We start from the raw sequence: 57,671 nt of genomic DNA, 5'->3' as shown, positions 1-57,671 counted from the left end.
CGCCCTTGAGCCGCCGGCGCCGGGCGTCGGTCGCCAGCCACAGCAGCACCAGCACGAACCCGATCGCGACCACCAGTCCCGCCAGCAGCGGATCGGTGCCGCCGGTGGCGTTCCCCACCGCGGCGTCCCGGTCCTGCTCGACGAGCAGCCAGCCGCCGATCGAGGACACCTCGCTGACCGCCCACAGCCGCTCGCCCGTGCCGGAGCGGTCCCCCCGGCCCCGTTCGCCGAGCAGCCGCGGGTCGCTCGTCGGTACGCCGATCCGGCCCCCCGAGTCCGCCAGCGTGGTGCCGTGCCGGTCGACCACGGTGACCGCGACGCCGTACCTGCGGAACACCGCCTCCATCTCGGCCTGGAGCCCCGACAGCGCGAGGGTCGCGACGACGTACCCGCGGATCCGGCCCCGCGGGTCGCGGACCGCCGCGGCGACCGCGACCGCCCAGGTGCGCTCGGGCGTCATCAGCTGATAGGCCTGGGAGACGTACGCCGTGTCGCGCCGCCCTGCGGGCAGGTACCACTCGCGGAACGAGAAGTCGTGGCCGATCACCTCCGGGCTGCGCTGGGGCGGCGCCAGGTCGAGCATCACCCCGGAGGCGTCGTACAGCGAGGCGTTGTAGGAGCCGGTCGTCGCCGAGCCCAGCGCCTCGAGGGCCAGGTCCATCCGGTCCTGGTCGCCCGTGACCACCGCCCGGCGTACGGCGTCGCTGCGGCTGAAGGTCGTCACCGCGTCCCGGAGCCCGCCCAGCCGGAGGTCGACCCCGCGGGCGGCGAGCGAGTCGATCGCCTCGAGCCGGTTCCGGGCGGCGCTGGTCAGCGAGGCGTCGCTGTCGGCCCGCCCCTCGACGACCAGGACGGCGACCAGCACCAGCACCAGGCTCACCAGGCCCGCGAGCACGCGCGGCACCAGCCGCTCGAGGACCGACGGCTCTGCCGCCGTGGGCGCGGTGGTGAGCGCCGGCAGCGCGCCGCGCTCGGCGGTACGGGCGAGGGCCGCGGGCACCCGGTCGGCGACCAGCAGTGCCTCCAGCGCGGCGCCGTCCAAGGGCCGGCTCATCAAGAAGCCCTGGCCGAACGGGCAGCCCAACCGGCGCAGCGCGGCGACGTGCTGGGGCCGCTCGATCCCCTCCGCCACGACGTGCACGCCCAAGGACAGGCAGAACCGGACCAGCGACTCGGCCATCCGCTCGTGGGGACCGCCGGAGCCGAGGAACTGCACGAACGAGCGGTCGATCTTGACCCCGTCGACCCGGAACCGGCGCAGGTAGTCGAAGCTCGCGTTGCCCGTGCCGAAGTCGTCGAGGGTGACATTGCAGCCGAGCCCGGCCAGCTCGGCGAGCACCTGCTCGTGCCCCTGGCCGGTGCGCGAGAGGACGGTCTCGGTCAGCTCGACGATCACCGCGTCGAGCGGCAGCCCCGAGTTCTCCGACACCTCGCGGAAGCGCTGGGGCAGCATCGAGTCGTCGAGATCGGCCGGCGACAGGTTGACCGCCAGGCACAGCCGCCGCCCCGCCGGCAGTCCGCGCCACCGCGCCACCTGCCCGGCCGCCGCCGACAGCACCAGCTCGTCGAGGCGCACCACCAGCCCCGACTCCTCCAGCGAGTCGAGGAAGCCCGACGGCTCCACGAGCTCGCCGCTCTCGGTGTCGAGGATCCGCGCCAGCGCCTCCACCGCGACCATCTCGCCGGTGCGCAGGTCGTAGCACGGCTGGTAGTGGACGACCACGTCCCCTTGGTCGAGGGCACGCGCGATCCGCTCCGCAGTCAGCGTCTGCGCAGCGCCCGCCATGGTGACCTCGCTCCCGGCAGCCGCGCCACACCCCTCCCCAGGGGCATCGGCTCGCCCACCGACCATCGTACGAAGCACCACGGCCGCGCGCGGCGGAATGTCCGCTCCGGCCACGGGGGTGCCGCACCACCGATGGCGACCACCTCCTGTGCTCGGATCGCTCAGGAGGTACCCGGGCCCCGGAGGGTCACTCCCACTCGATGGTGCCCGGGGGCTTCGAGGTGACGTCGAGGGTCACCCGGTTGATCTCGGCCACCTCGTTGGTGATCCGGGTCGAGATCCGCTCGAGCACGTCGTAGGGCAGCCGCGCCCAGTCGGCGGTCATCGCGTCCTCGGAGGTGACCGGGCGCAGCACGACCGGGTGGCCGTAGGTGCGGCCGTCGCCCTGGACTCCCACCGACCGTACGTCGGCGAGGAGCACCACCGGCATCTGCCAGATGTCGCCGTCGAGCCCGGCGGCGGTCATCTCCTCGCGGGCGATGGCGTCGGCCTCGCGCAGGATGTCGAGGCGCTCGCGGGTGACCTCGCCGATGATCCGGATGCCGAGGCCCGGTCCCGGGAAGGGCTGGCGCTGGACGATGACGCTGGGCAGGCCGAGCTGGGCGCCGACCGCGCGGACCTCGTCCTTGAACAGCTCACGCAGCGGCTCGACCAGCTCGAACTCGAGGTCCTCGGGCAGGCCGCCGACGTTGTGGTGGGACTTGATCGTGGACGTGCCGGCGCCGCCGCCGGACTCGACGATGTCGGGGTAGAGGGTGCCCTGGACCAGGAAGCCGACCTTCGTGCCTTCAGGCGCGTCCTTGATCACCTCGAGCTCGGCGCCCTCGAAGGCACGGATGAACTCGCGGCCGATGATCTTGCGCTTGGCCTCGGGCTCGCTGACGCCGGCGAGGGCGTCGAGGAACTGCTTCTCGGCGTCGACGATCACCAGCTTGGCGCCGGTGGCGGCCACGAAGTCGCGCTCGATCTGCTCGGTCTCGCCCTTGCGCATCAGGCCGTGGTCGACGTACACGCAGGTCAGGCGGTCGCCGATCGCCTTCTGCACGATCGCCGCGGCGACGGCGGAGTCGACACCGCCGGACAGGCCGCAGATGGCGCGACCCTCGGGGCCGACCTGCTCGCGGATCCGGGCGATCTGCTCCTCGGCGATGTTGCCGATGGTCCAGGTCTGCCGGCAGCCGGCGATGTCCCAGAGGAAGTGCTCGAGCACCTTCTGACCGTGCTCGGAGTGCAGCACCTCGGGGTGCCACTGGACGCCGGCCAGGCCGCGGTCGACGTCCTCGAAGGCGGCGACGGGCGTGACCTCGGTCGAGGCGAGGACGGCGAAGCCCTCCGGGGCGGCGCTCACCGAGTCGCCGTGGGACATCCAGACGTTGTGCTCCACCGGGATGCCGTTGAGCAGGGTGCCCGGGTGGTGGATCTCGACCCGGGTGCGACCGTACTCACGCGCCCCGGTGGCGGACACGGTGCCACCGAGGTGGGCGGCCATCAGCTGGAAGCCGTAGCACATGCCGAACACCGAGGGTCCGGCCGTGAAGATGGCCGGGTCGACCGCCGGCGCCCCCTCCTCGTAGACCGACGACGGACCGCCGGAGAGGATGATCGCCTTCGGGTTCCGCGCGACCATCTCGGCCACCGGCATCGTGTGGGGCACGATCTCGGAGTAGACCCGTGCCTCGCGCACGCGGCGGGCGATCAGCTGGGCGTACTGCGCCCCGAAGTCCACCACCAGGACCAGGTCGTGCTCGGACTGGTTCTCCTCGGCCGTCATGGCCGAATCGTATCGGCGGGGGCGCGTGGTCCCGAACCGGCGTCGTACCCGGCATCCGGGTCGCGATCTCGGCCACTGGGCGACCCGAATGCCGGGTGCGACGGAGCCACCTGGCCGGAGCTACCTGGCCGGAGCTACCTGGCCGCGCGCCGCAGCCAGATCCTGCGCTGGCGCTCGTCCAGCGCCCGGCGCCGGGCCACGGTCGAGGTGTCGACCCACCACCCGGGCTGGGCCGTGGTCCAGCGGGGCGGCCGGTCGGGCCGCTGCGCGGCGCGGCGGTAGGCCGCGTCGAGGCGGTTGACGAAGGCGGACACGTCGCGGCGGTCGCCGGACGCCATCGTCACGAGCTCTAGGTCGAGCTCGCGGTAGAGCGCGTCACGATCCAGGTCCTTGCGGCGCAGCCGGTCCCCGAGGTGGACGACGCCGTCGTACTCCCCCACCACGCCCGCCCGCAGGTCGACCAGGTCGGGGGTGACCAGGTGTCGGCCGGTCGGGCTCGCCGGGTCGAACAGGGGGCAGTTGGTCCGGAGCACCGCCGTCGGCCGACGGCGCTGCCACGAGAGCCGCATCCCGACCTCCTGGGGCGACCAGGCGTTCTCGTCGGCGAGGTCGAGGGCGGCGCGGAGGGTCCGGACACCCGGGCGGGAGACCAGGCCGGCGGCGTACCTCCTCAGGCGGGCAAGGTCGGTGAGGTCGTCGGCGCAGGCCATGTCGACGACGCGCACGGCCGCGGCCACGCCGCTCGCGCGGCAGGACTCGAACGCGACCGCACGCTCCGTCCGGGTGACCGGCAGGCCGTCGACCACGTCGACGTCGGCCTCGAAGAGCCAGTCCTCGGTGAGCTCCACGCCGACCCGGGGCCGCGGGCCGCGGGTGGTGAGGGCGACGGGTACGTCGAGGCGGGTCCGGCCGTCCGCGGCGAGACCGCCGAACCATCGCCCACCCCGCCACCCGAGCGCGGCCCACCCGGTCACCGCCGCATCCGCCGGCAGCCCGGCGAGCGCCTCGACGATCCGCTGGTCGAGCGCGCCGCCGTCGACACCGCTGGGAACCGACCATCCGGGTGCGACCCGTCTCCGCCCCGGCCCGCGGGCCTGGCCAGGGGTCGGTCCGGTCCGGCCGGTCGGGTCGACGTGGCACGGCAGCACGACATCCGGGCGGGTCACGAGGTGCGGGAACATCCCCCGATCGTGCGCCGATCCTCACCGGCGCGTGGGCGCTCTCCACAGGGGTCGGGTGGCCTCGTCGTACCCGGCGTTCGGGTCGCGCACGCCCGCGGTTCGCGACCCGGATGCCGGGTGCGATGGAAGGACCCCACCCCGGGCCCGGCCCCAGGACCGAGCCGGCCGGAAAACGCACCAGGGCCCGGCCGGGGAGGGAGGGTGGCCGGGCCCTGATTGTCCACGCAGCTGATGGACAGTGCCTGGACCGAGCCCGGGCTTCGGGAGGGAGCGTGATTCCCGGGCTCGTTCATCTCAACGAAGCCGTCCGGGGCGGGTTACGCCGGTCCCGAACAAGTTGGGAAAAGTTCTGGGGCGCCCTCCGGAGACCCCGGCGAACGCCCCAGCAGCCCCAGGGGCCCCTCAGCTCACAGCGCGGCTCAGCTCACGCCCACGATCGGCAGCCGCAGCGCCGCCGGCGCCTCCTCCGGTACGACGGGCGCCCGGGGCGCGACCGGCTCGATCGACGCGTAGCCCTCGCCCAGGGCCGGGCGGGGGTCGGCCTCGCCCTTGTTGGGCCAGTAGGCCATCGCCCGCTCGGCCTGGGCGGTGATCGTCAGCGACGGGTTGACGCCGAGGTTGGCCGAGATGGTGGAGCCGTCGACGATGTGCAGTCCGGGGTGGCCGTACATCCGCTGGTAGGGGTCGACGACTCCGGTCGCCGGGCTGTCGCCGATGGTGCAGCCCCCGATGAAGTGGGCGGTCAGCGGGCGGTTGAACGGCTCGCCGATGGTGCCGCCGGCGGTGCCGCCGCCCATCACGGCCGCCATCCGGCGGACGGCGTCGTTGGCGGCCGGGATCCAGGTCGGGTTCGGCTCGCCGTGGCCCTGCTTCGAGGACAGGATCCACTTCCCGGCGACCTTCTTGGGGAAGGTCGTGATCGAGTTGTCGACCGACTGCATCACCAGGGCGATGACCACCCGCTCGGACCAGTGCTTGACGTCGTAGAGGTCACGGACCCGCTTGCGCTCCTTCCACAGCTCCTTGAGCCACACCTTCCAGCGCGGGTCGGGGCCGTCGCCGTCGGTGAGCACGGTCTGCATCAGCGACATGGCGTTGCTGCCCTTGCCGTAGCGCACCGGCTCGATGTGGGTGTGCTCGTCGGGATGCCACGAGGAGGTGATCGCCACGCCGTCGGTGTAGTCGACGTCGGCGCCCTGGGGCGCGATCGCGCCGAGGATCGACTCGGAGTTGGTGCGGGTCAGGTGACCGAGGCGGTCCGAGACGTGGGGCAGGTCGCCCTCGGCCTTGAGCCGGTGGAGCAGCTTCTGGGTGCCGAGCGCCGCCGCGGAGAAGACGACCTGCTCGGCGGTGAAGGTCTTGGTGGCGCGCCGCCGCGACAGCTTGGCCTTGGTCCACCGGGTGTCGACCCGGTAGCCGCCGCCCGGCAGCGGCCGGACCCGGGTGGCGGTGGTCAGGGGGTGCACCTCGGCGCCGTTGCGCTCAGCGAGGTAGAGGTAGTTCTTGACCAGGGTGTTCTTGGCGTTGTGCCGGCAGCCGGTCATGCACTCGCCGCAGTCGGTGCAGGTGTTGCGTCGCGGCCCGACGCCACCGAAGTACGGGTCCTCGACCGAGTCGCCCGCCGACTGCGAGGGACCGCCGAAGAAGACGCCGACGGGAGTGGCGTGGAAGCTGTCGCCCACGCCCATCTCGTCGGCGACCTGCTTCATCACCTCGTCCGACGGCGTCATCCGCGGGTAGGTGACCACGCCCAGCATCCGCTTGGCCTGGTCGTAGTAGGGCGCGAGCTCGGCCCTCCAGTCGGTGATGTGGGCCCAGGAGGGGTCCTGGTAGAACGGCGCGAGCGGCTCGTAGAGGGTGTTGGCGTAGACCAGCGAGCCGCCACCGACCCCCGCGCCGGCCAGGATCAGGCAGTCCTTGACCATGTCGATGCGCTGGATGCCGTAGCAGCCGGCCGAGGGCGCGTAGAGGTACTTCTTCAGGTCCCAGGAGTTGTCGGCGAAGTCGGCGTCGGCGAACCGCGCGCCGGCCTCGAGTACGCCGACCTTGTAGCCCTTCTCGGTCAGCCGTAGCGCGGTGACCGAGCCGCCGAAGCCGGATCCGATGACCAGGACGTCGTAGTCGAACCCGCTCATGCGCGCCCCAGCTTGTCCATCACCCGCAGCGAGGCGGACATGAACCGGGCATAGCCCTCGTCGGACATCCCGAGCATCGGCCCGAACCGGATCAGCCGCTGGGTGGCGACCGACTGGGTCTCGGTGTAGCGGTGGATGCCCTCGGCGCCCTGGCGCCGGCCCATGCCCGACTCGCGCATGCCGCCCATCGGGGCGTCGATGCTGGCGAAGGTCGCGCCGAAGGCCTCGTTGACGTTGACCGTGCCGCACTTGATCTGGCGGGCGATGGCCCGGCCGCGGGCGGTGTCGCGGGTGTAGACGGAGCCGTTGAGGCCGTAGTCCCCGTCGTTGGCGCGGGCGATCGCGTCGGCCTCGTCGTGGAAGCGGTAGATCGACACGACCGGACCGAAGGTCTCGTGGCCGAAGCAGGTCATCTCCGGGGTGACGCCCTCGAGGATCGTCGGCTCGAAGTAGTACGGCGCCAGGTCGGGCCGGGCGTTGCCGCCGGCGAGCACCCGGGCCCCCTTGGCGACCGCGTCGTCGACGTGGGCGCTGACCGTCTCGAGCTGGTCGGCCGAGATGAGGGTGCCCATGTCGGCGTCCCAGTCGAGCGTGGCGCCCAGGCTCATCGCCTTCGTGCGGGCCACGAACCGCTCGACGAACCGGTCGTAGACCGCGTCGGCGACGAACATCCGCTCGGTCGAGACGCAGAGCTGGCCGGCGTTGGAGAAGCAGGCGCGGACGGCACCCTCGGCGGCCCGCTCGACGTCGGCGTCGCGCAGCACCAGGATCGGGTTCTTGCCGCCGAGCTCCAGCGAGCAGCCGATCAGCCGCTCGGCGGCCTGCTTGGCGATGATCTTGCCGGTGGCGGTGGAGCCGGTGAAGCAGATGTAGTCGGCCCGCTCGATGATGGGCGTGCCGAGCTCGCGGCCCGGGCCGGCGACGACCTGCCACAGCTCACGCGGGAAGCCGGCGTCCTCGAGCAACTGGGCGCCGAGCAGCGCCGACAGCATGGTCTGCGCGTCGGGCTTGGTGACCACGGCGTTGCCGGCGAGCAGGGCCGGGAGGCCGTCGCACAGCGCCATCGTGAAGGGGTAGTTCCACGGCGAGATGATGCCGACAACGCCCTTGGGGACCCGGTTCAGCTCGACCCTGGTGAGCACGGGTACGACGCCCGGACGGCGCTGGGTGTCGAGGTGCCGGTGGGCGGTGCGGGCGTAGTAGCGCGCGGTGAGCGCGATGTGGAGCGGCTCGTCGAAGGCGTGCTTGCGGGCCTTGCCGGACTCGAGCTGGATCAGGTCCATGATCTCGGCCTGCCGGTCGAGCACGATGTCGTGGAGCCGGTGCAGGATCCGGGCCCGCTCGTCGATCGACACCCGCGCCCACGCCGCCTGCGCCACCCGGGCCCGACGGAAGGCCTCGGCGACGTCGTCGGCGCTGGACTGCGGGATGTTGGCGACCGGAGCGCCGTTGATCGGCGAGGAGACCTGGGTGGTCCGCCCGGTCGTCGCCACGATCCGCTCGGTCAGCCGGGCGACGTAGTCCGGCTCGAGGGCGTACGACGCCCGCGGGTCGTGCTCGGGGTCGTGCGGGCCGTCCACGACCGGGCCACCGGAACCGGGAAACGCTTCGCTCATGGCACGAGCCTAGGTGAGCGAGGTCACCCGCGGCTACCGCTCGGTAACGAATGTGCCGCTTTACACATCTCGTCTTGATGTCAAGGCACTCCGCTCACGACCGCATGGCCGTCAGCGGCGAGATCGACGAGGCCCGCAGCGCCGGGATCAGGCCGCCGACCAGGCTCGCCGCCAGGCCGCCGAGCACCACCCCGAACGGCAGCAGCGGCGGCACCACCAGGGTCCACCCGCTCAGCCAGCACCAGGCCGCCGCGGCCGCCAGCCCGAGCCCGCTGCCCACGAGACCGGCGATCAGGCCGGCCACCGCCGACTCGGTGAGCACGAGCAGCCCGATCCGGCGCCGGCTCCAGCCGATCGCGGACCGCAGCCCCAGCTCCCGCTGCCGCTGGTGCACCGACATCATCAGGGTGTTGGCCACGGCGACCATGCCGACCAGACCGATGAAGGCACCCATGGCCGCACCGATGAGCCGGAGGTCGGCGCCGACGTCGGCGACCAGCCGCTCGCCGTCGGGCGGGGTGGCATCGACGAGCGGCAGCTGTCCGGAGGGGTCCGCCGCGCGCAGCATGTAGTCGACGACCGCGGCCGCGGAGCCCGGCCGGACGTGGGCGACCAGCCGGGCGTTGCTCCCCTCCCCGCCGAGGACGGTGGTCGCGACCGGGCGGGAGACCACGACCGCTCGGTCGGCGTACCCGAACTGCCCGCGGTTGTCGACGACACCCGCGACGCTCAGCGGCTGGCCGCCGACGACGATCTGGGCGTCGGTGCGGCCGTCGGAGGCCGGGCCCACCCCGAGCTCACGGGCCAGGCCCACCCCGACCCAGGCGAACCGGGCCGGGTCCGGGCCGGCCAGCCCCAGCAGGTCGGCCGAGGCGCCCTCGACCACCCTCGTCCCGGTCGCCTCGACGCCACCCGGGTCGGCGACCAGGACCGGCGCCGAGGTCGCGTGAAGGCCCGCGGAGCCGGCGACCCGGGCCGCCTCGATCCACACCGAGAACTCGCCGGCCGCCTCGACCGGCTCGAGAGCCCCGATCTGGCGGACCTGCCGCGGGTCGAAGCCGTCGGGCGTCGACCACATCGCCTTGACCACGGCGTGGTTCGAGCGCTGCAGGTCGAAGCGCAGGTCCACCTGAGCCTGCTGGGTCTCGGCGATCACGACGGCGGCGAGCGCGCTGGCGACGCCCAGCATGATGCCCGCCACCATGCCGACGGTGTGTCCCGGCCTGAGCAGCAGGGACGCCCCCGCGTCGCGCGTCAGTCGGTCCAGCGCGCGCCACCGGCTCCGCGCGGACCCCGCGGACGGCGTACTCACGCGCGGTCCTCGCTCACGCTGCCGTCGACGACCCGGACCACCCGGTCGGCCATCTCCGCCGCCCGGACGTCGTGGGTCACCACGACCAGGGTCGAGCCCCGGCGGGGAACCTCGGCCAGCAGCTCCAGGATCGCGCGCCCGGTCGCCTGGTCGAGCGCGGCGGTGGGCTCGTCGGCGATGACGACGCGGGGCTGCTTGACCAGGGCTCGGGCGATCGCGACCCGGTGCCGCTCACCGCCCGACAGGTCCGCTGCTCGCCGTGTCGCGATGTCGGCCAGCCCGACCCGGCCCAGCGCCTCGAGGCAGCGCTCCCCGCGCTCGGACGGACCGAGCGAAGGGTCGCCCAGCCCCAGCTCGACGTTGGCCTGGGCGGTGCGCTCCTCGACGAGGTGGGAGTTCTGGAAGACGAACCCGAGATGGTCCGACCGGAAGCGGGCGAGCTCCCGCAGCGACCGGCCGGTCACCTCGACCCCGTCGAACCGGTACGTCCCCTCCGAGGGCGCCTGCAGCGCGCCCACGATCGAGGCCAGGGTGGTCTTCCCCGCGCCCGAAGGACCGACGATCGCCACCGACTCGCCGTCCCCGATGTCGAGGTCGGTCGGCCACAGGATCCGCGTCGGCCGCGGCGTCGCCACCGCGAAGCCGATCCCGCGCAGCTCGATCACCGTCGTCAGCCCCCGACGCCGCCGGCGATCATCCCGAAGAGCTCCACCGAGTCGCCCTCGCGCAGGCCCTCGCCGGAGACCTCGACCAGGCCCTGCGCGGTCGCTCCCAGGGTCACGGCCACCGTCCTGCGGGACCGGCCGTCGAGCACGACGAGCACGCTCTGCCCGTCCTTCTCGGTCTTGAGCGCGGTCACCGGAACGGCCAGGACCGGGCCGCCGCTGTCCGCGGACACCACGCCGAGTCGCGCACCGCCGGCGACGGCCCTCCCCTTCGGGCGCACCTGCACCCCGCCCGGTTCCCCGGCCGACGGCTCTCCCTCCCTGGCCTCGGTGTCGCCGGGCCGCACCAGGCTGTCGATCTCCACCTGCTCGCCGTCGACCTCGAGCAGGAGCGAGCCGACCTCGAGGTCCACGTCCGGCGGCAGGCCGGGACAGGTGTAGTAGTCGGCCGCCGCCGTCACCCGCAGCACCTCCGCGCCCGCGGTGACCACGTCACCCACGTCGACCTTCGCCTCGGCCACCCGCGCGCCGGCTGGGACCTCGGCGATCGAGTCCAGCTCGACCCGGTCCGCGCCGGGGTCGAGCCGCCGCCAGGCGGCCATCGTCGCCGCGTCGAGGACCTCGTCGGCCGAGCCGATCAGGCCCGCCGCGGCCAGCGCCCTCTCGAACGCCCGGACGTCGGGGCCCCGCTCCCCCACCGTGAAGTCGCGGTAGAGCGGTGCGTCCGTCACCACGGCGACGATCGGCCGGCCCGCGACGGCGGCCAGCACGCTGCCCGTCACGACCTTCGATCCCGCCGCCGCGAGCTCGGTCACCACCGGCCGATAGCCCGCCGGGGTCCCGTAGACGACCACCGGAACCGACTGCGTGCTCACCGAGCAGTCCGTCCACGACACCTCACGCAGCGTCGTGCTCTCGACCCGGACGCTCGGCACCGGAAGCTCGGGAGCGGCCCGCCGCTCCCGAGCCTCGCCGGGCGTCAACGCCGTCAGGGTCACGACGAGCAGCCACCCCAACGACGCCGCCGCCGCGCCCGCCACGAAGACCGGGAACCGTCCCCGCGCCGCCAGCAGCCCCCTCACCCCCGACCGTCCCTGCTGCTCAGGGGACATAGCCGAGCTCCACCAGCTTCGCGGCGAAGTCCTCGATCACCTCGCGGTGGCGCTCCACCCAGGCCGGCCGCACCTCCTCCAGCAGCTCCTTCACCTTCGCGTAGTAGGGCTCGCCACAGTCGGCATAGAGCACCGACCACTCCATCACCGTCTCGGCACTGACCCGCTCCGGCTCCGGCGCCAGGATGTAGGCGCGGTCGACTCCCTTGAGGAAGGACGTCGACGGGTCCTCGTCGCTCACCGCCAGGCCCGACCCCTCCCGCAGGCACTGGGCCATCGCCACCCGCAACGGCTGCACCCGAGGATCGCTCCTCGTCGTCAGTTCCTGATCCTCCTGCCACGGAAAGGCGAGCTTGTCGACGACGCCCTCGAAGTCGAGGCCCACCCGAACGCTCAGCGGCCCCTCCTCCTTGTCGAGCCGCTCCACGCACGCACCGTCCGTGCCATCGGCGCCGACCTCGTGGTCCTCCCTGTCCAAGCCGTAGCGCTCGGCGGGCGAGTAGATAGGCGGCAGGCCCCACTCCCGGATCAGCTCCAGGTCCGGATACAAGGTGCTGTTGGTGCTGCGCACCAGGTCCAGCGGAACGGTAGTCCCCCCGCACTCCTCGCGAACCTGGAGGTTGTTGGTGAAGTTGCTGACGCGGGTGCTCCGCGCCACGCTCTCCGTGCCCGGGATCGACAGGAAGCTCTCGATCACGTCCTGCACGACCTGCGGGTCGACCCGGTCCGACCCGGACCGGGCGCTCGCGTCACCACGGGGCGATGGCTCCGTGGCCGGCTCGCTGCTGCACCCCGCCACCACGAGCGCGCAAACCAGACCCGCGACGGCCGTACCCGCGAAGCATGGCGAACGACGATCACGGGACATAGCCGAGCTCCACCAGCTTCGCGGCGAAGTTCTCGATCACCTCACGGTTGCGTTCTACCCAGGCCGGCCGCACCTCCTCGAGCAGCTCCTTCACCTTCGCGTAGTAGGGCTCACCGCAGTCGGCGTAGAGCACCGACCACTCCATCACCGTCTCGGCACTGACCCGCTCCGGCTCCGGCACCAGGATGTAGGCACGGTCGACTCCCTTGAGGAAGGACGTCGACGGGTCCTCGTCGCTCACAGCCAGGCCCGAGCCCTCCCGCAGGCACTGAGCCATCGCCACCCGCAACGGCTGCACCCGAGGATCACTCCTCGTCGTCAGCTCCTGATCCTCCTGCCACGGTAGAGCGAGCTTGTCGACGACGCCCTCGAAATCGACACCGCTGACCGAGTCGATGCCCTTTGCGCGGTCCTCCTCCCAAAGCCTCTTCAAGCACGCACCGTCCGTGCCTTCACCACCGACCTCGTAGTCCTCCATGTCCAGGCCGTACCGCTCAGCAGGCGAGTAGATGGGCGGCAGCCCCCACTCCCGGATCATGTCGAGCTCTGGATAGGTGCTCTCGTTGGTGCTCTGCACCAGATCCAGCGGAATGGGCGTCCCTCCGCATTCCTCTCGGACCTGGAGATTGCTCGTGAAGTTGCCGATCCGTCGACCGCGACCGGCGCTCTCCGCGCCCGGGATCGGAAGGAAGTACTCGATCACGTCCTCCACGACCTGCGGGTCGACCCCGGCCGACCCCGGTCCTTCGCCGGGGCCGCCGCTTCCCACCGGATCGCTCGCACACCCCGCTGCGGCAAGCGCGCACACGAGAACCGCGGCGGCTCTCCAACGCATCGCACTCACCAGCAGGCTAGAACGAGTAGTAGACGTCGGAGTTGTCGCCACCGACGCGCTCACCCTTCAGCGTGACGCCGTCCATCGTCTCGCCCACGACCGCCTTGTTGTCCCAGACGCCCGGGTCGACCCACTTCTCCGACAGCGAGCTCTCGGACCACCCGCTGCCGTTGTTGTACCAGCCCTGGATCCTGATCCGGACCACCGTCTGGTGCGCCACCAGACCCGCGCACTCATGACTCGCGTACGACGGCTCCGAGTTGGCGATGTTGCCGGCCGTCCACCGCCACCCTCCCGCGCAGGCCGCGCTGGCCGGCGACAGCGACGCACCTCCGACCACGACCGCTGCCGTCGCCACCAGCCCCACCCCGACGACCGAACCAAGCGCCCTCGTCCTCATGCCCATCAGCTGCTCCCCCTCCGAGACGGGCCTCGCACCCGAAGCGAGGCCCTGAGGAGCGGATCATGGCCACACCGACCGGCGGATCTCAACGGTCCAGGCGCCACCAACCTGCTGGAGGAGCTTATTTTGTCATCCGCGTGACAACTTTTCCGTCGCCGTCGCCCGCTACATCGCCGGCGGCGGCAGGTACACCGACTTCGCCTCGGTGTACTGCGCCAGCCCCTCCGGCCCGAACTCCCGGCCCAGCCCGGAGGCCTTGAAGCCACCGAAGGGCGCCGCGAAGTCCATGGTGTAGGTGTTGACGCCGTAGGTGCCGGTCCGCACGCCGCGGGCGACATCGAGCCCGACCTCCTGGTCGGCGGTCCACACGGTGCCGGCCAGGCCGTACTCGGAGTCGTTGGCGATCCGGATCGCGTCGGCCACGTCGGCGTAGGGGATGACCGAGAGGACCGGGCCGAAGATCTCCTCCTGGGCGATCCGCATGGTGTTGTCGACGCCGGCGAAGACGGTCGGGCGGACGTACCAGCCGCGGTCGAGTCCGTCGGGGCGGCCCTCGCCGCCGGTCAGCAGCCGGGCGCCCTCCTCCTGCCCGAGCCGGATGTACGACGCCACCCGCTCCTGCTGGCGCCGCGCGACCATGGGGCCGATCTCGGTGGCGGGGTCGAGCGGGTCGCCGACCTTCATGGCGCCGATCGCCGAGGCCAGTGCCTCAGCGAACGCGTCGTGCCGCTCGCGCGAGACCAGGACCCGGGTCTGCGCGACGCAGGCCTGGCCGGAGTTCATCACGCCGAGGAATTTCAGGCCCTCGATCGCGGCGGCCTCGTCGGCGTCGTCGAGGATGATCGCGGCGGACTTGCCGCCGAGCTCGAGGGAGACCCGCTTGAGCTGCTCGCCGCAGATCGCGCCGATCTTGCGGCCCGCGGCGGTGGAGCCGGTGAAGGCGACCTTGTCGACGCCGGGGTGGCGCACCAGGTGCTCCCCCACCTCGCGACCACCCGCGACGATCGACACCACGCCCTCGGGTACGCCGGCCTCGACGAGCAGCTCGGCCAGCAGGTAGGCGTCCAGCGGGGTCTCCGGCGCGGGCTTCACCACGACGGTGCACCCGGCCAGGAGGGCCGGCACGAGCTTCGACAGGATCGTGAACTGGGGGACGTTCCACGGCGGGATGGCCGCGACGACGCCCACCGGCTCGTGCCGTACGACGACGTCCGCGCCGAGCACACCCGGGCGCCGCTCCTCCCACGGGAACTCCCGCGCGATGCCGAGGAATGCCTCGATCTGCATCCATGGGGCCGGCGCCTGCGCGAGCGAGCTGAACGAGATCGGCGAGCCCATCTCGGTGGAGATGACGCTCGCCATGTCCTCGAGCCGGGCGGCGTACAGGCCGGACAGGCTCTGGACGACGTCGATCCGCTCGGCCGGGCTCAGCCGGGGCCACGGCCCCTCGTCGAACGCCTTCCGCGCGGCCGCTACGGCCGCGTCGATGTCGGCGGTGCTGCCCTCCGGCACCCGCGCGACCATCTCCTCCGAGTGCGGCGAGACCACCTCCAGCACGGCGTCCGTCGCGGGCTTGGCCCAGGTGCCGCCGATGAAGAGGGCGTCGCGGTCGAGGGTCGTCATGAGTTCTCCTTGGCCAGATCGAACCAGTCGCTGAATCCCGAGGGGTCGTGCCGCCCGAGGGCGCCGTGCTCGAACAGGCCCCACCCCTCGGCACCGTCCGGTACGCCGGCCCCGGCGCCGTGCACGGTGGCCTGCCCGACATGGTCGATCACGCCGAACATCACCCGGCCGGCGACGGCAGGGTCGTTCATGTCGTAGGTGAGCCGCTCGGTGAAGCCGGCGCCCTTCCACATGCCGTGGGTCCAGTCGGAGTCGCCGCCGTAGCCGCCGCCGACGTGGATCGGCACGGGCAGCTTCGAGGCGACCTCGAGCACGAGCTCCTTGCCGTCGGGCGTGGTGCACGCGATGGTGGCGCCGGTCGGGATCCGGGTGCCGGGCGTGTAGCGGATCGTCACCCGCGGCCAGCCGAGCTGCTCGACCCGCCCGTCGCGCCAGACCCGCGTGCAGTCGTTGAGCGTGCGGAAGCCGTCCGGCGTCTCCTGGATGATGACGACGACGCAGAACTCCTCGAAGCGCAGCGGCACGTAGAGCCACCACATGCCCTCGAACGCCGGGTCCGCGGGCTTGCCGGCGGGCGCCGCCTCCCCCACCGGGCGGATGCCCCACGAGCGGTCCCGCGAGCCGACCCAGCGGTCGGGGGTGACCTCGATGTCGGTGCCGTCGACGCTGAGCACGCCCTCCCAGGTCCCGAGCTGGGCGAAGCGCTGCGCGTCGAGCGTCGTACCGCTGCCCTGGCGCATCACGTGGGGCAGCTCCTGGACGACCGGGAAGGAGCCCTCCCAGGTCAGGTCCATCGCGATCCCCTCGGTCTCCTCCAGCACCAGGCGCAGCTTGTGGAGCGGCTCGACCACCTCGACCCGGTAGTTGCCGACCTGCTGGGCCATCCGGTCGGCGCCGCGCGGGTCGGCGGCGTCGCCGAGGTGGAGGGCGGTCTGCTCGTCGCCGCGGCGGAGCAGGACGAAGGCGTCCTTGGTGCCGAGGTTCGGGTAGAAGCCGAGCCCGGTGATGAGGAACAGGTCGCCGGTGCGGTCGTGGGCGTTGAGGTAGCAGCGGTCGTAGAAGTTCCGGTCGCTGCTCCCGGCCCAGGCCACCGGGCGCGGGAGCTGGTGGATCGGGAACTCGTCGAGCGGGCCGAGGCCGACGTACTCGTCGTGCAGGCTCATGCGCCGACCTCCTCGAGCAGCCGCTCGAGGAGCGGGCGGTGGTGGAAGACGGACTCGGGGTCCGCGGGCCGCTCGATCTCGCCGAAGTGGATCTGGCGCGCGCTGGTGCGCAGGAACACGCAGCCCCAGTTGACGGCGGCGTGCAGCAGGTACCAGGTCAGGTCGCCGGGCTCGACGCCGGTCAGCTCGCGGTAGGTCGCGACGACGTCCTCGGTGGCCAGGAAGTCGGGCATGCCGGGCAGGCCGAGCATGGTCGCGATCTCCTGGAAGACCTGGTGGGCGAAGACCAGCCAGGCCAGGTCCATCTCGCGGGGGCCGAGCGTGGCCATCTCCCAGTCGAGGACGGCGACCGGCGTGAAGTCGCGGTACATCATGTTGCCGATCCGGGCGTCGCCCCACACCAGCACCGGCTCGCCCTCCTCCGCGGGGAGGTTCGCCCCGAGCCAGGCCAGGCCGCGCTCGATCAGCGGCGAGCGCGGGCTCGGCTCCGCGGTGGTGATGGCGTACTCGTACCAGGCCCGGGTCTTGGCCAGGTTGCGCGCCAGCGGCGTCGCGCCCTCGTGCCCGGTGACCTCGGGGTCGAGGAAGGCGAAGGTCGTCGCCGCGTCGGGGATGCCGTGCAGCTTCGCGAGCACCTCGACGGTGCCGCGCTGCAGCCGCTCCTGCTGGTCCGGCGCGGCGTCGTAGAGCCAGTTGTCGCCGAACGGGTACGGCAGCACGTCGGGCGGCACCGCGCCGTCGAGCCGGTCCATCAGGAAGAACGGGGTGCCGAGCACCTCCCCCGTCGGCTCGTTGAGCCCGACCGTCGGCACCGGTACGCCGGCCAGCTCGCCGGCGAGCCGCATGGCGTCGTACTGGTCGGTGAGCCGGTACTCCGCGAAGACCGGCAGGTCGCCGGCCGCCGGGGCCACCCGGGCGACGTACTCGCGGGTGACGCGGGCTCCGTCCTCGGTGGTGGTGATCGCGAGCAGCACGGTCTCGCTGGACATCCCGTTGGTCTGGATCCCGTCGTGGAGGGTGACCTCGGGCGCGGCGCCCTCGGGCAGCACGCCGCTCAGCCACTCCTCGAGGCGGTCGTGGACCGCACCCTGGTCGCGGCTGGACCGCTGCAGGGTCATCTCGGCGATCTCTGCGGGCAACGGCTCGGTCACGGGTCCTCCTGACTCCACGCTACTAGAACGTGTTCTATGTCACGACGAGCGTTACGGTACCCTCGGTATCGAAAGAGGGGAAGAGGCATGGGGACGGAGATCTCCACCGCGCGGGCCACCGGCCGGCCACGAGACCCGCGGATCGAGCAGGCCGCGCTCGCCGCGGTGCGCGCACTCCTCGCCGAGGGCGGGTACGCCGCCGTGACCGTCTCCGCCGTCGCCGCCCGGGCCGGCACCACCAAGGCGGCGCTCTACCGGCGCTGGCCCGCCCTGCCGCACCTGGTCCACGAGGCCGCCTTCCCCAGCGACCTCGCCCTCGACCTGCACCTCGGCGGCTCGCTCGAGGAGGACCTCGCCGGCATCGTCCGCGGCGCCCGTGACGCCCTCTGCTCCCCCGTCGGCGCGGCCGCCCTGCCCGCGCTGCTCGCCGAGATCACCACCTGGCCCGACCTGCACGCCGCCATGCTGGAGCGCTTCGCCGGCTCGTTCCGGGCGATCGACGAGCGGCTCGCCGTCGCGGTGGCCGCCGGGGAGGCCCACCCCGACGCCCGCGCCGACGACCTGCTCCGCCTGGTCATCGGCGCCGTCATCGCCGGCGTGCTGCTCACCCCCGGACAGCTCGACGACGCCTGGGCCGACCGGCTCACCGACAGCCTGGTGCGCAGCCTGCGTCCCTAGCCGTCCGCGTCTGGGGTGGGTGTACCCGGGCGGGTGGGACTCGTCGTACCCGGCATTCGGGGCGTGGATCCGGCCGGGAGGCGACCCGGATGCCGGGTACGACGCTCAACCCGGCCCCCGCACCACCCGCCTAGCCGATGTCGGCCAGCGCCAGGCCCTCTTCGTCGCCGAGCCGGGCCAGCGCCTCGGCGTCGGGACCGTAGATCGCGGAGCCGCCGATGAAGGTAGACGGTCCACAGCGACCCGTCAGCCCGGCGACGACGACGTGCAGCCCGTGGTCGAGCGCGCGGGCGGCGTAGGTGACGTCGAGGCGGCGGGCGCCGCCGGGGAAGTACGCGACCGAGGCGAGGTACGCCGACGCGCCGGCCGCCGCGGCGAGCGCGGCGTGCTCCGGGACGCTGCCGTCGCGGCAGATCGAGAGCGCGAGGACCCGGCCGTCGACGGTGATGGTGGCGGGATGCTCGCCGGGGACGAACCAGGTGGGCTCGTCGCCGTCGAGGTGCTGCTTGTCGTACGGCGCCGAGGTGGTGCCGTCGGGCTCGACGACCACGGCGGCGAGGGTCCGGCCGTGGTCGCGGCGCAGGGCGGTCGAGACGACCGCGGTCGTCCCGCCCGCCGCGCAGGCCGTGCGCACCGGGTCGAGGAGCGGGCCGGCCAGGTCGACGGGGGTCGGGAGGTCGCCGCGGAACGCGCTCGCGTCGTACCCGGTCAGGAATGCCTCCGGGAGCACCACCACCCGGGCGCCCCGCTCGCCCGCCGCGGCGACCAGGCGGGCGGCGGTGGCGACGTTGTGGGCGAGCTCGCCGGCGCGGGCCTCGGCCTGCGCCGCGGCGACGATCATCAGTGCGCGACGACCTCGACGCGCTGGAACTCCTTGAGCTCGGTGTAGCCGGTCGTGGCCATCGAGCGCTTGAGGGCGCCGACCAGGTTCATGGTGCCGTCGGCGACCCGGGAGGGCCCGAACAGGATCTCCTCGATGGTGCCGACCTGGTCGAACTGGACCCGCTGGCCGCGGGGCAGGTCGGCGTGGTGCGCCTCGGCGCCCCAGTGGAAGCCGCGGCCGGGGGCGTCGGTGGCGCGCGCGAACGGCGAGCCGACCATGACGGCGTCGGCGCCGCAGGCGATCGCCTTGGCGAGGTCGCCCGACGTGCCGATGGAGCCGTCGGCGATGACGTGGACGTAGCGGCCGCCCGACTCGTCGAGGTAGTCGCGGCGCGCCGCGGCGACGTCGGCGACGGCGGAGGCCATCGGCACCGAGATGCCGAGGACGGTGCGGGTGGTGTGGGCGGCACCGCCGCCGAAGCCGACGAGGACGCCGGCCGCGCCGGTGCGCATCAGGTGCAGTGCGGCCTGGTGGGTCGCGCAGCCGCCGACGATGACCGGCACGTCGAGCTCGTAGATGAACTCCTTGAGGTTCAGCGGCTCGGCCTGGCTGGAGACGTGCTCGGCCGAGACGGTGGTGCCGCGGATGACGAACAGGTCGACGCCGGCGTCGGTCACCGTCTTCGCGAACTCCTTGGTGCGCTGCGGCGACAGCGAGCCCGCCACGGTCACGCCGGCCTCGCGCACCTCGCGCAGCCGCTCGGTGATCAGCTCGGCCTTGATCGGCTCGGTGTAGATCTCCTGCAGGCGCCGGGTCGCCTCGACCCCCTGCAGGCCGGCGACCTCGTCGAGGAGGGGCTGCGGGTCGTCGTAGCGCGTCCACAGGCCCTCGAGGTTGAGCACCCCGAGGCCGCCGAACCGACCGAAGTCGATCGCGGTCCTCGGCGACATCACCGAGTCCATCGGCGCCGCGAGGATCGGCAGGGAGAACCGGTAGGCGTCGATCTGCCAGTCCACGCTGACCTCCTCGGGGTCGCGGGTGCGCCGCGAGGGCACGATCGCGATGTCGTCGAAGGAGTACGCCGTCCGGGCCCGCTTGGCGCGGCCGATCTCGATGTCGCTCACGCCGACGAGGATATCGGGGCCGGGGCTCAGGGCCGCATGCCGGCGAGGTCGAGGAACATGACGTGCAGCCCGGCGAGACTGCCGTCGGGTCGCCGGAAGGCACCCGGGACGGTGCCGATCACCTCGAAGCCGAGGCTGCGCCACAGCGCGACCGCCGCGGTGTTGGTGGTGACGACCGCGTTGAACTGGATGCCCGCGAAGCCCTGCTCCCGGTGCCAGGCGACGACGTGCTCGCCGAGCGCCCGGCCCACGCCCGCGCCCCGGGCGGCGCCGGAGACCATGAACGACGCCGTGCCGATGTGACTGCCCTGGGCCGGCCGGTTCGGGCCCATCTTCGCGGTGCCGACGACCACCCCGTCGAGCTCGGCCACGGCGACCGCGCCGGGCTGGCCCAGCCAGAAGTCGCGGGCCTCGGCGTCGTCGAGCACCGGGACGGCGTACGTCTCACCGGCCGCCAGGACCTCGGTGATGATCGAAGCGAGAGCCGACCAGTCGTCGTCGCGGCAGGGGCGGATCACCAGGTCGCTCACGCCGACGACGATAGAGCCATCGGCCGGCTGGTGCCGTCACTCGACCCGCGCGCACAGGGCGTAGACGGTGAACCTGATCGCGTTGGAGGAGGTGTTGGCCACCCGAACCGTCCATGCGGTCTGCCCGTTGGTCGGATAGCTCTCGTGGACGTACGCCCCGCCCGTGCCGATGGCGCCGCCCCCCTCCTTCTCGGCGATGAAGCCACCGCCGAGCACGTTCTTGCCGGCCGGACACTGCGCCGTCTTCGAGACGGTGATCTCCGAGGGAACCGTCTGGATCTCGTAGACCTGCGTGTAGCCGGAGATCCCGGGCGCTCCGGTGGCGCCCGTCGGACCCCGGGAACCGGTCGCGCCGGTCGCACCGGTCGCACCGGTCTCTCCCCTGGGGCCCTGCGGGCCGCTCGCGCCGGTGTCGCCCTTCGGCCCCTGCGGGCCCGTCGCGCCGGCGTCACCCTTCGGACCGGTCGGACCCGCCTCGCCCTGCGGACCCACCTCGCCCTGCGGACCCACCTCGCCCTGCGGGCCGAGCGCACCGTCGGCACCGGAGGGCCCGAGCGCACCGTCGGTACCGGACGGCCCGGGCGCGCCGACGTCGCCCTGCGGTCCCCGCTGGCTCCACACGAGGACCTTCTCGCCCTTGCGGCACCTGGCTTCGGTGATCCGGACCGCGCCCGACTTCTTCGCGACGCAGGCGCGGATCGCGCCGTCCGGGGAGGAGGAGAGCGTCGCCCCCACCGCGACGCCGCCGCCGAGGGCGACCACGGCGGTCGCGAGGAGCAGGACGGTCAGGGACAGTGACCGCTGGAGCAGGGCTGCGAGCCCACGGACACGGGACATGGAGGGCCTCCGGACGGGTTCGAGATATTCGATACCTGCGACCGTAACGAATTTCGCGACCCGTGTCCCGGGAATGCCGGAGCTCAGCCGGTCTCGTCGACGACGAGAAGTCGCGCCAGACTCGCCCGCAACCAGGACGCGTACTGCGCGACGGTCCACCCCCGCTCGCCGGTCAGCACCACGAACGTCTCTCCCTTGGTGAGCAGGTAGACCTCGTCGACCAGGTGGTCGGACGGCTCGTCGACGAAGGCCCGCGCCAGCGTGCGGGACGCGGCGACGTGTCGCCGGTTGCCCTCCTCGACCTCCTGCGCCGCCGCCGCGTCGAGCGCCTCGGCGACCTGCAGAGCCGGGATGAGCGGCGCCATCGGGACGAGCGAGCGCACCGCGAAGTCGACGATGACGTCCAGTCGCTCCCCCGGAGGGCGCGCATCCAGGCCGAGCTCGGCGAAAGCCGTGGTCAGGTCGCGGTCGCCGCCGAAGCTCACCCGCTGCAGCGCGGCCATGGCCAGCGCGCCCTTCGTGGGGTACGCCGTGGTGACCAGCTCGACGGAGACGCCGGCGTCGGCGGCCACGCGGGCCATCGTCGTCGCGCCCCAGCCGTCAGCGGCGAACATCGCGGCCGCGACGTCGACGATCCGATCTCGTCGCTCCTGGGCCGCGGCCCGGCGCCGTGAGGCGTCGTAGGGACGCTTCGACGCGCTCACCGGTGGTAGTTGGGCGCCTCGACGGTCATCTCGATGTCGTGGGGGTGGCTCTCCTTGAGCGAGGCCGAGGTGATCCGGATGAACCGCCCCTTCTCCTGCAGCTCCGGGATGGTGCGCGCGCCGACGTAGAACATCGACTGGGACAGCCCGCCGAGCAGCTGGTGGGCGACGCCGGCGAGCGGGCCCTTGTAGGCGACCCGGCCCTCGATGCCCTCGGGGACGATCTTGTCGTCGCTGGTGACCTCGGCCTGGAAGTAGCGGTCCTTGGAGTAGGACTTCTTGCCGCGCGAGGACATCGCGCCGAGGGAGCCCATCCCGCGGTAGGCCTTGTACTGCTTGCCCTGGTGGAAGACGACCTCGCCCGGCGACTCCTCGCAGCCGGCGAGCATCGAGCCGATCATGACCGACTCGGCGCCCGCGACGATCGCCTTCGCGATGTCGCCGGACTGCTGCAGGCCGCCGTCGGCGATCACGGGTACGCCGGCCGGCCCGGCCGCGAGGGACGCCTCGTAGACCGCGGTCACCTGGGGGACGCCGCAGCCGGTGACGACGCGGGTGGTGCAGATGGAGCCGGGACCGAAGCCGACCTTGACGGCGTCGGCGCCCGCGTCGACGAAGGCCTGGGCGCCCTCCCGGGTCGCGACGTTGCCGCCGATGACCTGGACGTGCCGGGTGGCCGGGTCGGACTTGAGCCGGCGGACCATGTCGAGCAGGAGCGTGACGTGGCCGTGGGCGGTGTCGGCGACGAGGACGTCGACGCCCGCCTCGATCAGGCCGGTGGCCCGCTCCCACGCGTCGCCGAAGTAGCCGATCGCGGCGCCGACCATGAGCCGGCCGTCGGCGTCCTTGGACGCGAGCGGGAACTGCTCGGACTTCACGAAGTCCTTGACCGTGATCAGTCCGCCGAGGCGGCCGTCGGCGTCGACCAGGGGCAGCCGCTCGCGCTTGTGCTTGCGCAGCAGCGCGGTGGCGTCGTCGCGGGAGATGCCGACCGAGCCGGTGACCAGCGGCATCGGCGTCATCACCTCGTCGACCTTGGTGGTGGCCCACTCCGCGACGGGGGTGAACCGCAGGTCGCGGTTGGTGCAGATGCCGAGCAGCCGGTTGTCGGCGTCGACGACGGGGAGACCGGAGACGCGGTACTCGCCGCAGATCCGGTCCAGCTCCTCGAGGGTCGCGTCGGGGCCGATGGTGACCGGGTTGGAGATGATGCCGGTCTGGGTCCGCTTGACGAGGTCGACCTGGTAGGCCTGCTCCTCGGCGGACAGGTTGCGGTGCAGGATGCCGATGCCGCCCTGGCGCGCCATCGCGATCGCCATCCGGGACTCGGTGACCGTGTCCATCGCCGCACTGATCAGCGGCGACCTCAGCGAGATCTCGCGGGTCAGCCGCGAGGTGGTGTCGATGTCGTCGGGCGCCAGGTCGGAATGACCGGGCAGCAGCAGGACGTCGTCGTAGGTGAGACCGAGCGCGGCGAACTTGTCGGGGACCTCCACCCGACCAGTCTAGGCCGTGATCGGGGTCACGCCCGGCCCGGTCCGGACCGGGCGCGACCCCGCGGCCGGGGCTACCGGACGACCAGCTTCCGGTACGCCGTCACGACCGGCTCCTGCGTCGCGCTGCCGGCCAGCTCGAGGCGTACGAAGTGGCGACCCCTGGCCAGGCGCGGCAGCCGGATCCTGACCCGGCTCGCGGCACCGAGGCGCAGGGTGGCGAGCACCTTGCCGCCTTCGCGGACCACGATCTGACCGGTGGGCTGGCCCGCCGTCCCGACCAGGCGCGGGTCGACCACGATCACGGCCCGCTTTCCCTTGCGGACCTTGGCCCGCTTGAAGCGCCAGTCAAGGGCGACGTCGGCCTTGCCGGCGGCGGCCGGCGGAGTGATCACGGGGTCGGTGATCTCGGCGCCGAGGATCCCGTCGAGGGTGACCGGGTCGAGGCCGGCACCGGCCTCGTAGAAGCCGGCGAACGCGGCCGCGCCGGATCCGGTCAGGGTCGCGGGCAGCGCGCCACCGGTGATCCGGTCGCCGACCGCCTTCCAGCCCTGCGCGTCGAGCTCGGCGAGGACGACGCCCGGGTACGACACCAGCTCGTGCGTGGTCTGGTCCTTGGACGTGACGTCGGCGACCAGCTCGCCCGTCGTGCCGGACAGGCGCAGCACCGGGTCGCTGATGGTCAGCGCCAGGCACGGCGAGCTCTCCACCGCACAGGTGGGCGGGCCGTCGTGGCCGGTGAGGCGCACCGTGCCGCCGAGGCGGACCTCCGCCGCACCCTGAGCCGGGTCGCTCCACCCCCCGGTGACCGGGAAGGTGAAGGTGCCGTCGTTCCTCTGGACGACCCCGTCGCTCACGGCGACGCTGCCGTGGGCGATCGGGCCGGCCAGGTAGTCGCGGAAGGACTTCTTGACGCCCCAGGCGAGCGTGCCGCCGCTCACCTCGCGGCGCACGGCGGAGGGAGCGGCCACGGTCAGCGTCGCGGTGCGGGTGTACGTCGTACCGACGGCGTTGGAGAGCCGGGCCCTCAGCTGGGTGCCGGACTGCTCGGTGCCGGCGTCGAGCACGGTGAGGAAGCCGCCGTCGACGGCGATGCTCTCGTCGTCCTCGTCGACGTTCTGCCAGAATCCGCCGACCTTGCGCTGCCAGGTGATGTCCGGGTACGGGTGGCCGGCCGGCATCACCTTGAACAGGGCGTCGTCGCCGGTGCCGACGGTCAGGTCGTCCGGCGGCGCCGCGACGCGCGGGAAGAACTCGACGGTCAGGTCGGCGACAGCCGACGTGCTGGTGGCGTACGCGTTGGTGGCGAGCACCCGGAACTGACGGCCGTTGTCGTCGCTGGTCGCCGGCCAGGTCAGTGCGGCGGTGGTGGCGCCCGACACGTCGGCCCACTTGGCGCTGCTGCTGGCGCGGGTCTGCCAGCGCAGGGAGTCACTGTCGGCGAAGGCGGCGGTGAGCTGGACGTCCTGGGTGGCGACGTCCTTCTCGAGCCGGATGGTGCGGTCCGCCGGCGACTCGGTCGCCGTCGGGGCGATCCCGGCGAGGGAGAACTTGAGCACCCGGTCGTCGCCCGTGGTGCTGGCGACGAAGACGCTCTGGTCGGTGCCGATGTCACCGCCGAGGTAGTTGAAGAACGAGTCGGCGCCGAGCCCCGGGACGCTGAGGTCGGTCCAGCCGTCCTGGTTCCAGATCCGCACCCGGCGGCCGGAGAAGTCAAGCATGATCGCCGAGAAGGTGTCCTGCTCCATGCGATCGGCGAGGAAGGAGCCACCGGTGGCGCCGAGCCAGTCGCCGGTGCCGGCGTAGGCGCCGTCGACGACCCCGATCCGGTGCTTGTCGCCGCTGTAGGGCGAGACCCAGAAGCCCGCCGCGTCGCGGAAGACCATCGTCGGCTGGTCGTACAGCCCCGGCTGCTTCGCACGGGGATCGGTGACACCGGTGACCGGGGTCGCCGCGATCGTCTGGGTGCCCGTGGTGAGCACGATCCGTCGCACGCCGCGCGAGGTGCCGGCCGACGCGGTGAACACCGAGGTGGCGGTCACGGGGAGCACGGCCTCACGGTCGGAGAAGGCGACGCCGGTGTACGCGGTGGAGAGCAGGCCGGAGGCGGCGGTTGCGTCGCGGGTGAGGACGGCGAGGCCGCTGGCGCCGAGGGCGACCAGCCGGTCCCTCGCCTTGTCGAAGGCGACGTCGCGCACGGTGCCGATGCCGACGGCGAGGGTCGCGGCGGCGTAGCCGGAGGAGGCGTCGTACCGGTAGACGACCAGGTCACTGCCCGAGACCATCAGCACGTCGCCGGTGGTGGGGTCGAGGATCATGCCCGGGAAGCCCTGGTTCGCCGCGCCGATGGTGCCGGTCGGCAGGGGCGCCAGCGTGGTGTAGTCGTAGGCCTGGAGCACGGCCCCGGTCCCCCCGTCCGGCACGTGCTGGACGTGGAGGACGCCGCGCTGCCTGTCGGCGACCAGGTTGCTCACGCTGGTGAGGCCGTCGATCTCACCGGCGGCCTCGTACTGCGGGGCACCGGAGGCGACCACCTTCTCCGTCGTCACCGTGGGCTTGCCGCCCGGGCCCGTGTAGTCGATGTCGACGAGATCCAGGGCGGCCCCGGTGGGGTAGAAGCCGGCGAAGGCCGGCGCGGCCTCCTCGGTGAGGGTCGAGGGGAGGTCGGTCCATCGGGTGGTCGTGGCATCGACGGTCGGGGTCACCGACGCGATGTCGAACGCGGCGACCGGCACCCGGCCGTACTCCACCAGGACGCCGTCGAGACCCATCGAGACGACGTCGGCGCTGATCGCCTGCACCTCGCCGTCGATGTCGACCTCGAGGTCGCGGAAGGTCATGTCGAGCGCACCCCCGTGGGCGGAGAACGCCACCGTGCCGGTGAGGCCGAGGTGCAGCGCCTTGGTGTCGGGGTCGTAGCTGCCGTCGGCGACGTCGAACACGAACTCGCCGTCGGCGTTCTGGGTCAGCCCCTCGGAGACGGTGATCCCGGCGGTGCCGATGTACTGCCGGAAGGAGGCGCGCACGCCCCACACGACCGTGCCGTCGGCGATGGCGACGGACGTGTCGTCGCCGGTGTCGTCGGCCGCCGCGGCCCGCGCGGGCGGGGCGAGCAGCAGGGCGGGGCACACCAGGCAGAGCGCGGTCAGCAGGACGAGGAGCAGGTGGGGTGGGCGCGCGGAGGCGCGCCACCCGGACGACGACGAGGTCACCGGAGGTCCTTTCGGAACGGAGGGGGAGGCGAGCGGGACCCGAGACCGTTCACCAAGATAGGCAAGCCTTACCTTATGCAACTTCCAGACAACTTGTCGACAAGCTTCTTCTCACACCCGGTGCCCTTGACGGGTCCGAGAGGCTGGGGGCGTGGTGTCCGACCTCTCCCCCCACGTCCTCGTCCTCTTCGGCGCGACCGGCGACCTCGCCGCCCGCAAGCTCTTCCCCGGCCTCTACCGGCTGGCCGCCGCCGGCCGGCTGCCCGACCACTTCGAGGTGATCGGCAGTGGCCGCCACTCCCCCGGCAGTGACGACGACTTCCGCCGTCACGTCCGCGACGCGCTCGCCGAGTTCGTCGGCGAGGTCGACGAGTCGGTGGCCGGGCCGCTGCTCGAGCGGACCCGATTCGTCGCGTCCTCCGCCGACGACGGGAGCGAGCTGGCCCGGGCGGTCGAGGAGGCCGAGGACCGGATCCTCGCGACCTGCGGCTGCCTGCTCGGCGACGTGCGCCGGCTGCTCTACCTGTCGGTCCCGCCCGGCGCGGTCAAGGGCATGGTCGGCATGCTCGACCGCGAGGACCTGGTCGCCCGCTCCCGGCTGGTCACCGAGAAGCCGTTCGGCACCGACCTCGCCACCGCCCGCGAGCTGCAGGCCGTGCTGTCCTCGGCGTTCGCCGGCGACCAGGTGTTCCGGATCGACCACTTCCTCGGCAAGGAGGCGGTCCAGAACATCCTCGCCCTGCGCTTCGCCAACGGCCTGTTCGAGCCCGCGTGGAACCGGCACACCATCGAGTCGGTGCAGATCGACGTACCGGAGAAGCTCACCGTCGAGGGCCGCGGCAGCTTCTACGAGGGCACCGGCTGCCTGCGCGACATGGTCACCACGCACCTCGCCCAGCTGCTCGGCTTCGTGGCCCTCGAGGACCCCCACGCGTTCCGGGCCTCCGCGATCCGCGCCGCCAAGGCCGCGACCTTCTCGGCGGTGCGGCCGATCGACCCCGAGCGGGTGGTCTTCGGCCAGTACGACGGCTACCGCGACGAGCCCGACGTCGCCGCCGACTCCACCGTCGAGACCTTCGTCGCCGCCGAGGTCTGGATCGACAACGACCGCTGGCGCGACGTCCCGTTCTACCTGCGCACCGGCAAGGCGATGGCCGAGGGCAGCCGCACCATCACCGTCCGGTTCCGCGACCCCCGGCACCGCTGGCTCAAGCCCGAGGACGGCGGCATCCCCGAGCCCAACGAGCTGGTCATCGAGCTGGCCGACCAGCCCCGGGTGGCGATCGACGTGCGCGCCAAGCGGCCCGGTCCCGACATGGCCCTGGTCGAGGGCGTGTTCCGGCTCGACCTGGTCGGCGACGTCCCCGGCGCGGACCCGCTCGAGGCCTACGAGCGGCTGCTGCTCGACGTGATGCGCGGCGACCAGACGCTGTTCATCAGCTCCGAGGAGGTCGACCGGCTCTGGGAGATCTTCCAGCCGGTCCTCGACCGCCGTCCGCCCGCCGAGCCGTACGCCGCCGGCACCTGGGGGCCCGCGTCGGCCCTCGCGCTGCCGCTCGGCGGGTGGCGGCTCGGCAACCACCCCGCCGCCCCGAACGGTCAGTGATCCGGGCGGGACCACTCCTCGGACTGGGTGAGCCGGAACAGGTAGGCCAGCGGCGGCACCACGACCACCACGGCCAGGCCGACCGCGACGAGCAGGCCCTGCAGGGTCGCGGTGGCGCCCGCCGCGTCGGCGATGCTCACCTCGTCGACCAGCAGCCAGGGGTACTGCCCCACGCCCCACCCGGACACCACGGCGGCGACCGCGAGCACGGCGGTGACCCGTGCGACGGCGTACCGGCGGGTCCACAGCAGCACCATGGTCGCCCCGCCGGCCAGTCCGGCGAGCACGACGAGCGGCGCGGCCCGGCCCTCCAGGCCGGCGGCCAGGGTGGGGGCGTCGTGGTCGAGCGGGACCAGGGCGGCGAACACGATCGCGCCCGTCGCCGCACCCACGCCCAGGGCCCGCACCCGCAGCTCCTCGGCGAGCCGGTCCTGGCCGCTGCGGCGCGCGTCGGCGACCAGGAAGGTGCCGGCGAGGAAGGCGCAGGTGCCGACCGCGATCACGCCACCGAACAGCGAGGTCGGGTTCAGCCACGACGACCAGCGGTCCCCCGCCCCGTCGAGCGGCACCCGGCCCGAGGCGATGCCGCCCGCGACGGTGCCGAGGAAGAAGGGCGTGATGATCGACGAGGTCGCGAAGACGATCCCGAACAGGCGCGCCTGGGCCAAGGTAGCGGCGTACTTGCGGAACGCGAAGCTGGCGCCGCGCAGCACGATGCCGAGCAGCGCGAACAGCAGCGGGAGGACCAGCGTCGACATCGCGGCGGCGAAGGACTCGGGGAAGCCGGTCCACCAGATCACCAGGACGTAGATCAGCCAGACGTGGTTGGCCTCCCAGACCGGGCCGATGCTGTGGTCGACCAGGGTGCGCAGCTCCGCGCCGCGCCGGCTGCTGCCCGCGGTGAGGTCGAAGAAGCCCGAGCCGAAGTCGGCGCCGCCGAGCACGGCGTACGCGATCACGCCGACGAAGAGCGCCGCGGCGACGGCGAGCTCGAGGGTCACGACGAGACCTCCGGGGCGTAGGGGCTCGGCAGGTCGGCGTCGCCGGCCCGCCAGCGCCGGGCCATCGATCGCAGCACGACGACCGCGCCGACCGTCATCGCGGTGTAGACGACGGTGCTGATGCCGAGCAGCCACCACAGGCTGGCGGTGTAGTCGCCGACGGCGTCGGTGGTGCGCATGACGTCGTAGACGATCCAGGGCTGGCGGCCCACCTCGGTCGCGACCCAGCCCGCTTCGAGCGCGATCACGGCGAGCGGTCCCGCCACGGCGGCGAAGCGCAGGAACCAGCGCTTCTCCAGCAGGTCCCTGCCGCGCCGGCGCTGGAACCAGAAGAGCACGACGGCCGCCGCGAGCAGGGTGCCGATGCCGACCATGGTCTGGAAGGCCAGATGGGTGAGGTTGACCGGAGGGTGGTCCTCCTCGGGGATGGTGTCGAGCCCGGGGACCGGCTTGTCCGGCGAGTTCATCGCGATCAGCGAGCCGAGCCGGGGGATGTCGATCGACCACTTCACCTCGCCGTCGACAAGCACTCCCCCGAGCCGCAGCGGCGAGGGGCTCTCGGTCGTCTCGGCCAGCTCGAACGCCGCCAGCTTGGCCGGCTGGCGCTCGTCGAGGCCGAAGCCGAGGACGTGCCCGACGAACGGCTGGGTCACCGCCGCGACCGACGCGAACACGAACGGGACCATGAAGCCGAGCCGGTGGTGGGCGTCGCGTCGGCCGCGGAGCATGCCCACGGCGTACACCCCGGCGATGGAGAAGCCGACCAGCATGTAGGCACCGACCCACATGTGGGCGAACTGGAGGAAGGCATGCGGGTTGAACAGCACCTGCCACGGCTGGACGTCGGTCACCTCGCCGTCGACGACGCGGAAGCCCGTCGGCACGTTCATCCAGGCGTTGACCGCGAGCACGCAGTAGGCGCCGATGATGCCCGTGACCGCCATCGGCAGCACCATCAGCACGTGCTGCCTGCCGGGCATCCGGCCCCAGCCGTAGAGATAGATGCCGAGGAAGATCGCCTCGAGGAAGAAGGCCAGGCCCTCGAAGGCGAAGGGCAGGCCGAGGACGTCGCCGTACGTCCCCATCAGGCCGGGCCAGAGCAGGCCCATCTCGAAGCTGAGCACGGTTCCCGAGACCGCGCCGATCGCGAACAGCACCGCCGAGACCTTGGCCCAGCGCTTGGCGAGGCCGAGGGCGACCGGGTCGTTGCGACGCAGGCCGCGCAGGTGCATCACGAAGATCATCGCGGGGAACGCGACGCCGAAGCAGGCGAGCACGATGTGCCAGCCGAGCGAGAGCGCCATCTGCTGCCGGGCGGGCATCAGGCCCGCGGGTTCGGCCTCGGTGACGAGGTGGGTCAGGGCGGTGACGACGTCGGGGGTCAGCACTCTTCGACCGTACCGCTTGTGAATGCGTTCACAAAGTCACCGGCGGTGTCACCTCCGCCACACGGCGGCCGGCTCAGCGACCCGGCTCAGCGACCCGGCTCAGCGACGCAGGTCGGTGAGCGCGATCCGCACCGTCAGGGAGTCCCCCGCCATCCGGATCCGGCCCCGCATCCCCGCCGCGAGCACCATCGGGAGCACCGCCTTGGTGTCCGACGGCGCGGTCAGCACGATCTCCTCCGCACCCGCCGCGCGCGCGGCCCGGGCGATGTCGGCGAGCAGGCGCGTGCCGACGCCGCGGCGGTGCCAGGCCGGGTCGACCCACAGGTCCACCGGCCACGGCTCCTCGCCGTCGGTCGTGGTGAACTCGGCACGGCCGGCCACCTTCCCGCCCGCGAGCGCGGACACCACGGCACCGGTCGTGACGAAGTCGGGATCGCCCGCCGCGGGCTGCTGCGGCGACGGCGGGACCTGCGCGTCCAGCACCTCCCCGACCAGCTCGGCCAGCGCCGACGCCCGGGCCCGCTCGATCGAGGTGAACGGCGTGTCGCGTCGTACCTGGATCGTGGTGGACGCGCCGATCGTCATCTCCAGCACGTCCTCCGACCCGTCGCTGGGCGCGACGTCGGCGTCGAACAGGTGCGCCGCCACCTCCGGGAAGCGCGCCGGCTGCGCGATGATCGCGCGCACCGCCTGCACGTAGCGCGTGGGCTGGTCCTCCAGCGCCGCCGTCGTGACGGGTACGGCGCTCACCGCCTCACCGCCCGCCGTACGGACCAGCTCGTGCAGCTGCTCAGCCGTCCAGTCTCGCGGAACCTGCAGCACCAGCTCGTCGGTCACCGACGTCCCCTCGGGGAAGACCTGCACGGTCTGGATGTTGACCCCGGCCCGGCCACAGGCTGCCGCCAGCTCCGCCAGGGATCCAGGCCGGTCGGGGAGTCCGGCTCGCACGCGCCACAGCATGTCCTCACTATGCCGGACGAAGGTCACGCGGGGCGATCATCGATATTTCAGGCCGGTCTCCCACCGCCGACCCGGCAGAAACTGGCCCGAAAAAACCGCCGACCCGGCAGAAAGCGGCCGCGAGACGCGTCATGTTCTGCCGGGTCGGCGCGAATCCAGGGTCAGGATCCGCCGGGTCGATCAGTGGCCGTGGCCGTGACCGTGGCCGTGACCGGCCGCCTCGGGCTCCTCCTCGACGGGCTTGTCGACGACCAGGGTCTCGGTCGTCAGCAGCATGCCCGCGACGGAGACCGCGTTGGCCAGCGCCGAGCGGGTCACCTTGACCGGGTCGATGACGCCCTGGGCGAGCAGGTCGCCGTACTCGCCGGTGGCGGCGTTGTAGCCGTTGCCGACGCCGAGCTCGCGCACCTTGTGGGTGACGACGTAGCCGTTCTCGCCGCCGTTCTCGGCGATCCAGCGCAGCGGCTCCTCGACGGCCTTGCGGACGATGCGTACGCCGACGGCCTCCTCGCCGGTGAGGCCGAGGTCGCCGTCGAGCGCCGACGAGGCGTGGATGATCGCCGAGCCGCCACCGGGGACGATGCCCTCCTCGATCGCGGCGCGCGTCGCGGAGACGGCGTCCTCGATCCGGTGCTTCTTCTCCTTGAGCTCGACCTCGGTGTGCGCGCCGACCTTGATCACCACGACGCCGCCGGAGAGCTTGGCCAGCCGCTCCTGGAGCTTCTCGGTGTCCCAGTCGGAGTCGGACGCCTCGATCTCCTTCTTGATCTGCTCGACCCGGCCCGCGACCTCGGCCTCGTCGCCGGCACCGTCGATGATCGTGGTGTTGTCCTTGGTGACCACGACGCGGCGGGCCTGGCCCAGCACGTCGAGACCGACCTGGTCGAGCTTGAGGCCGACCTCGGGCGAGACGACCTGGCCGCCGGTGAGGACCGCGATGTCCTGCAGCATCGCCTTGCGGCGGTCGCCGAAGGCCGGGGCCTTCACCGCGACGGCGTTGAACGCGCCGCGGATCTTGTTGACGACCAGGGTCGAGAGCGCCTCGCCCTCGACGTCCTCGGCGAGGATGAACAGCGGACGCCCGGCCTGCACGACCTTCTCCAGCAGCGGCAGCAGGTCGGCGATCGCGCCGATCTTGCCCTGGTGGATGAGGATGTAGGGGTCGTCGAGGACGGCCTCCTGGCGCTCCGCGTCGGTGACGAAGTACGCCGAGATGTAGCCCTTGTCGAACTGCATGCCCTCGGTGAACTCGAGCTCGGTCGAGGGGGTGTTCGACTCCTCGACGGTGATCACACCGTCCTTGCCGACCTTGCCGAAGGCCTCGGCGAGCAGCTCGCCGATGTGGCTGTCGCGCGAGGAGACGGTGGCGACGGAGGCGATGTCCTTCTCGTCGTCGACGTCGCGGGCGGCCGCCTTCAGCGCGTCGGCGACGGCCGTGGCCGCCGCGTCCATGCCGCGCTTGAGACCCATCGGGTTCGAGCCGGCGGCGACGGCGCGCAGGCCCTCGTGGACCAGCGCCTGGGCGAGCACGGTAGCGGTGGTCGTGCCGTCACCGGCGACGTCGTTGGTCTTGGTCGCGACCTCCTTGGTGAGCTGGGCACCGAGGTTCTCGAACGGGTCGTCGAGCTCGACCTCACGCGCGACGGTCACGCCGTCGTTGGTGATGGTCGGGGCGCCCCACTTCTTGTCGAGCACGACATAGCGACCCTTGGGGCCGAGGGTCACCTTGACGGTGTTGGCGAGCGCGTCGACGCCGCGCTCGAGGGCGCGCCGGGCGTTCTCGTCGAACTCCAGGATCTTGGGCATTGCTACTCCTCAACGTGAACGAGCCGTGCCGGTGGGCGCGACCCGGAGGTCACACCCACCCGCACGGCTCGAGTGAAATCAGGAAACGACGGCGAGGACGTCGCGGGCCGAGAGGATGAGGTACTCGGCGCCGGCGTACTTGACCTCGGTGCCGCCGTACTTGCTGTAGATGACCTTGTCACCCACGGCCACGTCGAGCGGGACCCGGTTGCCGTTGTCGTCGATGCGGCCGGGGCCGATGGCCAGGACCTCGCCCTCCTGGGGCTTCTCCTTGGCGGTGTCGGGGATGACCAGACCCGAGGCGGTGGTCTGCTCGGCCTCGAGGGGCTTGACGACGATCCGGTCCTCGAGCGGCTTGATGTTGACCGACACGATGTCGACCTCCACTTTCTAAGACTGTCTGGGTGTGTCCTTGGCAGGTGACCTGCGTTGGCACACTCGCGGTGAGAGTGCCAGAAAAGAAACTAGCACTCTCCGCAAGTGAGTGCCAGAGGCACCCCGCCACCGGTGTCGGTGGGGTCCTACCAAAGTCGGTGGCCGGACGACCTCGCCCGCCGCTAGCGTTCTCGACATGTTCGCTGCGCTCGGTCGCTTCGTGACCCGTTTCCGTTGGTACGTCATCGCCGCCTGGGTCCTCATCGCCGTCGTCGTGGGCGCCGCGGCGCCCGCCCTCGAGTCGACCCAGGACAACTCCGAGTTCCTCCCCGACCACTACGAGTCGATCCAGGCGCTGAAGCTGCAGGACGCCAAGTTCTCCGACTCCTTCTCCCCCGGCGCGATCCTGGTGATCGAGCGCAAGGACCACGAGAAGCTGACCGCCGACGACCAGGCGGCGGTCGCCGACATCGCCGCGAAGCTCGGTCCCGAGCTCGGCAAGAAGACCTTCCAGCCCCTCGTCATCACCCAGGGCGAGACCGGTACGCCGAACCTCTCCGAGGACGGCACCGTCATGTTCGCGGTGCTGCCGCTGGCCGACGGCGCCACCGGCTACGACACCCAGGCCATGGACGACGCCAAGCTCCTGCGCGCCGACATCAAGAAGCTCGTCGCCGGCACCGATCTCGAGATCCGCGCGACCGGCGCCGTACCCCAGGGCCTCGACTCCCAGGAGTCCAGCTCCGACACCCTGCTCATCGTCGGCATCGCGACCGTGGTGCTCATCGTCGGCCTGCTCGCCCTGATCTTCCGCAGCGTGCTGATCTGCCTGCTGCCGATCGTGGTCGTCGGCCTGGTCTCCTCCATCGCCACCGGCGCCATCGCCTGGGCCAACGACGTCTTCGACCTCAAGGCCGACGCCTCGGTCCAGCAGATCCTGGTCGTCGTCCTGTACGGCGTCGGCACCGACTACATCCTGTTCTTCCTCTTCCGCCACCGCGAGCGACTGCGCACCGGCGCCCCCGTGAAGGACTCGGTGGTCTACAGCCTCGACCGCGCCGGCGAGGCGATCGCGTCCGCGGGCGGTGCGGTGATCGTCGCCTTCATGGCGCTGATCCTCAGCTCGCTCAGCATCTTCCGGGCGATCGGCCCGGCGCTCGCGATCGCCGTGTTCGTCACGCTGCTCGCCGCGCTCACCCTGGTCCCGGCCGTCGTCTCGCTGCTCGGCAAGGCCCTGTTCTGGCCGTCGAAGTCGTGGCAGAAGGAGCCCAAGCACGGCACCTTCATCAAGCTCGGCAACGCCGTCGGTCGCCGTCCCGGCCTGACCGCGCTGGTCTCGGGTGGCGCGATGACCGTGCTCGCCCTCTTCGCGCTGAGCTTCAACCCGTCCTTCGACTTCAACTCCAGCCTGCCCAAGGGCGTCGAGTCCACCGAGGCGATGACCACCTTCACCGAGCACTTCTCGGCCGGCGCGGCCGAGCCGGTCCCGGTGCTCGTCGACGCCGACGGCGCCGACGTCACGCCCGACGAGCTGGCCGCCTTCGGCACCGCCCTCGGCAAGGCCAAGGGGGTCGACTCGGTCGCCGGGCCGCTGCCGTCCCAGGACGGCACGGCGTACCAGTACTACCTGACCCTGTCCGACGACCCGGTCTCCGACGCCGCACAGGACAACGTCGCGGGGCCGATCCGCGACACCGCCCACGAGGCCGCGCCCGACGGCACGAAGGCGTACGTCGGCGGCACGCCCGGCATCTTCGCCGACATGTCGGCGGCGATGGCGCGTGACTACAAGGTGGTCTTCCCGGTCGCGGCCGTCATCATCATGCTGATCCTCGCCCTGCTGCTGCGCAGCCTGGTCGCGCCGTGGTTCCTCATGGCCGCGGTCGGCCTCGGCTTCGCCGCGACCCTGGGCCTGACGGTGATCGCCTTCCAGCACATCGGCGGCGAGGCCGGCCTGATCTTCATGCTGCCGATCTACATCTACCTGTTCGTCACCGCGCTCGGCACCGACTACAACATCTTGATGATCGCCCGGCTCCGCGAGGAGGCGCGCGAGGGACGCGATCCCCACGACGCCGCCCGCCAGGCGGTCACCCACGCGGGGCCGACGATCGCGGCGGCGGGCGTCATCCTCGCGGGAACCTTCGCCTCCCTCATGCTCGGCGGCAACACCCTGATCGTGTCGATGGGCTTCGCGCTCGCGGTCGGCATCCTGATCGTCTCGTTCGTGATGTCGATGTTCTTCACCCCGGCGCTGACCTCCCTGCTCGGCCACGCCGCCTGGTGGCCCGGTCACGGCGACGAGAAGCCCGCCAAGGACGCCGACGACGAGCCGGAACCGGAGCTGGCCTCCACGACCTGACAGGATCGGGGGGTGGACCTCGACGACTTCCGGTGGCTGCTGACCGACGAGGGGCAGGCACTGCTCGCCGAGGCCACCGCCCTGGTCGCCGCGGGCGCGGCGCCGTTGGCGGCCGGCTCCGCGCTGCGTCGTACGACGACCCCGGAGCGCGCCGCGACCGCGCTCACCCAGGTCGAGCTGCGCGGGCGCGCGGCCGCGAAGTTCGGCGACCTGGCGCCGAGGATGTACTTCACGCCCGACGCGCTGGAGCAGGCGACCCGGCTCCGGGTCGCGCGGCACCGGGCCGGCCGGGCGGCGGCGTTCGGGGCGGGGACCCTGGTCGACCTCGGCTGCGGGATCGGCGGCGACCTCATCGCCGCGGCCGAGGCGGGGATCGTGTGCGCGGGCGTCGACCTGGACCCGGTGCGGGTCGCGGTCGCGGAGGCCAACCTGGCCGCGCTCGGGCTGCCCGGCGCGGTGCAGGTCGCGGACGCCACGACCGTCGACCACCGCGGCTTCGACCTGGCCTTCGCCGACCCGGCCCGTCGCTCGGGCGCCGGCCGCAGCTTCCGGGCCGAGGACTGGACCCCGCCGTGGTCCTGGGTGGAGGGCCTGCTGGCCCGCGACGCGTGCGTGAAGGTCGCGCCCGGCATCCCGCACGCCCTGGTGCCGCCGGACGTCGAGGCCGAGTGGGTCAGCGACGACGGCGAGGTCAAGGAGGCCGCGCTGTGGGCCGGGCGGACGGCGACCGTGGCGCGCCGGGCCACCGTGATCGGCACGGGCGGCCTGGCCACGATCACCGACGAGGACGACCCGGGCCCGGAGGCCGTGGGGGTGCGCCCGGTCGGCGGCTATCTCTACGAGCCCGACGGCGCCGTGATCCGGGCCGGCCTGGTCACGGCCGTGGCGGCCGGCGTGGGTGGCGGGCTGGTCGACCCGAAGATCGCCTATGTCACCGCCGAGGAGCCGTTCCGGAGTCCGTTCGCCCGCGGCTACCGGGTGCTGGAGACCCTCCCCTATCGCGAGAAGCAGCTCAAGGCCGCGCTGCGCGAGCGCGGCATCGGCCGGCTCACCATCAAGAAGCGGGGCGTCGACGTCTCCCCGGAGGCCCTGCGCAAGCGGCTGGCGCTGCAGGGCGACGCCGAGGCGACGATCGTGCTCACCCGGGTCTCCGGGGAGGGCACGGTGCTGCTCGTGGAGCCGTTCTAGGGTCGGCTCGCCGTCGTCGCACCCGGCATGTCGGTCCCGAATCGGCGGGATCCACGACAGGAATGCCGGGTGCGACGAGGAAACCCGACCCGCGACGGTGACCTAGCCGGCCAGGACCTCGGTGACCGGCAGGCTGGAGTCGGCCGGGAGGTCGAGGGTGGACGGCGTGCGGCCGCGGGCGACCATGGTGGAGCCGAGGGCGGCGACCATGGCGCCGTTGTCGGTGCACAGCCCGGGGCGGGGGACGCGGACCCGGATGCCGAGCCGGCTCGCCCGCTCCTCGGCGAGCGCGCGCAGCCGGGAGTTCGCGGCGACCCCGCCGCCGATCATCAGGTCCTCGATCCCCTCGGCGCTCGCCGCGTCGAGCGCCTTGCGGACGAGTACGTCGCACACGGCCTCCTGGAAGGACGCGGCCACGTCGGCGACGGGGACCGGCTCCCCGGAGCGCTCGCGGGCCTCCACCCACCGGGCGACGGCGGTCTTGAGGCCGGAGAAGGAGAAGTCGAAGCGGTGCCGCTCCAGGTCGCGGCGGGCGGTGAGGCCGCGCGGGAAGTCGATCGCGACCTGGTCGCCCTCGCGGGCCACGCGGTCGATGTGGGGACCGCCGGGGAAGGGCAGCCCGAGCAGCCGGGCGACCTTGTCGAAGGCCTCGCCGGCCGCGTCGTCGATGGTCGCGCCCAGCGGGTCCACGCCGTGGTCGGCGCCGGTGACGTCGGTGACCTTGAGCAGGCTGGAGTGGCCGCCCGACACCAGCAGCGCCAGGCACGGCTCGGGCAGCGGGCCGTGCTCGAGCTGGTCGACGGCGACGTGGGCGGCGAGGTGGTTGACGCCGTAGATCGGCTTGCCGAGCGAGAGCGCGAGCGCCTTGGCCGAGGCCACGCCGACGAGCAGCGCGCCCGCCAGCCCGGGACCGTGGGTCACCGCGATCGCGTCGACGTCGGACAGCGCGACGCCGGCGGTGTCGCAGGCGCGCTGGATGGTCGGGACCATCGCCTCCAGGTGCGCCCGGCTGGCGACCTCGGGCACCACGCCGCCGAACCGGGCGTGCTCCTCGACGCTGCTCGCGACCGCGTCGGCGAGCAGCGTGTGACCACGGACGATGCCGACACCGGTCTCGTCGCACGAGGTCTCGATGCCGAGGACCAGGGGTTCGTCGCGGGTCATGGGTCCATTGTGACGGGCGTGCTCAGCACCAGCGCGTCGGTCCCGTCGCGGTAGTAGCGCGGGCGCCTCCCGAGCTCGGCGAACCCGTGCCGCTCGTAGAACATCCGCGCCGCCAGATTGTCCTCGCGGACCTCGAGCAGCAGCCGCTCCGCACCGCCGGCCGCGGCGGACGCGCGCACCGCGGCGAGCAGCCCCGTCGCGACTCCGGTACGCCGATCCGGCTCCGGCACCGCGATCCGCTGCAGCTCCGCGTCGACGTCGACCACGCTGAGCACGGCGTAGCCCGCGAACCGGGCGGCCGCCTCGGCGACGAGATAGCTCACCGTGGGCAGCGACCCGCCGACGCCCTCGCCGACCAGGTTCGCCGACCAGGGGTCGAGCGGGAACGCGACGGCCTCGAGCTCGACGATGGCGGCCACGTCGGCCGCCGTCGCCGGCCGGACGATCACCGCGCGGGCGCGACGGCGTCGGGCCGGCGCAGGTAGAGCGGCTCCGACCCGAGGACGGTGAACCTCCCGGCGACCACCCCACGCGCGAGCCAGCGGGCGTCGGGCCGTTCCGGGCCGCGCGCGTCGGGGAACGCGTCGGGGTAGAGTCGCGCGCCCTCCCCCACCACCGGGCCGTCGGTGGCGAGCACCGCCGGCCGGTCGACGACCGGCTCGTCCAGGCGCGCCCCGCGGGCGTCGTACGACGCGAGGTAGACCTCCTTGCGCCGCGCGTCCGAGGCGACCACGAAGCCGCCGTCGACCACGCCCGTCTCGACCGCCTCGAGGGCGAGGGCGTCGAGCGAGCACACCCCGTGGACAGGTACGCCGAGCACGTGGGCCATGGTGCGCGCGGTCACCAGCCCGACCCGCAGCCCGGTGAACGGCCCGGGTCCGACGCCGACGGCGATGCCGGTCAGCCCGGCCGGCCGGACGCCGGCCTCGGCCAGGGTCCGCTCGATGAGCGGCGCGAGCTGCTCGCCGTGCTTCATCCCCTGCGCGGAGGTCGCCGCGGCGACCACGTCGCTCCCGTCGTGGAGCGCGACGGTGACCGTCGAGGAGGCGGTGTCGAAGGCGAGCAGCACGCTCCGAGGCTACCGGCCGCCGGGCGCGGCTACTGCCAGGCCTTCACCCAGTCGACGACGAGGGTGGACGTGTCGGGCATGCCCGCGGCGCGGGCGTTCCACCCGCTGCCCCAGATCTGGGTGAACACGAGGTAGAAGGGCTGGTCGAAGGGCTCGGGCGCGACCAGGCCGGCCGGCGTCCACGAGTGGGTGAAGCAGAGCCGGCCGTCGTAGTAGAAGCGCATGACCTGCGGGGTCCACTCGACGGCGTAGTCGTGGAACTCGGTCGACGAGGTGGGCATCGGGCAGGAGAAGCCGGTGCTCTGCATGTTGTTCTCGCCGGCGTAGTGGACCGACGGGTAGACGTTGGCCGGGCGGGCGCTGAACCACTCGGCCACGTCGATCTCGCCCGAGCCGGGCCAGCGGCCGTAGGTGTGGTCCTGGGGATAGAGCCAGAAGGCGGAGTGGGAGCCGGGGGTGCCGGACTCGTCGGGCATCTTCAGCCGCGCCTCGAAGCGCCCGTAGGTCTGGGTGAACCGGGAGCGGCTGACCACGGTCGAGGCCTCGGTGGTGGTGCTGAAGTCGCCGTAGGGGCTCTTGCACACGAACGGCTCGGGGAGCACGGTCGAGGACAGCCGCAGGTGTCCGCCCCGGACCTGGATGGTGCGGTCGTTGGCGACGTAGCACGACCCGCTGCCGGTGGTCATGCCGCTGAACCAGGTCTCCTGCGCCATCCACCGCGCGGGGTCGAGGGCCTCACCGTCGAAGTCGTCGCGGAAGGTGCAGGAGTAGTAGCCGCCCTCGGCCCGCTCGGGGCGCGCCCCGCAGTCGTCGCGCGGCGCGGGCGGCTTGGCCGGGTCGGGCTGCGCGGCCGTCGGGGTGGTCGGCGAGGGCGTCGCGGTCGGGACCACCTGACGGGTCCGGCTGACCTTGCCGCCCGCGACGACCCGGTAGGTGCGCGGCTGGTCGGGATAGGGCACGGCGATCCGGAAGGCGCCCTTGCGGGAGGCGCGGGTCTTGCCGACGGTGGTCCAGTACGACGACCCGCGGGCCTGCAGCCGCACCACCTGGCGCGGCTTGGCGCGGCCCTTGAAGACCACCGTCTCCTGACGCGGCGTCACCCGCTCGATCGCGGGCTGTCCCGCCGGCTCGGCGATGGCGGACCCACTGGTCAGCCACAGCCCGGCGAGCGCCGCCGCGAGCGCGAGCAGCATGCGTGCGGCACGCATCGACATCCCTCCCCCAGAACAGGCCTCTGTCAGCCTTCAGCAACGCTAGGGATCGAGGCACGCCCGACGGCACCTGCGTTCGCACAACGTCGACTGGCCGATCCGACCAGGACCCCAGGACGAATGTCCCGCCCTCGCTCAGCCGATCGGCCGGAGATCCACCTCGAGCCAGCGCACGCCGATGCCGTCGAGCTCGACCACGCGCGGGTCGGCCTCGATCTCGCCGATGTCGCGGCTCTCGCCCGTGGCGCGGGTGATCCGGACCTCGAGCCGGGCCTCGGCCAGGCTCTCGGCGATCCCGGTCCCCCACTCGACCACGGTCACGGCCTCGTCGAGGTCGGTGTCCAGGTCGAGGTCGTCGAGCTCGGCCTGCCCGCCGAGACGGTAGGCGTCGACGTGGACCAGCTCCGGTCCCTCGCCGAGCGAGGGATGCACCCGGGCGATCACGAAGGTCGGCGAGGTGATCGCGCCGCGCACGCCCAGCCCCTCGCCGAGCCCCTGGGTGAAGGTGGTCTTCCCGGCCCCCAGCTCACCGCTGAGCACCAGCACGTCGCCACCCCTCAGCGAGCCGGCGAGCCGGCGGCCCAGCCCGCGCATGTCCTCGGCGTCGGGTACGTCGACGAGCACCGGCGCGGGCCGGGCCAGCTCGACGTACGGGGCATGGCGGCCGGTCTCGACGAAGCCGAGCTCGCGCCAGAAGCGGATCGTGCGCGGCAGCTCCTCGCGCGCGAGCAGCCGCACCCGGCGGAAGCCGGCCCGGCCGGCGTCGTGGAGCGCGGCGCGGACCAGGACGTGGGCGATGCCGTGTCCCTGCGCGGCCGGGTCGACGCTGACCCGGCGCAGGTAGACGTCCTCGCCGGCCGGGTCGAGCACCAGGGCGCCGACCGGCCGTCCGTCGTCGAGCGCCAGCAGGCCGCCGCTCGCGGCCAGCATCGCGGCCATCGAGTCCTCGGTCTCGGCCAGGGCGTCGGTGGGCGGATCGAGCCGGGGGCGGTCGGCGAAGGCCGCCTTCACGACGGTCAGCACCTCCGCGGCGGCCTCCGGGCCGACGCGCCTCGTCTGTAGCGACGCATCTCCTGGCGTCATCGGGTCGCTGCCCTCGCTGCCGCGGCGGTGATCAGCTGGTCGAGCTCGGCGTTGACCAGCTCGTGGCGCTCCATCAGGACCATGTGGCCGGCGCCCTCGCACTCCAGCAGCCGGGAGCCCGGGATCCGCGACTGCAGCTTGCGGGAGTGACCGACCGAGGTGATCCGGTCGGCGGTGCCGCAGATGACCGAGGTCGGCACCCGGCCGAGGACCTCGACGTAGTCGAACTTGTCGAGGCCGGCGAAGTGCGGGAAGAAGTCGGCGACCACCTCGAAGGGCGTCGCGGCGAGCATCTCGTCGACGAACTCGACGTACCCGCGCGGGACGTCGCCGCCGAACGCGAACCGGTCGGTCGCGACCGTCGCGACGGCTCCACCGGCGCGGCGCAGCGAGTCGACCACCCGGTGTCCGAGGTGCAGGGTGCGCATCGCCCGCCGGCTCACCGGGCCGGCGAGGCGGGCCGGCAGCATCGGCAGCAGCAGGCGGCTCGGGTCCAGACCGCCCGCGGTGGTGGAGATCAGGCCGACGCCGACGACGCGGGTGCCGATCAGCTCGGGGTACTGCTCGGCGAAGGCGACGATCGACATCCCGCCCATCGAGTGCCCGACCAGCACGACCGGGCCGTCGGGGACGGCCTCCGCGAGCACCTGGTGCAGGTCGCGACCGAGCTGGTCGATGGTGGAGTGGGCGCGGTCGGCGTTGCCGGAGCGGCCGTGGGAGCGCTGGTCGTAGTAGACGGTGCGGACCAGGCCGCGGTACGCCGCGCGCTGGAAGTGCCAGCAGTCGAGGTTGAGGCAGAAGCCGTGGACGAAGACCACCGTCACCGGGGGCGTGTCGTCCTTGGCGCGGCGCAGCAGCCGGTCGACCGGACCGCCGCCCGCGGCGACCGGCTCGACATCGTCGATCTCGACGTGCAGCGGCACGCCGTCGTCGGCGACCACGGTCACCGGCGTGGAGCGCAGCGAGCCGAACGGGATGTCCTCGCCGGCCCGTCGGCTGATCGCCCGCTGTTGGCGCAGGATCCCGACGGCGGCGGTGCCGGCCGCGACGCCGAGGGCGCCCGCGAGCGAGCCGACGACCCGGCCCCGGCGGCTCACGAGCCGGCTCCCTCGGAGTCGACGTACGTGCGGGACATCCGGCCCCCGATCCTGGTGACGATCTCGTAGCTGATGGTGGCGCAGGCCTCGGCCCAGTCCTGGGCGGTCGGGCCGCCGGCGGCGGGCGGGCCGAAGACGACCACCTCGCTGCCGAGCGGGGGCCGGTCGCCGCCGAGGTCGACGACCACCTGGTCCATGCACACGGTGCCGCGGATCGGCCGGCGCTTGCCGTCGATGCCGACGGTCGCGGCGGCGTCGGGGGCGCCGGGCCGGCTCGCGTGGCGCGGGATGCCCTCGCCGTAGCCAACCGGGACCAGGCCGACCGTGGTCGGCTGGTCGGCCACCCACCGGTGGCCGTAGGAGACGGCGTCGCCGGGCGCGAGCTCCTTGACGCCGACCAGCGGCGCGGTGACGGTCATCGCCGGCACCAGCCCGATGTCGGTGGCCTCCCCGGGCGCGGGATCGAGGCCGTAGACCGCGATCCCGCAGCGGACCGCGTCGAAGCGGGACGAGGGGCGCAGGATCGCCGCGGCGGAGTTCGCGAGATGGCGCAGCTCGGGGCGCAGGCCGTGGGTCTCGGCCAGCGCCAGCGCATCGCGGAAGGCCTGCTCCTGGCGGTCGTTGGCGGGGTGGCCGGGCTCGTCGGAGCACGCGAAGTGGGACCAGATCCCGGTGATCCGCCAGCTGCCGGCCTTCTCGCCGGCCCGGGCCCGGGCGAACACCTCGGCCCAGCTCGCGCGGGGCGCGCCGTTGCGGGACAGTCCGGTGTCGACCTTGAGCTGCACCCGGGCCGGGGTCGGCCGGCCGGCGAACGCCGCCGCCATCGCGTCCAGGTCGGCCACGCCGTGGGCGGTGAGGTCGATGCCCGCCTCGGCCGCCGCGGCGAAGTCGCTCTCCGGACCGTTCAGCCAGCACAGCACCGGTCCCTCGACGCCGGCCGCACGCAGCGCGAGCGCCTCCTCGACCGTGGCGGTGGCGAGCCACGCCGCGCCGCCCTCCTGGGCCGCCCGGGCGCAGGCCACCATGCCGTGGCCGTAGCCGTCGGCCTTGACCACCGCGATCAGGGGCACCCCGGCGGTGGCGCGCAGCAGCCGCGCGTTGGCCCGGATCGCCGCCAGGTCGACGACGATCCCGGCGGGGCCGAGGGGCGGGCGCATGCTCCTATCGTCCCACCACGGTCCCGAGGACCACCGGGAGGGCGGCGGCCACGTCGCTCGCGACGATCGGGCCGTCCTGGGCCGCCAGCGTGGCCGCGGCGCCGTGCAGCCAGGAGCCGGCCGCGGCGGCGTCGAAGGGATCCAGGCCCGCGGCGAGCAGCGCGCCGATCAAGCCGCCGAGGACGTCACCGGCGCCGGCGGTGGCCAGCCACGGGGTGCCGGTCGTGGTGACCCGGACCTTCCCGTCGGGTCGTGCGACGACGGTGTGCCTGCCCTTGAGCAGCACGACGGCGTCCAACCGCCGGGCGGCCAGGCGCGCGTGCTCGAGCCACCGGGCCTCGATCGCCGTGCGCTCGACGTCGAGCAGCCGGGCGAGCTCGCCGGCGTGCGGCGTCAGCACCGCGGGCCGGCCCCGCACCAGCGCGGCGTGGGCGAGCGCGTCGGCGTCCACGACGAGCGGCACGCCGTCGGCGACCGAGCGGCGCAGCGCGTCCTCGGCCCCGTCGTCGCTCCCCGAGCCGACCACCCACGCCTGCACCCGGCCCGGACCCACGACCTCGGGATGAGCTGCCCGGACCTGGTCGAGGGCGGCCGGGGCGCCGTCGTAGCGGACCATGCCGGCGAGCCCGCACGCGGCACCGGACACGCTGAGCACCGCCGCCCCGGGATAGGCGGCCGAGCCGGCGCGCACGCCGACCACGCCGCGGGTGTACTTGTGGGCGTCGGGGCCGGGGCGCGGCACCAGTGCCGCGACGTCGGCGGCCTGGAGCGCCTCGACCGGCGCCTCGGGCAGCTCCAGCCCGAGGTCGACGAGATGCACCGCGCCACAGGCCTGGGCGGCCGGGTCGAGCAGGTGACCTGCCTTGTGGGTGCCGAAGGTGACGGTCAGGTCGGCGGTGACGTGGGGGCCGGCGACCTCGCCGGTGTCGACGTCGACGCCCGACGGGACATCGACGGCCACCACCGGGATCCCCTCGACGTGGGCCAGGGCGTCGACCGCCTCGGGGCGCAGGCCGGGGCGCCCGCCGATGCCGACGATGCCGTCGACCACGACGTCGAAGCGGCCGGGTCCGGGGGTGCCGATCCGGCCGCCGGCGGCGCGCAGCGCGCCGACCCCGCCCTCGTGGGCCGAGGAGGACAGCAGCCACGCCTCGACCTGCACGCCGCGCCGGGCGAGCAGCGCGCCGGCGTACAGCGCGTCTCCGCCGTTGTCGCCGGACCCGACGAGCAGCAGCACCCGGCGGCCGTACGCCGAGCCGAGCAGGTCGAGCACGGCGTACGCGAGCCCGGCGGCGGCCCGCTGCATCAGCGCCCCCTCGGGCAGCCGGGCCAGCAGCTCGGCCTCGGCGGCGCGGACCTGTGCGACGGTGTGGGCCCGGATCATCAGGACTCCAGGACGACGACGGCGGAGGCGATGCCGCCGTCGTGGGTGAGCGAGAGGTGGACCGAGCGGACGCCCAGCGCGTCGGCCTCCGCGAGCACGGTGCCGCGGATGACGAAGCGCGGCCGGCCGGAGTCCTCCGAGACCACCTCGGCGTCGTGCCAGGACATGCCGCGGGGCGCGCCGAGCGCCTTGGCGAGCGCCTCCTTGGCCGCGAACCGGGCCGCCAGGGAGCGGATGTGGAGGCCGCGCTCGGCCTCGGTGAACAGCTTGGTCGCCAGCGCCGGCGTGCGCCGGCAGGACTCCTCGAAGCGAGCGATCTCGCACACGTCGATGCCGACGCCGACGACAGCCATCAGCCCGCCCGGGTCACTCGACGGTGACGGACTTGGCGAGATTGCGCGGCTGGTCGACGTCGTGGCCCAGGACGGTGGCCAGCTCGCAGGCGAACAGCTGGAGCGGCACGATCGCGACCAGCGGCTGCAGCAGCACCGGCACCTTGGGCAGCCGGATCAGCGCGTCGGCGTACGGCTCGATGGAGTGGTCGCCCTCCTCGGCCAGGCAGATGGTGCGCGCGCCGCGGGCACGGACCTCCTGGATGCCGCTGAGCATCTTGCCGTGGAGCTGGTCGCGGCCCTTGGGCGGCACGACGCACAGCACCGGCAGCTCGTCCTCGACGAGGGCGATCGGACCGTGCTTGAGCTCGCCGGCCGCGAAGCCCTCGGCGTGGAGGTAGGCCAGCTCCTTGAGCTTGAGCGCGCCCTCGAGCGCGACCGGGTAGCCGGCGTGGCGGCCCAGGAAGAGCACCGAGCGCGTCGTGGCGTGGTCGGCGGCCAGGCCGTAGACCTGGTCGGAGGTGCCGAGCACGGTCTCGATGTGGTCGGGCATCGCCTCGAGGTGGCGCATGATCTCGTCGATCTCGTCGCCGAACCGGGTGCCCTTGACCTGCGCGATGTAGAGGGCGAGCAGGTAGCAGGCGACCAGCTGGGTCAGGAAGCCCTTCGTGGACGCGACGCCGATCTCGGGGCCGGCGTGGGTGTAGATCACCGCGTCGGACTCGCGCGGGATCGAGGAGCCGTTGGTGTTGCAGATCGCCAGCACCTTGGCGCGCTGGGAGCGCGCGTGACGGATCGCCTGGAGCGTGTCGGCGGTCTCGCCGGACTGGCTGATCGCCACGATCAGCGTGGTGGAGTCGATGATCGGGTCGCGGTAGCGGAACTCGGAGGCCAGCTCGACCTCGACGGGGGTGCGGGTCCAGTGCTCGATGGCGTACTTCGCGACCATGCCGGCGTAGAACGAGGTCCCGCACGCGATGATGATGATCTTGTCGACGTCGCGCAGCTCCTCGTCGGCCAGCCGCATCTCGTCGAGCTGCAGCTGCCCGGACGGCGTACGACGGCCGATCAGGGAGTCGGCGACGGCCCGGGGCTGCTCGAAGATCTCCTTGCGCATGAACCAGTCGTGGCCGTCCTTCTCGGCCGCCGACAGGTCCCAGTCGACGTGGAAGCGGCGGGCCTCGACCGGCCGGCCCCAGAAGTCGGTGACCTCGACCCGGTCGCGGGTCATCACCACGATCTGGTCCTGGCCCAGCTCGAGCGCCTCGCGGGTGTGCTCGATGAACGCGGCGACGTCGGACCCGAGGAAGTTCTCGCCCTCCCCGAGCCCGACGACCAGCGGGGAGTTGCGGCGGGCGGCGACCACCTTGCCGGGCTCCTCGGCGTCGATCGCGACCAGGGTGAACGCGCCGTCGAGCTTCTGGCAGACCCGCTGCATCGCGGTGGTGAGGTCCTCGCCGGACTGCACCTGCAGCTCGAGCAGCTGGGCGACGATCTCGGTGTCGGTGTCGGAGAGCAGCTCGTGGTCGTCGGCCTCGAGCCGGCCACGCAGGTCGAGGAAGTTCTCGATGATGCCGTTGTGCACCAGCGCCACCCGGCGCTCGCCGCCGGTGTGGGGGTGGGCGTTGACGTCATTGGGCGGGCCGTGGGTGGCCCAGCGGGTGTGGCCGATGCCGATCTCGGCGACGGGGATCGGCGACTCGGCGAGCACCTTCTCCAGGTTGGCCAGCTTGCCGGCCCGCTTCTCGACGGTGAGCGCGCCGTCGTGGACCACGGCGATGCCGGCCGAGTCGTAGCCGCGGTACTCCAGCCGACGGAGGCCGTCGATCACCGCCTCCTCGGCCGACCGTGGCCCGACGTACCCGACGATCCCGCACATGATCGGCCAGTCTACGGGTCCGGATCGGGGACGCGCCGGACCCGTCTCCGCGACCGGCTGGAACAATCGGCGCCATGACGACGGGAACCCCGGCGGACACCCACCACGGCGAGGACTCGTCGCGGGAGGCCTCACCGTACGTCGAGCTGGACCGCGCGACCTGGGCGAACCTGGCCCACGAGTGGCGCCAGCAGGGCAGCCCGCTGACCAGCGAGGAGGTCGTCCGGCTGCGGGGCATGGGCGACTCGCTGGACCTCGACGAGATCCGCGACGTCTACCTGCCCCTCTCCCGGCTGCTGTCACTGCGGGTCAACGCCGCCACCCGGCTGCACCACGAGCAGGAGCAGTTCCTGCACCGGCGCACTCCCCCGCGCACGCCGTTCGTGATCGGCCTCGCCGGCTCCGTGGCGGTCGGCAAGTCGACCGCCGCGCGCGTGCTGCAGCAGATGCTGGCCCGGTGGCCCGAGCACCCCAACGTCGCGCTGGTCACCACCGACGGCTTCCTCTACCCCAACGCCGAGCTCGAGGCGCGCGGCCTGCTCCAGCGCAAGGGCTTCCCCGAGTCCTACGACCGCCGCAAGCTGCTCAAGTTCGTCATCGACATCAAGTCCGGCATCGACGAGGTCGAGGCGCCGGTCTACTCCCACCTCGTCTACGACGTCGTCCCCGACGAGAGGGTGGTCGTGAAGCGGCCCGACATCGTCATCGTCGAGGGCCTCAACGTGCTGCAGCCCGCCCGGGTGCGCGAGGACGGCCGCACCGGCCTGGGCCTGTCGGACTTCTTCGACTTCTCCATCTTCGTCGACGCCAACACCAACCACATCCGCGAGTGGTACGTCGACCGGTTCCTGCGGCTGCGCGAGACCGCCTTCCGCGACCCCAACTCCTACTTCGCCCGGTACGCCGCCCTCAGCCACGACTCCGCCGTCGACGAGGCGCGCCGGATCTGGGACTCGATCAACGGCCCCAACCTCACCGCGAACGTGCTGCCGACCCGGTCGCGAGCGACGCTGGTGCTGCGCAAGGCCGCGAACCACGCGGTGAAGTACGTGCGGCTCAGGAAGATCTGAGCTCGGCGAGCAGGAACTCCCGCTCGACCAGGACGCGGTCCGCGTCGCGGACGGTCACCCGGGCCTGGGTCGCGTCGTCCGCGAGCGGGAAGCCGCCCGGGCAGCGCCGGTCGGGACACAGCCCGTCGTAGTCGGTGGGCGCGACGTGCTGGCCGGCGTCCAGCACGCCCGCCGGGGAGGTGAGGTCCTCCAGCCGGGCCACGCCCTTCGCGTAGGTCCCGTCGATCGCCAGGCGCACCTCGACCTCGACCGGGGTCTCCGGTGCCAGCCCGGTGGCCCTGACGTCGAACCACGAGCAGTCGACGACGTGCGTCGTGCCGTCGACGGTCTTGGGATAGCGGCAGGCCTCGCCGGGCACGACCGACAGGTCCAGCGCCGGCACGGCGGGCGGCGGGCTGGTCGTCCCCGGATCCCGGGGCCGCGCCGTCGACGGCTCGTCGCGCCCGAGCAGCCACCACGCGCCGGCGCCCACCGCGGCCACGACGAGGACGATCGCGAGGAGGGCGGGCACCAGCCGGCGCCGCGGGAGCGACGCGGGCGGCGGGGGCGACGGCGGGGTGGTCACCGTGGTCGGAGCGGTCGGGGGCGTCCCCGCCGCGAGCCAGGCCCGCAACGCCTCGGCGGCCGCGGTCGCGGTGGGATAGCGGTCCTCCGGGGCCTTCGCCATGCAGCGAGCGACGATCTCGTCGAGGCCGGCGACCCGTTCGAGCCCGTCGGGGAGGGCCGGCACCGGGTCGTTGATGTGGGCGCTCGCCGCCTGGAAGCTGGTGCCGTCGTACGGCGGCCGGCCGGTGAGCAGGTTGTAGAGCAGGCAGCCGAGGGCGTAGATGTCGGTGGCCGCCGTCGCCGCCTGGCCGAGATGCCGCTCGGGCGCCATGAACGGCGGGCTGCCCGGGACGCCGCCGGTGACCGTGAGCCCGCCGTCGTCGGCCGTGGCGATGCCGAAGTCGGCGAGCACCGGGAGCAGCCGCTCGCCGCGCCGCCAGAGCAGCACGTTGCCGGGCTTGACGTCGCGGTGGACGACGCCGGCCGCGTGCGCGTCGGCGAGGCCCTCGGCCACCGCCGCGGCGACCTCGACGGCGAGACGGGGCGGCATCGGGCCGTTGCGCTCCAGCCAGCCGACCAGGTCGCCGTCGGCGTGGAAGTCGGTCACCAGGTAGAACCGGTCGGCGCTGCTGCCGTAGTCGAAGACCACCACGATGTGCGGCGAGCGCACCCGGGCCAGGATCGCGGCCTCCCGCTCGAAGCGGCGCACGAACTCCTCGTCGGCCAGCTCCTGGCGGATCACCTTGACCGCGACCGTGCGGCCCAGCACCCGGTCGCGGGCACGGTAGACCACGCCCATGCCGCCGCTGCCGACGATCTCGAGCAGCTCGTAGCGCTCGGCGACGACCCCGAACATCAGCACCGCCTCACCGGGCGACCTGGAACCGGCACGCGGGCGCGGCGCGCTGCACCCGGCCCGGGTAGAACGGGCCGATCAGGTCCAGCGGGTCGACCGGCGGCGGGGTGTCGGCGGACGCGGTGGTGGTCGTGGTCTCGGCCGCGCGGACGTGCCGCACCACCGTCGGCGGGGGCGCCGGGGCGGGCGCGCGGACGCTGACCCGCACGGCCTGCCGCGACATGGCGGTGCTGAGCGCGCCCTTGCCGCGTACCCGGACGGCATAGACCCAGCGCCCGGCCCGCTTCGGGCGGTGCACCACCCGGAACCGGCCCTTGCGGTCGGTGCGGACCCGCTCCCGCGTCGGCGCCAGGACGCCGCTCGCGCCGGTCACCCGGACGGCGTACAGCTCGACGACGCGCCTGCCCTTCGGCTTGACCCGGCCCTCGATCACGAACGGCCGGCCCGCGATCGCGGCCCGGCTGCGCTTGCGGAAGGTCACCGCGGGCGTGGCCACCACCCGGAACGACCCGGTCGACTCGGGCCGGCCGTCGGCGCCGGTGGCGACCACCGCCACCCAGCCGTTGGCGGTCACCGGGATCGGCACCTCGGCGCGGCCCGGTCCCCCGACGCCGGTGTGCACCGCCACGCCGCCGGAAGGGTCGTTCTCGATCGTGGAGAAGTACAGGGCGTAGCCCCCGGGCCGCAGCAGCCGGATCTGCTCGCGCGCGACGAAGGGGTACGCCGGCTGGCTGACCGCGCAGCCCTCGCGCGCGCCGACCAGCGGATCGACCAGCCGCACGAAGTCGACCGCGGACGGGCGCAGGCTCCACAGGCCGGACGGGTCGGTCGTGACCACCTCGAGCTGGGACCTGCCTCCCTCGCCGCGGCGCCCGACGATGCACGCGCTCACCCGGGGCGGCAGGGTGCCGCCGGCGCCGCACAGCGGGATCCGCTGCTGGAGGCCGGGCCGCGACCGGAAGACCACCAGCTCGGCGGCCGGGCGCGGGTCCTGCAGCTCCAGGTAGAGCGTGCTCGGCACCGCCGGGGCGCTGATGCTGACGGCCGGCTGGAGGTCGCCGGCCTGGGTCAGGGTCGCCCCCTCCTGGAGCACGACGCCCGTGGTCGCCTGCCGCGGCGCGAGCACCGCGATCTGGCGGTCGGTCGCGCTGGTCGTGGGCAGACAGGGGCGCGCCGCGTCGCTCGCCGGGCCCGCGTCGCCGCAGGAGGCCGTGCCGAGCCGGGCGCCGGCGCGCAGGTCGGCGGTGATCGGGGCGGTGCCGGAGATGCTCAGCCCACCGGTGCGTACGTCGACCCGCCCGGTACCGGCGTACGTGACGTTGAGGGCGCTGGCGCCGCCTCCGGCCGACTTGAGGACGGTGCCGTCGTTGGTGAGCCGGGCCAGGTCGGGCTGGTCGTTGTCCTCGCCCTCGAACACGCTCGCGTCCCCGGCCAGCTCGAGGATGCCGCCGGGCTCGACGGTGATCGCGGTGTCGCGGTCGGCGGCGACGTAGCCCGCACCGGTGAGCAGCAGCCGGCCGCCGGAGGCCACATCGAGGGCGTACCCGTCGGCGAGGTTCACGCCCCGTCCGGCGACCGTGACGACGCCACCGTCGAGGACCCGCAGCCTGCCGTGGGTGGGCAGCGGGGCGGTGGCGTGTCCGCAGCTGTCCAGGTCGAGTCCCTGGACGTCGCAGATGTCGTTGTCGAGGCTGACCGTCCCGAAGCCGGCCGTACCCCAGCCGAGGCGACCGGCGAGCTCGACCACGCCGGTCCCGCCGAAGTAGCTCGCGCGCAGGTCCAGCTCGGCGTCGGAGCCGATGGTGGAGACGATGTCGCGGGACGCGCCGCCGTAGACCAGCAGCCGGGAGTCGGTCGCCGTGATGGTGACGTCACCGGCCGCGCCGAGCGCCTGGACGTGGACGTAGACCGCCGTCGCGTCGACGTCGTAGTGCCGGCCCAGGTCGGGGAAGCACACGATCGCCGCTTCGACGGTGCCCGGAGCGACGTCGCCCTTCCAGTTCTTCGGGGTGGACCAGGCGTCGTCCGTGGCCTCGCCGTCCCACTCGAAGCGGGTGAGCCCGCCGGGCACCGCGCCCGCGCACGGGTCGGCGGCGGCCCGTGCGGGCACCGCCGTCCCCACGACGGCCAGCAGGCTGCCGGCCAGCACACCTCCGGTCGCCAGAGCCAGCGCTCGCAGTCTCGTCATGGCACCCCCCACGATCAGCCGAGACCTGCCCAGCGTAGTCGCGGAGGGCCCTGCGGTCAGCCGATGTCGCGACGAAGCGTGGTCAGCCTCCCGATCACGGCGAAGACGGCGGCGTACCCCACGAGCACCAGCACCGCCGCCCACCGCGGCAGCAGGTCGACGGCGCCCGCGCTGCCGAGGAAGGACGCGCCGATCAGCGAGTCCGCGGCACCGCCGGGCAGGTACGCCGCGGCTCCGGCGAGCGCGTCGACCTGGCCCAGCCCGATCCGGACGATCGGCTCGACGAACTGGGTGAACGCGAGGATCACCACGATCGCGGCGACCTGGTTGGACAGGATGCTGCCGAACGCGACCCCGATCACCGCCCACAGCGCGACCACGACCACGCCGAGCAGCAGCCCGGTGACCACCTCGCCGTCGCCGAGGAACGAGCCGTCGCCCTTGATCGCGAGCAGTGGAGCGCCTCCGGCGACGGTCGCCAGCTGGCCGACCACGCCGGCGACCAGTCCGATCGGCAGCACGGACAGCAGCTTGGCGAGCAGGAACCGGGTGCGGTCCGGCTCGACGAGCAGGCTCTGGGTGATGGTGCGGTGCCGGAACTCGGTGGTCATGGCGAGACTGCCGATGACCAGCGGGAAGACGTAACCGACGCCGTTGACCAGGGAGTACGTAGCACGCGCGGCGTCCACGCCCGCGAGCGGCGGCTCGGCGCCGTCGGGCACGAACACGAAGGTCGAGGACACGGCGGCCGCCACGAAGGCGAGATAGCAGACCATGACGACGAGGAGCAGCCACCAGATCCGGGTGGTGACCAGCTTGCGGTACTCCGCCAGCAGCGCCGCCCTCATCGGTCCGCCTCCGGCCGGGTGAGCTCGAAGAAGAGCGCCTCCAGGTCGACGTCGCGCCGGACCAGCTCGTGGAGCTCGAGCCCCGCGGCGTGCGCGGCCGCGCCGACCTCGGCCGCGGTCGCGCCGTCGACGACGAGGCCGTCGCCGTCGGCCGTCGCGGTCCAGCCGCGCTCGTGCGCCAGGGCCCGCACCGCGTCGGCCCGCGGCGCGACGACGTACGCCGCCGGGGTGGCCCGGGTGCGCAGCTCGGCCAGCGAGGAGGCGTGCCGCAGCCGACCCTGGGCGATGACCACCACCTCGTCGACGCTGGCCTCGACCTCGCGGAGCAGGTGGCTGGAGACGAGCACGGTGCGGCCCTCGCCGGCGAAGCGGCGCAGCAGCTGCCGGATCCACACGATGCCCTCGGGGTCGAGTCCGTTGGTCGGCTCGTCGAGGACGATCACCGGCGGGTCGGCGAGCAGTGCGGTCGCGAGGCCGAGCCGCTGCCGCATGCCGAGCGAGTAGCGTCCGACCCGCTGCGTGGCGGCGTGGTCGAGACCGACCGCCTCGAGCACCTGACGGCACCGGGCGCGGGAGACGCCGACCTGCGGCGCGAACACCTCCAGGTGGGCCAGCCCGGTGCGCCCGGGGTGGAAGCTGGACGCCTCGAGCGCGGCGCCGACGACCCGACCGGGCCGTGGGTGCGCGGCGTACTCCCGGTCGCCGACCAGCGCCCGGCCCGCGCTCGGCCGGGTCAGGCCGAGCAGCATCCGCAGGGTGGTCGTCTTCCCGGCTCCGTTCGGGCCCAGGAAGCCGGTGACGGCTCCGGGGCGCACGGTGAAGCTGAGGTCGTCGACCGCGCGCATCGCGCCGAACTGCTTGGTGAGCCCGTCGATCGCCAACGTGGGGGCTGTCATGTCTGTCACCTTCCAGAGAGGGGACCGGCGTGGGGCGCCGGTCAGTCGGCCGCGGTCCAGGCCTGCTTGAGCGTCACGCGCCCCTGGGTCTGCAGCAGGGCCCGGCGGTAGATCCGCTCCGCGAGGACCACCGTCGCCGCCATCGCCGCGAGGAGGAGCGCGATCGCCAGGAGCGGCTCCCACGCGGCGGCATCGCCCTCGAGCACCCGGATCGGCATCAGCACGACCGAGAACGGCGGCACGTAGGACGCGACGGTCTGCACGGTCCCCTCGAACAGGAAGGCCCCGAAGAACACGGCCATCATCGCGAAGGTCAGGGGGGTCGCGGTCGCCTGCAGGTCCTCGGCCCGGCTGGCGAGCGCTCCGGCCACCGCCCACCAGCAGGCGATGAACAGGAAGCCGATGAGGAAGAACGCGGCGAACCAGCCGACGCCCGCGCTGACGCCGGACAGGTACGAGGAGTACTCGGTGAAGGAGACCCCGACCAGGCCGACCGCGACGATCAGCGCGGTCTGGCCGAGCGCGAGCAGGGTGTTGCCGGCGATCTTGCCGACCAGGAGCTGCCGGACCGGGATCTTGGTCGTGATGATCTCGACGATGCGGTTCGCCTTCTCCTCGACCACGCTGCCGGCCAGGGTGTAGCCGAAGCTGACCGCGGCGAAGTAGAAGAGGAAGGCCAGCAGGAAGCCCATCCCCTGGGCGAAGTCCTGGCGCTCGGCGTCGCCCTCGAGCAGCGCGGTGTCGACCGAGCCGCCCTGGCGCAGCTCGGCCAGCGAGGTGCCGGCCCGCTCGGCGTTCGTCGTCAGCGCGGCGTCGCGGATCACGCTCTCCGCCGCGGTGGTCAGGTCACCGGGCACCTCCGTGCGGCCGACCAGGGTCCAGCCGTCGTCCGCGGGCCGCAGCAGCACGTCCGCGTCCTCGTCCTCCAGGGCGGTCACGCCGGCGGCGTCGGAGTCGACCTCGACCAGCTCGATCTCGAGCCCGTCGTCGACCTTCGGGACCTCGCGCTCGAGCAGCTGGGCGACGCTCGCGTCGGCGGCCGTCGCCGCGACCGTGACGGTCTTGGTGCGGTCCTCGGACCAGATCGTCCAGCCGAGGAAGCCGACCACCACCACCAGGGTGACCAGGGTGCCGATGAGGAAGGACTTGTCGGTGAGCCGGGTCGCGACCTCCCGGCGCGCCACGAGCAGCCAGGGCCGCTCGGCCGGTCGGGACTCGATCGGGTCGCTCATGCGGTGACCTCCCGGTAGATCTCGGAGAGCGGGGTGCGGACCGTCGCGAGCTCGCGGATCTCGCCGCGGTCCAGGCCGGCGGTCAGGATCGCCCGGCGTACGGCGTCGGCCGCCCGCTCGTCGTGGTCGGACAGCTCGACCAGCGCCTCGGCACCGTCGACGTCGAGCACGTGGAGTCCCGCGACGTCGCGGATCCAGCCGGCGTCGCGGTCGGTGACCACCCGGAGCCGCTCCGGTCCACGGGCCCGTAGCTCCTCGACCTCGCCCTGGGCGACGACCTCGCCGGCCCGCAGCACGACGAGGCGGTCGCAGAGTCGCTCGACGAGGTCGAGCTGGTGGCTGGAGAAGAGCACCGGCACGCCGCGCCCCGTCTCCTCGCGCAGCAGGTCGACCATCGAGTCCACCGCGGTCGGGTCGAGGCCGGAGAACGGCTCGTCGAGGATCAGCGCCTGGGGCTGGTGGAGCAGCGCGGCGATGATCTGGACCCGCTGCTGGTTGCCGAGGCTGAGCTTCTCGACCCGGTCGCCGGCGCGGTCGGCGAGGCCGAACCGCTCCAGGCTCGCCGTCGCGGACGCGCGGGCCCGGCTGCTGGGCAGTCCGGACAGCTCGCCGAGGTAGACCAGCTGGTCGAGGATCCGCTGCTTGGGATAGAGGCCGCGCTCCTCCGGCATGTATCCGAAGCGGCGGCGGTCGGCCGCCGTGATCGGCCGCCCCTGCCAGCGGACCTCGCCCGCGGAGATGCCGAGCAGCCCCATGACCATCCGCATCGTCGTGGTCTTCCCGGCGCCATTGCCCCCGACGAAGCCGGTCAGCATCCCGGCCGGGACGTCGAAGGACACGTCGTCGACGACCGTGCGCTCGCCGAACCGGCGGGTCAGGCCTCTGGTCTCGATCACGGGCTCCACGCTAGGGACTCCGCGGCCCCGGCGGATCCGTCGCGAGGTGGGGATCCGGCTCCCCCGTCCGGCGGAGGGGCCCCAGGTCTAGGGCGTGTCTCCCAAGTCCCCGCCTGCTGCGCGACGTTTCCGACTCGATCTGGCTGCGTTGGCGTCGCTCGAAGGGCGATCCGGCACGACATCGCTCCGCCGCCTTGCCAGATCGGCCGGAAACGCCGCTCGCGACGGCGCCGACTTGGGAGACACGCCCCAGCCGACCAGGCCGACCCGGTGCGCGAACACCACGGCCTGCACCCGGTCGCGCAGCTGGAGCTTGGCCAGGCAGCCCGACACGTGGGTCTTGACCGTGGCCTCCCCGACGAACAGCCGCCGGGCGATCTCGGCGTTGGACAGCCCCTCGCCGAGCAGCGCCAGTACCTCGCTCTCCCGCTCGGTGAGCAGGTCGAGCAGCCGGGCGTCCTCGGGGTCGGGCTCGGCGGCGCGCGTGGGCCCGGCGGCCATCTCGGCGATCACCCGGCGGGTGACCTCCGGGGCGAGCAGGGCGTGCCCGCGGGCGACCGTGCGCACCGCCTCCACGAGCTGCTCCGCCTCGGCGTTCTTGAGCAGGAAGCCGCTGGCACCGGCCCGGAGGGCGTCGAAGAGGTAGTCGTCCCGGTCGAAGGTGGTGAGGATGACGACCCGCCCGGTGCCCTCGGCGACCAGGTCGGCGGTCGCGGCGATGCCGTCGACCCGCGGCATCTGCACGTCCATCAGCACCACGTCGGGCCGCAGCCGCCGGGCCAGCTCGACGGCCTCGGCGCCGTCCGCGGCCTCGCCGACCACCTCGATGTCGGGCTCGGCCGACAGGATCATCCGGAAGCCGGAGCGGACCAGGGCCTGGTCGTCGGCGAGCAGGACGCGCAGGCGCTCACTCATCGGCACCGTCCAGGGGCAGCCGGGCCCGCACCCGGTAGCCACGGGTGGCCCGCGGCCCGATCTCGACCTCGCCGCGGTGCGACGCGACCCGCTCGCGGATCCCGAGGTGGCCCATGCCGGTGCTCGACGTGCCAGGGCGC

Annotated in this window: 48 protein-coding genes and 1 pseudogene (2 of these 49 cut by a window edge); 5 read left to right on the top strand and 44 right to left on the bottom strand. The window is 73.2% G+C overall.

All coding sequences use genetic code 11. The features are described 5' to 3' along the window. The 14 genes from JOD66_RS29240 to JOD66_RS19765 all read right to left on the bottom strand — a co-directional run. On the bottom strand, positions 1 to 1,786 hold the 5' portion of the coding sequence (locus JOD66_RS29240) for an EAL domain-containing protein (protein ID WP_204838533.1). The gene continues 821 nt to the left of window position 1, outside the view; the window shows 1,786 of its 2,607 coding nt (coding positions 1–1,786); its start codon is at positions 1,784 to 1,786; its stop codon lies off the left edge, out of view. Positions 1,787 to 1,973: 187 nt separating this feature from the next. After that, complete coding sequence (gene guaA, locus JOD66_RS19825; protein ID WP_204838532.1) at positions 1,974 to 3,557, bottom strand: glutamine-hydrolyzing GMP synthase; 1,584 nt, start codon at positions 3,555 to 3,557, stop codon at positions 1,974 to 1,976. A gap of 134 nt (positions 3,558 to 3,691) precedes the next feature. After that, positions 3,692 to 4,738, bottom strand: a complete 1,047-nt coding sequence (locus tag JOD66_RS19820) for a hypothetical protein (RefSeq protein ID WP_239545347.1) — start codon at positions 4,736 to 4,738, stop codon at positions 3,692 to 3,694. Between the two features lie 419 nt (positions 4,739 to 5,157). After that, on the bottom strand, positions 5,158 to 6,873 hold the full coding sequence (locus JOD66_RS19815; protein WP_204838531.1) for a GMC oxidoreductase: 1,716 nt from the start codon (positions 6,871 to 6,873) through the stop codon (positions 5,158 to 5,160). Continuing rightward, positions 6,870 to 8,489 (bottom strand): succinic semialdehyde dehydrogenase, encoded by a 1,620-nt coding sequence (locus JOD66_RS19810; RefSeq protein WP_204838530.1) that lies wholly within the window; start codon positions 8,487 to 8,489, stop codon positions 6,870 to 6,872. Before JOD66_RS19810 ends, JOD66_RS19815 begins: the two co-directional genes overlap by 4 nt. Before the next feature lie 94 nt (positions 8,490 to 8,583). Then, positions 8,584 to 9,801 carry an ABC transporter permease gene (locus JOD66_RS19805; protein ID WP_204838529.1) on the bottom strand — a complete coding sequence of 406 codons (1,218 nt, stop codon included), beginning with the start codon at positions 9,799 to 9,801 and terminating at the stop codon, positions 8,584 to 8,586. Beyond that, positions 9,798 to 10,466, bottom strand: a complete 669-nt coding sequence (locus JOD66_RS19800; protein WP_204838528.1) for an ABC transporter ATP-binding protein — start codon at positions 10,464 to 10,466, stop codon at positions 9,798 to 9,800. Before JOD66_RS19800 ends, JOD66_RS19805 begins: the two co-directional genes overlap by 4 nt. Positions 10,467 to 10,471: 5 nt before the next feature. Further along, entirely contained in the window at positions 10,472 to 11,548 is a 1,077-nt protein-coding gene (locus JOD66_RS19795) for an efflux RND transporter periplasmic adaptor subunit (protein WP_204838527.1), read from the bottom strand. Positions 11,549 to 11,567: 19 nt separating this feature from the next. Further along, a complete protein-coding gene (locus JOD66_RS19790; RefSeq protein ID WP_204838526.1) occupies positions 11,568 to 12,284 on the bottom strand; it encodes a hypothetical protein in 717 nt (238 codons plus the stop codon). A 151-nt stretch (positions 12,285 to 12,435) separates the two neighbouring features. Continuing rightward, entirely contained in the window at positions 12,436 to 13,158 is a 723-nt protein-coding gene (locus JOD66_RS19785; protein WP_204838525.1) for a hypothetical protein, read from the bottom strand. Between the two features lie 139 nt (positions 13,159 to 13,297). After that, positions 13,298 to 13,681: a hypothetical protein gene (locus JOD66_RS19780; RefSeq protein ID WP_204838524.1), complete on the bottom strand. Its 384-nt coding sequence runs from the start codon at positions 13,679 to 13,681 to the stop codon at positions 13,298 to 13,300. 168 nt (positions 13,682 to 13,849) lie between these two features. Next, positions 13,850 to 15,307, bottom strand: coding sequence for an aldehyde dehydrogenase (locus JOD66_RS19775; RefSeq protein WP_204838523.1), 1,458 nt, complete (start codon positions 15,305 to 15,307; stop codon positions 13,850 to 13,852). Further along, on the bottom strand, positions 15,304 to 16,470 hold the full coding sequence (locus JOD66_RS19770; RefSeq protein WP_204838522.1) for an Rv3169 family protein: 1,167 nt from the start codon (positions 16,468 to 16,470) through the stop codon (positions 15,304 to 15,306). The genes JOD66_RS19775 and JOD66_RS19770 overlap by 4 nt, the downstream gene beginning before the upstream one ends. Then, positions 16,467 to 17,621 (bottom strand): phosphotransferase family protein, encoded by a 1,155-nt coding sequence (locus JOD66_RS19765; protein WP_307823619.1) that lies wholly within the window; start codon positions 17,619 to 17,621, stop codon positions 16,467 to 16,469. Before JOD66_RS19765 ends, JOD66_RS19770 begins: the two co-directional genes overlap by 4 nt. 87 nt (positions 17,622 to 17,708) lie before the next feature. Here JOD66_RS19765 and JOD66_RS19760 point away from each other — a divergent pair, with 87 nt between their 5' ends. Beyond that, a complete protein-coding gene (locus tag JOD66_RS19760; RefSeq protein ID WP_204838521.1) occupies positions 17,709 to 18,299 on the top strand; it encodes a TetR-like C-terminal domain-containing protein in 591 nt (196 codons plus the stop codon). A 130-nt stretch (positions 18,300 to 18,429) separates the two neighbouring features. Here JOD66_RS19760 and JOD66_RS19755 read toward each other — a convergent pair whose 3' ends face one another. The 7 genes from JOD66_RS19755 to JOD66_RS19725 form a co-directional block, all read right to left on the bottom strand. After that, on the bottom strand, positions 18,430 to 19,140 hold the full coding sequence (locus JOD66_RS19755) for a carbon-nitrogen hydrolase family protein (protein ID WP_204838520.1): 711 nt from the start codon (positions 19,138 to 19,140) through the stop codon (positions 18,430 to 18,432). After that, positions 19,140 to 20,246 carry a GuaB3 family IMP dehydrogenase-related protein gene (locus JOD66_RS19750; RefSeq protein ID WP_179729596.1) on the bottom strand — a complete coding sequence of 369 codons (1,107 nt, stop codon included), beginning with the start codon at positions 20,244 to 20,246 and terminating at the stop codon, positions 19,140 to 19,142. The genes JOD66_RS19755 and JOD66_RS19750 overlap by 1 nt, the downstream gene beginning before the upstream one ends. A gap of 26 nt (positions 20,247 to 20,272) precedes the next feature. Further along, positions 20,273 to 20,776, bottom strand: coding sequence for a GNAT family N-acetyltransferase (locus JOD66_RS19745; protein ID WP_307823618.1), 504 nt, complete (start codon positions 20,774 to 20,776; stop codon positions 20,273 to 20,275). A 36-nt stretch (positions 20,777 to 20,812) separates the two neighbouring features. Beyond that, entirely contained in the window at positions 20,813 to 21,613 is an 801-nt protein-coding gene (locus tag JOD66_RS29235; RefSeq protein ID WP_204838519.1) for a collagen-like domain-containing protein, read from the bottom strand. Between the two features lie 83 nt (positions 21,614 to 21,696). Further along, a complete protein-coding gene (locus JOD66_RS19735; RefSeq protein ID WP_204838518.1) occupies positions 21,697 to 22,317 on the bottom strand; it encodes a TetR/AcrR family transcriptional regulator in 621 nt (206 codons plus the stop codon). Next, positions 22,314 to 23,813 carry an IMP dehydrogenase gene (gene guaB, locus JOD66_RS19730; RefSeq protein ID WP_204838517.1) on the bottom strand — a complete coding sequence of 500 codons (1,500 nt, stop codon included), beginning with the start codon at positions 23,811 to 23,813 and terminating at the stop codon, positions 22,314 to 22,316. Before guaB ends, JOD66_RS19735 begins: the two co-directional genes overlap by 4 nt. Before the next feature lie 71 nt (positions 23,814 to 23,884). Next, complete coding sequence (locus JOD66_RS19725) at positions 23,885 to 27,022, bottom strand: HtaA domain-containing protein (RefSeq protein WP_204838516.1); 3,138 nt, start codon at positions 27,020 to 27,022, stop codon at positions 23,885 to 23,887. A 151-nt stretch (positions 27,023 to 27,173) separates the two neighbouring features. On the opposite strand from JOD66_RS19725, the gene zwf reads away from it, so the two are divergent. Continuing rightward, on the top strand, positions 27,174 to 28,628 hold the full coding sequence (zwf, locus tag JOD66_RS19720) for a glucose-6-phosphate dehydrogenase (RefSeq protein WP_204838515.1): 1,455 nt from the start codon (positions 27,174 to 27,176) through the stop codon (positions 28,626 to 28,628). Here the strand turns inward: zwf and JOD66_RS19715 are convergent. The 5 genes from JOD66_RS19715 to groES form a co-directional block, all read right to left on the bottom strand. Beyond that, positions 28,622 to 29,629 (bottom strand): cytochrome d ubiquinol oxidase subunit II, encoded by a 1,008-nt coding sequence (locus tag JOD66_RS19715; RefSeq protein ID WP_204838514.1) that lies wholly within the window; start codon positions 29,627 to 29,629, stop codon positions 28,622 to 28,624. The genes zwf and JOD66_RS19715 overlap by 7 nt on opposite strands. Next, a complete protein-coding gene (locus JOD66_RS19710; protein WP_307823617.1) occupies positions 29,626 to 31,017 on the bottom strand; it encodes a cytochrome ubiquinol oxidase subunit I in 1,392 nt (463 codons plus the stop codon). Before JOD66_RS19710 ends, JOD66_RS19715 begins: the two co-directional genes overlap by 4 nt. 99 nt (positions 31,018 to 31,116) lie before the next feature. After that, a complete protein-coding gene (locus JOD66_RS19705; RefSeq protein WP_204838513.1) occupies positions 31,117 to 31,977 on the bottom strand; it encodes a GNAT family N-acetyltransferase in 861 nt (286 codons plus the stop codon). Positions 31,978 to 32,157: 180 nt separating this feature from the next. Further along, on the bottom strand, positions 32,158 to 33,783 hold the full coding sequence (groL, locus tag JOD66_RS19700; protein WP_204838512.1) for a chaperonin GroEL: 1,626 nt from the start codon (positions 33,781 to 33,783) through the stop codon (positions 32,158 to 32,160). Positions 33,784 to 33,861: 78 nt separating this feature from the next. Then, entirely contained in the window at positions 33,862 to 34,155 is a 294-nt protein-coding gene (gene groES / locus JOD66_RS19695; RefSeq protein ID WP_205126467.1) for a co-chaperone GroES, read from the bottom strand. A gap of 199 nt (positions 34,156 to 34,354) precedes the next feature. Here groES and JOD66_RS19690 point away from each other — a divergent pair, with 199 nt between their 5' ends. Together JOD66_RS19690 and JOD66_RS19685 are read left to right on the top strand one after the other, a co-directional pair. Further along, positions 34,355 to 36,520 (top strand): MMPL family transporter, encoded by a 2,166-nt coding sequence (locus JOD66_RS19690; RefSeq protein WP_204838511.1) that lies wholly within the window; start codon positions 34,355 to 34,357, stop codon positions 36,518 to 36,520. Between the two features lie 12 nt (positions 36,521 to 36,532). Next, complete coding sequence (locus tag JOD66_RS19685; protein WP_204838510.1) at positions 36,533 to 37,708, top strand: class I SAM-dependent methyltransferase; 1,176 nt, start codon at positions 36,533 to 36,535, stop codon at positions 37,706 to 37,708. 102 nt (positions 37,709 to 37,810) lie between these two features. Here JOD66_RS19685 and tsaD read toward each other — a convergent pair whose 3' ends face one another. The 10 genes from tsaD to glmS form a co-directional block, all read right to left on the bottom strand. After that, positions 37,811 to 38,872, bottom strand: a complete 1,062-nt coding sequence (tsaD, locus tag JOD66_RS19680; RefSeq protein ID WP_204838509.1) for a tRNA (adenosine(37)-N6)-threonylcarbamoyltransferase complex transferase subunit TsaD — start codon at positions 38,870 to 38,872, stop codon at positions 37,811 to 37,813. Continuing rightward, a complete protein-coding gene (rimI, locus tag JOD66_RS19675) occupies positions 38,869 to 39,321 on the bottom strand; it encodes a ribosomal protein S18-alanine N-acetyltransferase (RefSeq protein ID WP_204838508.1) in 453 nt (150 codons plus the stop codon). The genes tsaD and rimI overlap by 4 nt, the downstream gene beginning before the upstream one ends. Continuing rightward, positions 39,318 to 39,941, bottom strand: a complete 624-nt coding sequence (gene tsaB / locus JOD66_RS19670; RefSeq protein ID WP_204838507.1) for a tRNA (adenosine(37)-N6)-threonylcarbamoyltransferase complex dimerization subunit type 1 TsaB — start codon at positions 39,939 to 39,941, stop codon at positions 39,318 to 39,320. The genes rimI and tsaB overlap by 4 nt, the downstream gene beginning before the upstream one ends. A 29-nt stretch (positions 39,942 to 39,970) precedes the next feature. Beyond that, on the bottom strand, positions 39,971 to 41,149 hold the full coding sequence (locus tag JOD66_RS29230) for a glycoside hydrolase family 16 protein (protein WP_204838506.1): 1,179 nt from the start codon (positions 41,147 to 41,149) through the stop codon (positions 39,971 to 39,973). 138 nt (positions 41,150 to 41,287) lie between these two features. After that, positions 41,288 to 42,235 carry a tRNA (adenosine(37)-N6)-threonylcarbamoyltransferase complex ATPase subunit type 1 TsaE gene (tsaE, locus tag JOD66_RS19660; protein WP_204838505.1) on the bottom strand — a complete coding sequence of 316 codons (948 nt, stop codon included), beginning with the start codon at positions 42,233 to 42,235 and terminating at the stop codon, positions 41,288 to 41,290. Continuing rightward, positions 42,232 to 43,332, bottom strand: a complete 1,101-nt coding sequence (locus JOD66_RS19655) for an alpha/beta fold hydrolase (protein WP_204838504.1) — start codon at positions 43,330 to 43,332, stop codon at positions 42,232 to 42,234. Before JOD66_RS19655 ends, tsaE begins: the two co-directional genes overlap by 4 nt. Next, a complete protein-coding gene (gene alr / locus JOD66_RS19650) occupies positions 43,329 to 44,489 on the bottom strand; it encodes an alanine racemase (RefSeq protein ID WP_204838503.1) in 1,161 nt (386 codons plus the stop codon). Before alr ends, JOD66_RS19655 begins: the two co-directional genes overlap by 4 nt. A gap of 4 nt (positions 44,490 to 44,493) precedes the next feature. Further along, positions 44,494 to 45,873, bottom strand: a complete 1,380-nt coding sequence (locus tag JOD66_RS19645; RefSeq protein WP_204838502.1) for an NAD(P)H-hydrate epimerase — start codon at positions 45,871 to 45,873, stop codon at positions 44,494 to 44,496. Beyond that, positions 45,873 to 46,226, bottom strand: coding sequence for a holo-ACP synthase (locus tag JOD66_RS19640; protein ID WP_204838501.1), 354 nt, complete (start codon positions 46,224 to 46,226; stop codon positions 45,873 to 45,875). Before JOD66_RS19640 ends, JOD66_RS19645 begins: the two co-directional genes overlap by 1 nt. A gap of 13 nt (positions 46,227 to 46,239) precedes the next feature. Beyond that, entirely contained in the window at positions 46,240 to 48,084 is a 1,845-nt protein-coding gene (glmS, locus tag JOD66_RS19635) for a glutamine--fructose-6-phosphate transaminase (isomerizing) (RefSeq protein ID WP_204838500.1), read from the bottom strand. Positions 48,085 to 48,158: 74 nt separating this feature from the next. Here glmS and coaA point away from each other — a divergent pair, with 74 nt between their 5' ends. Beyond that, positions 48,159 to 49,154, top strand: a complete 996-nt coding sequence (coaA, locus tag JOD66_RS19630) for a type I pantothenate kinase (protein WP_204838499.1) — start codon at positions 48,159 to 48,161, stop codon at positions 49,152 to 49,154. On the opposite strand, the gene JOD66_RS19625 is transcribed toward coaA, so the two are convergent. From JOD66_RS19625 to JOD66_RS29600, 8 genes and pseudogenes are all read right to left on the bottom strand, one after another. Continuing rightward, the gene (locus JOD66_RS19625) at positions 49,141 to 50,556 is read right to left on the bottom strand and encodes a protein kinase domain-containing protein (protein ID WP_204838498.1); all 1,416 of its coding nucleotides are present in this window, start codon (positions 50,554 to 50,556) and stop codon (positions 49,141 to 49,143) included. The genes coaA and JOD66_RS19625 overlap by 14 nt on opposite strands. Positions 50,557 to 50,566: 10 nt before the next feature. Further along, positions 50,567 to 52,744: a hypothetical protein gene (locus JOD66_RS19620; protein WP_204838497.1), complete on the bottom strand. Its 2,178-nt coding sequence runs from the start codon at positions 52,742 to 52,744 to the stop codon at positions 50,567 to 50,569. A 56-nt stretch (positions 52,745 to 52,800) separates the two neighbouring features. After that, the gene (locus JOD66_RS19615) at positions 52,801 to 53,592 is read right to left on the bottom strand and encodes an ABC transporter permease (RefSeq protein ID WP_204838496.1); all 792 of its coding nucleotides are present in this window, start codon (positions 53,590 to 53,592) and stop codon (positions 52,801 to 52,803) included. Then, positions 53,589 to 54,488 carry an ABC transporter ATP-binding protein gene (locus tag JOD66_RS19610; protein WP_204838495.1) on the bottom strand — a complete coding sequence of 300 codons (900 nt, stop codon included), beginning with the start codon at positions 54,486 to 54,488 and terminating at the stop codon, positions 53,589 to 53,591. The genes JOD66_RS19615 and JOD66_RS19610 overlap by 4 nt, the downstream gene beginning before the upstream one ends. Positions 54,489 to 54,529: 41 nt before the next feature. Then, entirely contained in the window at positions 54,530 to 55,720 is a 1,191-nt protein-coding gene (locus JOD66_RS19605; protein ID WP_204838494.1) for an ABC transporter permease, read from the bottom strand. After that, positions 55,717 to 56,625, bottom strand: coding sequence for an ABC transporter ATP-binding protein (locus tag JOD66_RS19600; protein ID WP_372442628.1), 909 nt, complete (start codon positions 56,623 to 56,625; stop codon positions 55,717 to 55,719). Before JOD66_RS19600 ends, JOD66_RS19605 begins: the two co-directional genes overlap by 4 nt. A 240-nt stretch (positions 56,626 to 56,865) precedes the next feature. Then, positions 56,866 to 57,531: pseudogene (locus tag JOD66_RS19595) on the bottom strand (response regulator); the annotation flags it as partial. Then, a protein-coding gene (locus JOD66_RS29600) for a sensor histidine kinase (RefSeq protein ID WP_204838491.1) crosses the window boundary here: on the bottom strand, positions 57,524 to 57,671 show its final stretch. It continues 1,208 nt past the right edge of the window; the window shows 148 of its 1,356 coding nt (coding positions 1,209–1,356); its start codon lies off the right edge, out of view; it ends in the stop codon at positions 57,524 to 57,526. The gene JOD66_RS29600 and the pseudogene JOD66_RS19595, both read right to left, overlap by 8 nt.

Origin of the sequence: Nocardioides nitrophenolicus, from assembly GCF_016907515.1 — a bacterium.
GTDB classification, from domain to species: domain Bacteria; phylum Actinomycetota; class Actinomycetes; order Propionibacteriales; family Nocardioidaceae; genus Nocardioides; species Nocardioides nitrophenolicus.
Note: the sequence above shows the minus strand (reverse complement) of the source record. Positions and strands in the feature narration are given on the sequence as shown.

Bases quoted from the DNA above. Each gene is read 5' to 3' on its own strand.
- JOD66_RS19760 (WP_204838521.1), top strand. From the start codon at position 17,709: ATGGGGACGGAGATCTCCACCGCGCGGGCCACCGGCCGGCCACGAGAC.
- JOD66_RS19620 (WP_204838497.1), bottom strand. From the start codon at position 52,744: ATGACGAGACTGCGAGCGCTGGCTCTGGCGACCGGAGGTGTGCTGGCC.
- guaA (WP_204838532.1), bottom strand. From the start codon at position 3,557: ATGACGGCCGAGGAGAACCAGTCCGAGCACGACCTGGTCCTGGTGGTG.
- JOD66_RS19810 (WP_204838530.1), bottom strand. From the start codon at position 8,489: ATGAGCGAAGCGTTTCCCGGTTCCGGTGGCCCGGTCGTGGACGGCCCG.
- JOD66_RS29230 (WP_204838506.1), bottom strand. From the start codon at position 41,149: ATGCGTGCCGCACGCATGCTGCTCGCGCTCGCGGCGGCGCTCGCCGGG.
- JOD66_RS19815 (WP_204838531.1), bottom strand. From the start codon at position 6,873: ATGAGCGGGTTCGACTACGACGTCCTGGTCATCGGATCCGGCTTCGGC.
- JOD66_RS19645 (WP_204838502.1), bottom strand. From the start codon at position 45,873: ATGATCCGGGCCCACACCGTCGCACAGGTCCGCGCCGCCGAGGCCGAG.
- JOD66_RS29235 (WP_204838519.1), bottom strand. From the start codon at position 21,613: ATGTCCCGTGTCCGTGGGCTCGCAGCCCTGCTCCAGCGGTCACTGTCC.
- JOD66_RS19690 (WP_204838511.1), top strand. From the start codon at position 34,355: ATGTTCGCTGCGCTCGGTCGCTTCGTGACCCGTTTCCGTTGGTACGTC.
- JOD66_RS19615 (WP_204838496.1), bottom strand. From the start codon at position 53,592: ATGAGGGCGGCGCTGCTGGCGGAGTACCGCAAGCTGGTCACCACCCGG.
- JOD66_RS19605 (WP_204838494.1), bottom strand. From the start codon at position 55,720: ATGAGCGACCCGATCGAGTCCCGACCGGCCGAGCGGCCCTGGCTGCTC.
- JOD66_RS19780 (WP_204838524.1), bottom strand. From the start codon at position 13,681: ATGAGGACGAGGGCGCTTGGTTCGGTCGTCGGGGTGGGGCTGGTGGCG.
- JOD66_RS19775 (WP_204838523.1), bottom strand. From the start codon at position 15,307: ATGACGACCCTCGACCGCGACGCCCTCTTCATCGGCGGCACCTGGGCC.
- JOD66_RS19610 (WP_204838495.1), bottom strand. From the start codon at position 54,488: ATGACAGCCCCCACGTTGGCGATCGACGGGCTCACCAAGCAGTTCGGC.
- JOD66_RS19625 (WP_204838498.1), bottom strand. From the start codon at position 50,556: ATGTTCGGGGTCGTCGCCGAGCGCTACGAGCTGCTCGAGATCGTCGGC.
- tsaE (WP_204838505.1), bottom strand. From the start codon at position 42,235: ATGACGCCAGGAGATGCGTCGCTACAGACGAGGCGCGTCGGCCCGGAG.
- JOD66_RS19770 (WP_204838522.1), bottom strand. From the start codon at position 16,470: ATGAGCCTGCACGACGAGTACGTCGGCCTCGGCCCGCTCGACGAGTTC.
- tsaD (WP_204838509.1), bottom strand. From the start codon at position 38,872: ATGACCCGCGACGAACCCCTGGTCCTCGGCATCGAGACCTCGTGCGAC.
- JOD66_RS19755 (WP_204838520.1), bottom strand. From the start codon at position 19,140: ATGATCGTCGCCGCGGCGCAGGCCGAGGCCCGCGCCGGCGAGCTCGCC.
- alr (WP_204838503.1), bottom strand. From the start codon at position 44,489: ATGCGCCCGCCCCTCGGCCCCGCCGGGATCGTCGTCGACCTGGCGGCG.
- JOD66_RS19640 (WP_204838501.1), bottom strand. From the start codon at position 46,226: ATGGCTGTCGTCGGCGTCGGCATCGACGTGTGCGAGATCGCTCGCTTC.
- JOD66_RS19820 (WP_239545347.1), bottom strand. From the start codon at position 4,738: ATGTTCCCGCACCTCGTGACCCGCCCGGATGTCGTGCTGCCGTGCCAC.
- coaA (WP_204838499.1), top strand. From the start codon at position 48,159: ATGACGACGGGAACCCCGGCGGACACCCACCACGGCGAGGACTCGTCG.
- groL (WP_204838512.1), bottom strand. From the start codon at position 33,783: ATGCCCAAGATCCTGGAGTTCGACGAGAACGCCCGGCGCGCCCTCGAG.
- JOD66_RS19705 (WP_204838513.1), bottom strand. From the start codon at position 31,977: ATGCTGTGGCGCGTGCGAGCCGGACTCCCCGACCGGCCTGGATCCCTG.
- glmS (WP_204838500.1), bottom strand. From the start codon at position 48,084: ATGTGCGGGATCGTCGGGTACGTCGGGCCACGGTCGGCCGAGGAGGCG.